Source organism: Brevundimonas sp. Root1423 (assembly GCF_001426805.1).
Map to the genome: position 1 here is coordinate 450,347 of NZ_LMFL01000012.1, position 56,479 is coordinate 506,825.

Annotated in this window: 43 protein-coding genes and 13 pseudogenes (1 of these 56 only partly in view); 24 read left to right on the top strand and 32 right to left on the bottom strand. The window is 68.7% G+C overall.

The genetic code is table 11. The annotated features are described in order from the left end of the window. The first annotated feature begins 26 nt into the window (after positions 1-26). The 4 genes from ASD25_RS30340 (at position 27) to ASD25_RS09520 (ending at position 2,354) form a co-directional block, all read left to right on the top strand. On the top strand, positions 27-476 hold the full coding sequence (locus tag ASD25_RS30340; RefSeq protein ID WP_156389246.1) for a hypothetical protein: 450 nt from the start codon (positions 27-29) through the stop codon (positions 474-476). A 426-nt stretch (positions 477-902) separates the two neighbouring features. Beyond that, on the top strand, positions 903-1,586 hold the full coding sequence (locus tag ASD25_RS09510; protein WP_056616677.1) for a hypothetical protein: 684 nt from the start codon (positions 903-905) through the stop codon (positions 1,584-1,586). Positions 1,587-1,652: 66 nt separating this feature from the next. After that, positions 1,653-1,895 carry a hypothetical protein gene (locus ASD25_RS09515; protein WP_056616680.1) on the top strand — a complete coding sequence of 81 codons (243 nt, stop codon included), beginning with the start codon at positions 1,653-1,655 and terminating at the stop codon, positions 1,893-1,895. A 30-nt stretch (positions 1,896-1,925) separates the two neighbouring features. Continuing rightward, positions 1,926-2,354: a hypothetical protein gene (locus ASD25_RS09520; RefSeq protein WP_056616683.1), complete on the top strand. Its 429-nt coding sequence runs from the start codon at positions 1,926-1,928 to the stop codon at positions 2,352-2,354. Here ASD25_RS09520 and ASD25_RS09525 read toward each other — a convergent pair. Continuing rightward, entirely contained in the window at positions 2,351-3,052 is a 702-nt protein-coding gene (locus ASD25_RS09525; protein ID WP_056616684.1) for a glutathione S-transferase N-terminal domain-containing protein, read from the bottom strand. The genes ASD25_RS09520 and ASD25_RS09525 overlap by 4 nt on opposite strands. 126 nt (positions 3,053-3,178) lie before the next feature. Between ASD25_RS09525 and ASD25_RS09530 the strand changes: the two genes are divergently transcribed. Beyond that, positions 3,179-4,579, top strand: coding sequence for a methylmalonyl-CoA mutase family protein (locus tag ASD25_RS09530; protein WP_056616687.1), 1,401 nt, complete (start codon positions 3,179-3,181; stop codon positions 4,577-4,579). Next, on the top strand, positions 4,576-6,729 hold the full coding sequence (gene scpA, locus ASD25_RS09535; RefSeq protein ID WP_056616690.1) for a methylmalonyl-CoA mutase: 2,154 nt from the start codon (positions 4,576-4,578) through the stop codon (positions 6,727-6,729). The genes ASD25_RS09530 and scpA overlap by 4 nt, the downstream gene beginning before the upstream one ends. On the opposite strand, the gene ASD25_RS09540 is transcribed toward scpA, so the two are convergent. From ASD25_RS09540 to ASD25_RS09570, 8 genes are all read right to left on the bottom strand, one after another. Beyond that, positions 6,726-7,157, bottom strand: a complete 432-nt coding sequence (locus tag ASD25_RS09540; RefSeq protein ID WP_056616693.1) for a DUF6491 family protein — start codon at positions 7,155-7,157, stop codon at positions 6,726-6,728. The two genes, scpA and ASD25_RS09540, sit on opposite strands and share 4 nt — an antisense overlap. A gap of 32 nt (positions 7,158-7,189) precedes the next feature. Further along, on the bottom strand, positions 7,190-9,001 hold the full coding sequence (gene mnmD, locus ASD25_RS09545) for a tRNA (5-methylaminomethyl-2-thiouridine)(34)-methyltransferase MnmD (RefSeq protein ID WP_056616695.1): 1,812 nt from the start codon (positions 8,999-9,001) through the stop codon (positions 7,190-7,192). Positions 9,002-9,100: 99 nt separating this feature from the next. After that, a complete protein-coding gene (locus ASD25_RS09550) occupies positions 9,101-9,481 on the bottom strand; it encodes a hypothetical protein (RefSeq protein WP_056616698.1) in 381 nt (126 codons plus the stop codon). Beyond that, positions 9,478-9,837 (bottom strand): hypothetical protein, encoded by a 360-nt coding sequence (locus tag ASD25_RS30995; protein WP_162252063.1) that lies wholly within the window; start codon positions 9,835-9,837, stop codon positions 9,478-9,480. Before ASD25_RS30995 ends, ASD25_RS09550 begins: the two co-directional genes overlap by 4 nt. Positions 9,838-10,006: 169 nt before the next feature. Next, on the bottom strand, positions 10,007-10,300 hold the full coding sequence (locus ASD25_RS30345) for a hypothetical protein (RefSeq protein WP_056616700.1): 294 nt from the start codon (positions 10,298-10,300) through the stop codon (positions 10,007-10,009). Positions 10,301-10,431: 131 nt separating this feature from the next. Then, complete coding sequence (locus ASD25_RS09560) at positions 10,432-11,286, bottom strand: HAD family hydrolase (RefSeq protein ID WP_056616703.1); 855 nt, start codon at positions 11,284-11,286, stop codon at positions 10,432-10,434. 76 nt (positions 11,287-11,362) lie between these two features. After that, positions 11,363-12,253 carry an MBL fold metallo-hydrolase gene (locus ASD25_RS09565; RefSeq protein WP_056616706.1) on the bottom strand — a complete coding sequence of 297 codons (891 nt, stop codon included), beginning with the start codon at positions 12,251-12,253 and terminating at the stop codon, positions 11,363-11,365. A 143-nt stretch (positions 12,254-12,396) separates the two neighbouring features. Further along, the gene (locus ASD25_RS09570) at positions 12,397-14,721 is read right to left on the bottom strand and encodes an ATP-binding protein (RefSeq protein ID WP_056616708.1); all 2,325 of its coding nucleotides are present in this window, start codon (positions 14,719-14,721) and stop codon (positions 12,397-12,399) included. 127 nt (positions 14,722-14,848) lie between these two features. On the opposite strand from ASD25_RS09570, the gene ASD25_RS09575 reads away from it, so the two are divergent. The 6 genes and pseudogenes from ASD25_RS09575 (at position 14,849) to ASD25_RS09590 (ending at position 18,193) form a co-directional block, all read left to right on the top strand. Then, entirely contained in the window at positions 14,849-15,253 is a 405-nt protein-coding gene (locus tag ASD25_RS09575; protein ID WP_056616710.1) for a metallopeptidase family protein, read from the top strand. Positions 15,254-15,350: 97 nt separating this feature from the next. Next, a pseudogene (locus tag ASD25_RS31870) lies at positions 15,351-15,845 on the top strand (23S rRNA (adenine(2503)-C(2))-methyltransferase RlmN); the annotation flags it as partial. A 1-nt stretch (position 15,846) separates the two neighbouring features. After that, positions 15,847-16,211, top strand: a pseudogene (locus ASD25_RS33130) (radical SAM protein); the annotation flags it as partial. Position 16,212: 1 nt separating this feature from the next. Continuing rightward, a pseudogene (locus ASD25_RS09580) lies at positions 16,213-16,806 on the top strand (23S rRNA (adenine(2503)-C(2))-methyltransferase RlmN); the annotation flags it as partial. Positions 16,807-16,914: 108 nt separating this feature from the next. Continuing rightward, positions 16,915-17,358, top strand: coding sequence for a DUF350 domain-containing protein (locus ASD25_RS09585; RefSeq protein WP_056616713.1), 444 nt, complete (start codon positions 16,915-16,917; stop codon positions 17,356-17,358). A 4-nt stretch (positions 17,359-17,362) separates the two neighbouring features. Next, positions 17,363-18,193, top strand: coding sequence for a serine protease (locus tag ASD25_RS09590; protein ID WP_056616716.1), 831 nt, complete (start codon positions 17,363-17,365; stop codon positions 18,191-18,193). A 129-nt stretch (positions 18,194-18,322) separates the two neighbouring features. Here the strand turns inward: ASD25_RS09590 and ASD25_RS09595 are convergent, their stop codons facing one another. From ASD25_RS09595 to katG, 3 genes are all read right to left on the bottom strand, one after another. Beyond that, positions 18,323-21,154: a pitrilysin family protein gene (locus tag ASD25_RS09595; RefSeq protein WP_056616720.1), complete on the bottom strand. Its 2,832-nt coding sequence runs from the start codon at positions 21,152-21,154 to the stop codon at positions 18,323-18,325. Between the two features lie 92 nt (positions 21,155-21,246). After that, entirely contained in the window at positions 21,247-22,134 is an 888-nt protein-coding gene (locus ASD25_RS09600) for a hydrogen peroxide-inducible genes activator (RefSeq protein WP_056617191.1), read from the bottom strand. Between the two features lie 65 nt (positions 22,135-22,199). After that, complete coding sequence (gene katG, locus ASD25_RS09605; RefSeq protein ID WP_056616723.1) at positions 22,200-24,431, bottom strand: catalase/peroxidase HPI; 2,232 nt, start codon at positions 24,429-24,431, stop codon at positions 22,200-22,202. Between the two features lie 262 nt (positions 24,432-24,693). On the opposite strand from katG, the gene ASD25_RS09610 reads away from it, so the two are divergent. Continuing rightward, a complete protein-coding gene (locus tag ASD25_RS09610) occupies positions 24,694-25,908 on the top strand; it encodes a glycosyltransferase (RefSeq protein ID WP_056616725.1) in 1,215 nt (404 codons plus the stop codon). Here ASD25_RS09610 and ASD25_RS09615 read toward each other — a convergent pair. Next, positions 25,905-26,681, bottom strand: a complete 777-nt coding sequence (locus ASD25_RS09615) for an EcsC family protein (RefSeq protein ID WP_082572316.1) — start codon at positions 26,679-26,681, stop codon at positions 25,905-25,907. The two genes, ASD25_RS09610 and ASD25_RS09615, sit on opposite strands and share 4 nt — an antisense overlap. 172 nt (positions 26,682-26,853) lie before the next feature. Here ASD25_RS09615 and ASD25_RS09620 point away from each other — a divergent pair. After that, positions 26,854-27,730: pseudogene (locus tag ASD25_RS09620) on the top strand (malate dehydrogenase). A 168-nt stretch (positions 27,731-27,898) separates the two neighbouring features. Here ASD25_RS09620 and ASD25_RS09625 read toward each other — a convergent pair. The 3 genes and pseudogenes from ASD25_RS09625 to zapE form a co-directional block, all read right to left on the bottom strand. Beyond that, on the bottom strand, positions 27,899-28,321 hold the full coding sequence (locus ASD25_RS09625) for a lysozyme inhibitor LprI family protein (protein ID WP_056616728.1): 423 nt from the start codon (positions 28,319-28,321) through the stop codon (positions 27,899-27,901). Between the two features lie 37 nt (positions 28,322-28,358). Further along, positions 28,359-28,880, bottom strand: a complete 522-nt coding sequence (locus ASD25_RS09630; RefSeq protein ID WP_056616731.1) for a YbjN domain-containing protein — start codon at positions 28,878-28,880, stop codon at positions 28,359-28,361. A gap of 61 nt (positions 28,881-28,941) precedes the next feature. Beyond that, positions 28,942-30,016, bottom strand: a pseudogene (gene zapE / locus ASD25_RS09635) (cell division protein ZapE). A 165-nt stretch (positions 30,017-30,181) separates the two neighbouring features. Between zapE and ASD25_RS09640 the strand changes: the two are divergent. From ASD25_RS09640 to ASD25_RS09650, 3 genes and pseudogenes are all read left to right on the top strand, one after another. Next, positions 30,182-31,116 (top strand): annotated as a pseudogene (locus ASD25_RS09640) (aspartate-semialdehyde dehydrogenase). 168 nt (positions 31,117-31,284) lie between these two features. Further along, the gene (gene rarD / locus ASD25_RS09645) at positions 31,285-32,208 is read left to right on the top strand and encodes an EamA family transporter RarD (RefSeq protein WP_056616735.1); all 924 of its coding nucleotides are present in this window, start codon (positions 31,285-31,287) and stop codon (positions 32,206-32,208) included. Positions 32,209-32,233: 25 nt separating this feature from the next. Beyond that, positions 32,234-33,685 carry a DHA2 family efflux MFS transporter permease subunit gene (locus ASD25_RS09650; RefSeq protein ID WP_056616738.1) on the top strand — a complete coding sequence of 484 codons (1,452 nt, stop codon included), beginning with the start codon at positions 32,234-32,236 and terminating at the stop codon, positions 33,683-33,685. Here the strand turns inward: ASD25_RS09650 and ASD25_RS09655 are convergent. Beyond that, positions 33,682-34,752 (bottom strand): serine hydrolase, encoded by a 1,071-nt coding sequence (locus ASD25_RS09655; protein WP_056616741.1) that lies wholly within the window; start codon positions 34,750-34,752, stop codon positions 33,682-33,684. The two genes, ASD25_RS09650 and ASD25_RS09655, sit on opposite strands and share 4 nt — an antisense overlap. A 110-nt stretch (positions 34,753-34,862) precedes the next feature. Here ASD25_RS09655 and ASD25_RS09660 point away from each other — a divergent pair, with 110 nt between their 5' ends. Then, a complete protein-coding gene (locus ASD25_RS09660) occupies positions 34,863-35,477 on the top strand; it encodes an NADPH-dependent FMN reductase (protein WP_056616744.1) in 615 nt (204 codons plus the stop codon). A gap of 4 nt (positions 35,478-35,481) precedes the next feature. On the opposite strand, the gene ASD25_RS09665 is transcribed toward ASD25_RS09660, so the two are convergent. From ASD25_RS09665 to ASD25_RS09675, 3 genes are all read right to left on the bottom strand, one after another. Beyond that, positions 35,482-37,116 (bottom strand): M28 family metallopeptidase, encoded by a 1,635-nt coding sequence (locus tag ASD25_RS09665; protein WP_056616747.1) that lies wholly within the window; start codon positions 37,114-37,116, stop codon positions 35,482-35,484. Positions 37,117-37,187: 71 nt separating this feature from the next. Further along, a complete protein-coding gene (locus ASD25_RS09670; protein WP_056616750.1) occupies positions 37,188-37,925 on the bottom strand; it encodes a hypothetical protein in 738 nt (245 codons plus the stop codon). 60 nt (positions 37,926-37,985) lie between these two features. After that, the gene (locus ASD25_RS09675) at positions 37,986-39,191 is read right to left on the bottom strand and encodes a TIGR03862 family flavoprotein (protein ID WP_056616753.1); all 1,206 of its coding nucleotides are present in this window, start codon (positions 39,189-39,191) and stop codon (positions 37,986-37,988) included. 249 nt (positions 39,192-39,440) lie between these two features. Here ASD25_RS09675 and greA point away from each other — a divergent pair, with 249 nt between their 5' ends. Further along, the gene (gene greA / locus ASD25_RS09680; protein WP_056616756.1) at positions 39,441-39,917 is read left to right on the top strand and encodes a transcription elongation factor GreA; all 477 of its coding nucleotides are present in this window, start codon (positions 39,441-39,443) and stop codon (positions 39,915-39,917) included. Between the two features lie 122 nt (positions 39,918-40,039). After that, the gene (locus ASD25_RS31215; protein WP_200943577.1) at positions 40,040-40,192 is read left to right on the top strand and encodes a hypothetical protein; all 153 of its coding nucleotides are present in this window, start codon (positions 40,040-40,042) and stop codon (positions 40,190-40,192) included. Between the two features lie 12 nt (positions 40,193-40,204). Here the strand turns inward: ASD25_RS31215 and ASD25_RS09685 are convergent, their stop codons facing one another. Together ASD25_RS09685 and ASD25_RS09690 are read right to left on the bottom strand one after the other, a co-directional pair. After that, positions 40,205-41,893: a response regulator gene (locus ASD25_RS09685; protein WP_056616758.1), complete on the bottom strand. Its 1,689-nt coding sequence runs from the start codon at positions 41,891-41,893 to the stop codon at positions 40,205-40,207. Continuing rightward, a complete protein-coding gene (locus ASD25_RS09690) occupies positions 41,890-43,389 on the bottom strand; it encodes an ATPase domain-containing protein (protein ID WP_056616761.1) in 1,500 nt (499 codons plus the stop codon). Before ASD25_RS09690 ends, ASD25_RS09685 begins: the two co-directional genes overlap by 4 nt. A 343-nt stretch (positions 43,390-43,732) precedes the next feature. Between ASD25_RS09690 and speC the strand changes: the two genes are divergently transcribed. Together speC and potE are read left to right on the top strand one after the other, a co-directional pair. Further along, a complete protein-coding gene (gene speC, locus ASD25_RS09695; protein WP_056616763.1) occupies positions 43,733-46,114 on the top strand; it encodes an ornithine decarboxylase in 2,382 nt (793 codons plus the stop codon). Between the two features lie 29 nt (positions 46,115-46,143). Then, positions 46,144-47,511, top strand: coding sequence for a putrescine-ornithine antiporter (gene potE / locus ASD25_RS09700; protein WP_056616765.1), 1,368 nt, complete (start codon positions 46,144-46,146; stop codon positions 47,509-47,511). Positions 47,512-47,625: 114 nt separating this feature from the next. Here the strand turns inward: potE and groL are convergent. From groL to groES, 4 genes and pseudogenes are all read right to left on the bottom strand, one after another. Beyond that, positions 47,626-48,868, bottom strand: a pseudogene (gene groL / locus ASD25_RS09705) (chaperonin GroEL); the annotation flags it as partial. Between the two features lies 1 nt (position 48,869). Further along, positions 48,870-49,108: pseudogene (locus ASD25_RS31875) on the bottom strand (TCP-1/cpn60 chaperonin family protein); the annotation flags it as partial. A 1-nt stretch (position 49,109) separates the two neighbouring features. Next, positions 49,110-49,402 (bottom strand): annotated as a pseudogene (locus ASD25_RS31880) (TCP-1/cpn60 chaperonin family protein); the annotation flags it as partial. 54 nt (positions 49,403-49,456) lie between these two features. Further along, positions 49,457-49,741 (bottom strand): co-chaperone GroES, encoded by a 285-nt coding sequence (groES, locus tag ASD25_RS09715; RefSeq protein ID WP_056616771.1) that lies wholly within the window; start codon positions 49,739-49,741, stop codon positions 49,457-49,459. Between the two features lie 253 nt (positions 49,742-49,994). Here groES and ASD25_RS09720 point away from each other — a divergent pair, with 253 nt between their 5' ends. Further along, positions 49,995-50,441 (top strand): hypothetical protein, encoded by a 447-nt coding sequence (locus ASD25_RS09720; RefSeq protein WP_056616773.1) that lies wholly within the window; start codon positions 49,995-49,997, stop codon positions 50,439-50,441. Positions 50,442-50,522: 81 nt separating this feature from the next. Here ASD25_RS09720 and pgi read toward each other — a convergent pair whose 3' ends face one another. Then, positions 50,523-52,148, bottom strand: a complete 1,626-nt coding sequence (gene pgi / locus ASD25_RS09725; protein ID WP_082572317.1) for a glucose-6-phosphate isomerase — start codon at positions 52,146-52,148, stop codon at positions 50,523-50,525. 103 nt (positions 52,149-52,251) lie between these two features. Between pgi and ASD25_RS09730 the strand changes: the two genes are divergently transcribed. Next, on the top strand, positions 52,252-52,728 hold the full coding sequence (locus ASD25_RS09730; RefSeq protein WP_056616776.1) for a hypothetical protein: 477 nt from the start codon (positions 52,252-52,254) through the stop codon (positions 52,726-52,728). A gap of 56 nt (positions 52,729-52,784) precedes the next feature. On the opposite strand, the gene ASD25_RS09735 is transcribed toward ASD25_RS09730, so the two are convergent. The 5 genes and pseudogenes from ASD25_RS09735 to ASD25_RS09755 form a co-directional block, all read right to left on the bottom strand. Next, positions 52,785-53,459: a thioredoxin family protein gene (locus tag ASD25_RS09735; RefSeq protein WP_056616779.1), complete on the bottom strand. Its 675-nt coding sequence runs from the start codon at positions 53,457-53,459 to the stop codon at positions 52,785-52,787. Positions 53,460-53,557: 98 nt separating this feature from the next. Beyond that, positions 53,558-53,828 (bottom strand): annotated as a pseudogene (locus ASD25_RS09740) (translational GTPase TypA); the annotation flags it as partial. A gap of 1 nt (position 53,829) precedes the next feature. Further along, a pseudogene (locus ASD25_RS33135) lies at positions 53,830-54,152 on the bottom strand (translational GTPase TypA); the annotation flags it as partial. A 1-nt stretch (position 54,153) separates the two neighbouring features. After that, positions 54,154-55,759, bottom strand: a pseudogene (gene typA / locus ASD25_RS09750) (translational GTPase TypA); the annotation flags it as partial. Between the two features lie 172 nt (positions 55,760-55,931). Beyond that, positions 55,932-56,479 (bottom strand): annotated as a pseudogene (locus tag ASD25_RS09755) (OPT family oligopeptide transporter); it runs 1,394 nt beyond the window's last position.

Sequence of the window (56,479 nt, forward strand, 5' to 3'; positions counted from 1 at the left end):
CGTCAGTACGGCTCGGAGGCGTGACTATGGCCGAAAGCCAAACCAGACCGGTCTTTATGTATCACAGCAGCTGCCTCCAGGACGACATCAGCGCTGTGCCACCCGGTGCAGGCGCATTCGCCGTCGTCCTGAGCAACGAACTGCGAATTCACAGCCCATTTGACAGCGAGCAAATCAGCTTGCCCGCAGGGACTCCGCTGCTGGGACATGCTCAGGTCGACAGTCTCGCCGATGAAGTCGAGCGACACCTTCGCGGATCGATCATGGGATCAGACCTCCGGCTCGGCGTCATGCTGCTGTTGGGCCACGAACCTGACGCAGGTCGGAGTTCGCATCCCGATGCTGTCGTGACAGGAGCCGTCGACCATTGGTTGGGCGAGAACACAGCGTTCATTTTCTGGCCGCGGACGGGAAGCGTAACCGGCCTTACTGAGGATGGCTTGTTCGCCGGAATGGTTCGATCGCTGCTTCCTTGAACTAGCGCTTTCCGTGAACCGATCGAGTGGAGGTCAGCCTATGTCCACAGGTTCGCTGACGGTTAGCTCCGGCCAAGCGTTCTGCCGCATTCGCAGAAGTCTGGCTTTGTTGGCCGCCCCGGTGATCCTTCCGCTGTCCGCGTACTGTCGCTCACCAAGCCGATACAGATCAAACTGAGCGCGAAAATATTACAATCAAACGACCCATTTCCACATATATTCAGTCAGTTAGGTAGGTAAGCACTTCGTTGACATCGAAGGGGTCACAGGTTCAATCCCTGTCGCGTCCACCATTCTCTACCTGACAATCCGGCAGTCTGAAGTCCGGCGGCTCCTGTCCGTCCGGTCGCTCTTTGGTCGCATGGATGTCGCGCGGGTCGCGAGACGCGCCCAGATGGTCCTCCTTGTAATTTTCGAGGTTCGTCCATGCGGCCGCTGCTTGTCCTGTTCATCCTCGCCTTTGCGGCGGCCTATTCCGGCGACGCGTTCGCCCAGGCCGTGGTACCCGGATTCGGCGCCGACGAGCGCCCGCCCTCGGGCGCGCCCTTCCAGCTTCCGGCCGGGATCGAGGTCGCCGGACCCCTGCAGGGCGCGGACGACGACGGCAACTGTCCCGGAGCCCAGACCGAGGCAGCGGGGAGTGGTCTTTGGGTCAGGGCGTGCCTGCCGTTGCGGAATATGACGGGCGGACCGGTGACGGTGATCTTCCCGCCAGGCCTGACGATCGTTTCGGCCTCGGAGACCTTCCAGAACGGCCTGCTGGTCGAACGCGCCGTCGTCACCGTCCCGCCGACTGAAATCGGCGGCCCGGGCAGACTTCGCGACAAGGACGAGGAAGACGACGTCGTCCAAGTTCCCCTGCACATGTACTGCATCAACCCGGCCAAGGATCCGTCTGACTCCACGGCGAGCTTTGCCCTGGGTCCCGTGGTCAACCATCCGGGGATGGGCGCCGTCTACCGGTTGCTTGAGGGAAAGAACATCGCCAACGACCGGGACCCGGTCGAAGCCGTGCAGACGGCCGTCTACGACATTGTTCGCGATGGCGAAATTTCCGCAGACACGCAAGACGCCCTGAAGGAATACGTCATCAAGCGCGACGCGAACTGATCGGGCCGCCGCCGTTGGTGATTTCGAGGGGCGGAAACCTTTGTGCGGTTCGGGGATTGCTTCCGCATGGCCCTCAATCTCGACACCCTTCTCGAAGGTTCTCCGGCTTACGGCGTCGTCGACGCCAAGGATGGGGCCGTGCTGTTCCGACGACCCGGACATGAAACCGCGTTCGACGCCATCGCCGCCGAGGTGCTGGACGCCTCGGGCGAGGAGTTCGAGGCCATTCCGCTGAACGACGACAACGAGCGCTGCGACCGCCTGTTCGTCGCCCCGTTGTCGGAAAGCCGGTCGTTCGACCCGCGTTGACATCGCGACGGCCGAGGGCTCAATCCCGGCATGACCCAGAACCCCAAGCTTCGCCGCCTTCTCGACCTGCCGGGCGTCTCCGACCTTGAGATGAAGGCGCTGATGAAGCCGCGGCACGCCGATCCGGATGCGCGCGCTGAATTCCCCGACATCGACGCCACTGCTCAAGCCGCCTTCGGCCTGACCGTCGATGCGGCCGAAGCCGTGGCCCTGCCCGCCGACTGGGACGGCATCGAGCGTCTTGACGGCTTCGACCTGACCGACGCCTTCGCCGCCGAGGGCTGGGACGTCACCGACGACCGGCGCAAGCCCCTGCGCATGCTGGGCCATTTCGCCCTGCCGCTGGCCCTCGCCATGCGCGGCGTCGCCGGCGAACTGCCCTTCCAGCCCGAGGACACGACGCCCGAGCCCTGGGGCGCCGGCATGGCCGCCGAGGCGAAGCGTTTCCGCAAACGCTAGGGCTTGGCCGGGATCATCAGACCGCGCTGCACCGCTGGCCGGGCCAGACCACGCTCGAGCCATGCCGGGACGTTCTTCAGTTCGTCGAACCCGACGAGATCGCGGGCCTCGTAGAAGCCGATCAGATTGCGCACCCAGCCCAGCGTCGCGACGTCGGCGATCGAATAGTCGTCCATGATCCAGTCGCGGCCCTCAAGCCGCGTTTCCAGCACGCCCAGCAGACGCTTCGATTCCGAGACGTAGCGGTCCAGCGGGCGCTTGTCCTCGATCGCCTTGCCCGCGAATTTGTTGAAGAAGCCGACCTGCCCGAACATCGGACCGATGCCGCCCATCTGGAACATGACCCACTGGATGGTCTGGTATCGGGTCGCCGGATCGGCCGACAGAAGCTTGCCCGTCTTCTCGGCCAGATAGATCAGGATGGCCCCCGACTCGAACAGGGCCAGCGGCTTCCCGCCCGGACCGTCGGGATCGAGGATGGCCGGGATCTTTCCGTTCGGGTTCAGCGACAGATATTCAGGGCCCCAGGTTTCGTTCTTCGTGATGTCGACCAGATGCGGCTCATACGGCAGGCCGATCTCTTCCAGCATGATCGAGGCCTTCACCCCGTTAGGCGTGTTCAGCGAATACAGCTGCAGCCGGTCGGGATGCTGCGCAGGCCAGCGGGTGGTGATCGGGAAGGCAGAAAGGTCGGCCATGACGGGCTCCTGAGCGGATGACGCCCTGCATGTTGGAAGCCGCAAGCGGAACCGCAACACCCTGAGTGGCGGAACCGGCGTTCCGCAGGTCTGGACCGGCGCGCGCCCGCGATGCATTGGAAGCGGATGTCCGACCTGTTTCCGACCCCCTCTCCCGCAGACTGGCGCGTGCTGGCCGAAAAGGCGCTGAAGGACCGGCCGCTGGAAAGCCTCGTGCATCTGGACGCCGACGGTCTGGCTGTGCGCCCCCTGTACGCGGGCGTGAGCGGGATTACGGCCATCTCGGCCCCCCGGCTCTCGGACGCGGACGGCCGCGCGTGGGACGTGCGCACCCTGATCGAGGGCGACGACCCCGAGGAGATCAACGCCGCGGCCCTCGCGGATCTGGAAGGCGGCGCGGCGTCGATCCTGCTGAAGGGCGCGATCCTGTCGGACTCCGAGCCCCTTTCCCGCGCGCTGGACGGCGTGGCGCTGGAGCTGGCGGCCGTCGGTCTGGACGCCGGTCTCGACGGCCCCGACGCGGCCAATGCGCTGGCCGTCGCGGCCAAGGGCTCGCCGCGCGCGAAGCTGATGTTCCACATGGACCCGCTGTCCGCCTTCGCCGAAACGGGCGCCGCGCCACGGTCTATCGAGGAGCATCTGACGCTGGCCGCCAATACGGCGGCGCGCCATGCGGGGGCCTATCCCGAAGCCAGCTTCTTCCTCGCCAGCGGCCGGGTCGCGCATGAGGCCGGCGGCTCCATCGCCCAGGAACTGGGCTTCGCGGCCGCCAACGCCGTCGCCCTGATCCGCGCGGCGGTCGCGGCCGGCATGACGGCGGAAGCGACGCTCAGAGGGACCGTCCTCGGCGTCTCGGTGGATCAGGAATATTTCGACGGCCTCGCCAAGGTTCGCGCCCTGCGCCTGATCTGGCGCTCCATCGGCAAGGCGTTCGGCGTCGAGACCCCGGCGGTCATCGAGGCCCGCTCCTCGCGCCGCATGCTGGCCGCCCGCGATCCCTGGCCCAACCTGCTGCGGCTGACGGCGGCCGGTTTCGCCGGCGCGGTCGGCGGCGCCGATGCGGTGGTTCTCGACGGCCTGTCCCGCGCCAACGGCCGCTCCGACGCCTTCGCCCGGCGTCAGGCCCGCAACACCCAGGCTGTGCTTATGGAAGAGGCCCATCTCGGACGCGTCGACGACCCGGCGGCAGGGTCATGGTTCCTTGACGCCCGCACCCGCGATCTGGCCGAGGCCGGCTGGGCCGAGTTCCAGCGCATCGAGGGCGAGGGCGGCCTGATCATCGCCCTGCGCACGGGCGACATTCAGGATCGCGTCGCCGCCGCCCGCGCCGAACGCGAGGCGGCGCTCGCCGGGGGCCGCGCTCAACTGGTTGGCGTGACCAAATTTGTCGACCCCGATCCCCGCCCGGCGCCGTTCGAGGCCGAGGCCGGAGCTGAACCCCGCACCGGCGGCGACGCCTGCGAGCCCCTGATCCCCATCCGCTTCGCCGCGCCCTTCGAGACGCAGGAATGGGAGGCCGGCCAATGAGCGCCCCCGACTTCACCCCCGACTTCACCAGGGTCGCCCTCGACCTCGGAACCACCGGCGCCAGGCCCGCTCGCGACGCATGGAATACCCCCGAGGGCCTGACCGTCGAGACCGCCTATGGCCCCGGCGCCATCGACGGACTGGACTTCATCCATGGCCTGCCGGGCATCGCCCCCTATGTCCGCGGCCCCTATCCGACCATGTATGCGGGCAACCCCTGGACGATCCGCCAGTACGCCGGCTTCTCGACCGCCGAGGCGTCCAACGCCTTCTATCGCCGCAACCTCGCCGCCGGTCAGAAGGGGCTGTCGATCGCCTTCGACCTGGCCACCCACCGCGGCTACGACAGCGACCACCCGCGCGTGAAGGGCGACGTCGGCATGGCCGGCGTGGCCATCGACAGCATCTACGACATGCGGACCCTGTTCGACGGCATCCCGCTGGACCAGATGTCCGTGTCCATGACCATGAACGGCGCCGTCCTGCCGATCCTGGCCCTCTACGTCGTCGCCGCCGAGGAACAGGGCGTCGCCCACAAGGACCTGACCGGGACAATCCAGAACGACATCCTCAAGGAGTTCATGGTCCGCAACACCTACATCTACCCGCCCGGGCCCTCGATGCGGATCATCGCCGACATCTTCGCCTGGACGGCGCAGGAAACGCCGAAGTTCAACTCCATCTCCATCAGCGGCTATCACATGCAGGAGGCGGGGGCCTCGGCGGATCTGGAGCTGGCCTACACCCTCGCCGACGGCATCGAATATCTGCGCGCGGGCGTGGCGGCGGGCATGCCGATCGACCGGTTCGCGCCGCGCCTGTCCTTCTTCTGGGCCATCGGCATGAACTACTTCATGGAGGTGGCCAAGATGCGCGCCGGCCGCCTGCTGTGGGCCGAGGCCGTGCGCCGCGAGGGCGGGCTGGATCCCAAATCCCTGTCCCTGCGCGCCCACTGCCAGACCTCGGGCTGGAGCCTCGCGGCGCAGGACGTGTTCAACAACGTGCCGCGCACCATGGTCGAGGCCATGGCGGCCGCCGGCGGTCAAACCCAGAGCCTGCACACCAACGCCCTCGATGAAGCGCTGGCCCTGCCGACCGACTTCTCAGCCCGGATCGCGCGCAACACCCAGCTGCTGCTGCAGATGGAAACCGGCCTGACCAAGGTCATCGATCCGTGGGGCGGCAGCTTCTATGTCGAGCGCCTGACCCACGAACTGGCGAACAAGGCCCGCGTCCTGATGGCCGAGGTCGAGGCCCTGGGCGGCATGGCCAAGGCCATCGAGGCCGGGGTGCCGAAGATGCGGATCGAGGAGGCCTCGGCCAGAACACAGGCCCGCATCGACACCGGCCAGCAAACCGTTGTCGGCGTGAACCGCTACCTGTCCGACACCGTCGACGACATCCCCATGCTGAAGGTCGACAACGCCGCCGTCCTGGCCGCCCAGATCGACAAGCTGAAACGCCTGCGCGCCGAACGCGACGAGGCGAACACGCAGGCGGCGCTGGACGCCCTGACCGAGGGCGCGCGCGGCACGGCCAACCTTCTGGATCTGGCGGTGCAGGCCGCCCGCGCCTGTGCCACCGTCGGTGAAATCTCGGACGCGCTGGAAGCCGCTTTCGGCCGTCACGTGGCCAGCGTGAAGACCGTGTCCGGCGTCTATGCGAAGGAAGCCGGCGCCGATCCGAAGATCAGCCGCGCCCGCGACATGGTCGCCGCCTTCGTCGAGAACGACGGCGGCCCGCCGCGCATCCTGATCGCCAAACTGGGTCAGGACGGCCACGACCGGGGCCAGAAGGTCATCGCCACCGCCTATGGCGACTTGGGCCTCGAGGCGACCGCTGGCTCCCTGTTCCAGACCCCGTCGGAGGCGGCCCGGGAGGCCGTCGAACGCAATGTCCACGCCGTCGGCGCCTCTTCGCTGGCGGCGGGCCACCTGACCCTCGTTCCGGAACTGAAGGCCGAGCTGGAGAAACTGGGCCGCCCCGATATCATGATCGTGGTCGGCGGCGTCATCCCGCCGTCGGACGTCCAGACCCTGATCGACATGGGCGCCGCCGCCGTCTATCCGCCCGGCTCGGTCATCGCCGACACGGCCATCGACCTGATCGAAAAGCTGAACCAGCGGCTCGGCTACGCCCAGAAACCCTAGGGGCGCTGGCGTGAGGGCAGGGCGGCGACCTCCGCCTCCGTCAGCTGACGGCTGACACGCACGCGGCAAGTGGTCACCCGTGAGCTGGAGCCCGGCACGACGACCCGGGCCCAGTCGTTGGTGCAGATCCGTGAACCGGCCATCCCGGCGTCGGGGATCAGGGCCATCTGCTGGGCGAAGTCGATATCCGGACATCCGCCCGTCGCGCTCAGTTCATAGACGTCGCTCCGGCCGACCCGCAGAAAGACCTGGTCGGAATTGCCGCGGGTGTAGTTGCTGACCTGCTGGACGCTGAAACACTGGCGCGGTTGTGCGGGGCCGCTGTAGGCCCGGCCCGTGACGGGCTCGGTCTGCCCCCCCGTATCCGTCGGCGCGCAGGCCGCGAGGGCTAGGGCGGAAACGACGGCGCTGACGGCGAGGGGGCGCATGGCGGACTCCGGAACTGGCTTCTGATGACGGGTCAATCGTCCGCCTTGCCGATCGGTTGCGCAAGGCCGGGCGTCTTCGTCAACCGCGCCGGATCGACCCGCGCCGCAAAGTCGCGCGGCAAGGGCGAGGCGCGGCCGAGGGCGAGCGCGGCGACATGTTCGGCCAACAGGGGTGCGGCGCAAAATCCTCGCGACCCCAGTCCGCCCAGCAGGAACAGGCCCGGAAGCCCTGGAACGCCGCCAGCCAGCGGCAGACGGTCCGGCGTCGTGGCCCGGACCGCGGCGCGCGCCTGTCCCGGTTCGGCGGCCTCGACCCTTGCGGCCAGCCCTGGCAGATTTGCGACCAGCACGGCCAGATTGCGCGCGCTGTCCACGGCTCGAACCTCGGTCGAGCCCTCGCCCCGGTCATGTGTGGCGCCGAACAGCAGGCCTTCGCCTGTCGGAATCGCATAACCGCCCCAGGCGACCGGCGGCGTATCGACCGCGCTCACCCAATCGGCCTGCCCGCGCACCGGCGACAGCGGGGCTTCGGGCCACAGCGTTGCGGCGCCCCAGCCGGCGGCGATGACGACGACGTCCGCCTCCAGAATTGCGCCGCCCGCCCCGTCGATCAGCCGCCAGCGATCGCCGCAGCGCTCGACGCCCGCAACTCCGGCGGTGACCCGGTCGGCGCCCTGCAACCACTGCTCCAGCACCGGCGCGGGTCGCAGCGCGAGTGCACCGGCCATCAGAAGCCCGCCGCCCACGGCCTCGCCCAGTCGCCCGGAGGCGTCGTCGGCGTCGACGGTCGTCATCGCGCCGTCAGGCCAGACGGGCTGTGCGGAGATCTTGCCGAACCGTCCGGCGTCGCGCGGCTGCTGCTCCAGCTGCAGCACGCCATTGGCGACAATCGCCCCCGGCACGTCGGCGTACAGCGCGTTCGCCCGCTCCAGCGCTTGGGCGAACAGACCCGCGATGCCCTCGTCCCCCGCGTCCAGCCGGGGCGTGACCAGCGCGGCCGGGAACCCCGAGGCTCCGGCGCCCGCTCCTTCCGCCTCGACCACGGTCGGCCGGACCCCCAGCGCGGCGAACGCCCGCGCCAGCGAGGCGCCCGCGATCCCCGCCCCGACGATGGCCACGGACGGAATCGCCGGCTCGTCCGCCATGCCGGGCAGCCACGCCTCAAGCCGCTCGCGCTTGCGCCCGTGCCCCGGACGTTTGGCGACCTCGAAGCCGCGCTCGGCGAGCGCCCGCCGCACCGAACCCGCGACGGTGAAGGTCGCGACCCGTGCGCCCGGCGCCGACCGCGCCGCGATCCCGTCCATCACCGCATCGGACCACATGGCGGGATTGGTTGAAGGCGCGAACCCGTCCAGAAACCAGGCGTCGGCCCGACCGGTCCACTGGGCCAGCGCCCGTTCCACTTCGCCCACAGCCAGATCGAGCACGGCGTTGAACCCGGGCAGATCCAGCCGGTGATACCCCGGCGTCGGCTCGGGCCAGACCGCCAGCAGCGCCTCTGCCGCCTCCGCCAGTTCAGGCCAGGCCGACAGGGCGCGCGCCGCCTCGTTGCGCCCCAGCGGAAAGCCCTCGACCGAAAACACATGCAGCCGCCCGTCCGCCGGCCCCTCGCGCCGCCACAGCTCCAGCAGGGCGGTGATGTTCAGCCCGGTGCCGAACCCCAGCTCGGCCACGGTGAACCGGTGGCGGCCGGCCCATGCGCCCGGCAGACCGCAGCCTGTCAGAAACACAGCCCGCGTTTCGGCCAGCCCGTCCTCGCGCGAAAAATAGACGTCGTCGAACCGCCCCGAACGCGGCGCGCCGTCTTCGGTCCAGATCAGGCGGGGCGAGCGGTCTTCAGCCATGACCCCGGCCTATACGCGTCGCGGCTCCGGGCAAGAAAAAAGGGCCGCTCCCGGTCCGAAGCCCGGACGGAGGCGGCCCCTTCAACGAAGACGCGGGTCTTATTGCTGGTTGTTCTGCGGCGGGTTCAGGCGACGCTGTGTATCGGTCTCGTTGTTGCTCACGCCGGCGGCCTCGGCCTGGGCGTTGGGAGCCGTGGCCCCGCCGGAGACAGTCGAGCCGGACGAGGGGGCCATGGTCTGCCCGCCGGAGCCGGACGTCGATCCCGAGCCCGAAGCCGATCCCGAGCTGGAGCCGCCCGAGGTCCCTGCGGATGCGCTTCCGCCGGTCGAACCGTCCGCGGTCGTGGCGGCGGCGTCGACGGCGGCGCCCGAGGCCTCGGCGGCTTCGGTCGTGGCGTCGGTCGCATCCTCGGCGGGACGGTTGCAGGCGGACAGGGTGAAGGCGGCGGCTGCGGCGGCGATCAGGGCGGCGGTTCTCATCGTTTGATCCTTTGGCTGCGGGCGGTTCGGTCCCGACTATCAGGATGCCGACCGCCAAGCTTCGTGCACAAGGGAAATCCCGCCGGGCGATCGATGTTCCCGCAGACGGCCGATCGAACAGGCGAGGCAAAGAAAAAAGGGCCGCCCGTGAGGGCGACCCTTTCGTTCAACAAGGCCCGAGGGCCCGTGTCGATGTCGCTCTTAGTGAGCGGCTTTTTCTTCAGCAGCCGGGGCAGCCGGGGCCATGGCGGCGTCGGCGGCCGGAGCAGCAGCGGCGTCCGTTCTTCGGCGGCGGGTTGGCAAGCAGCCAGGGCCAGAGCGGCGGCCGAAGCGGCGATCAGAGCGGTGATGCGCATGGTTTTCTTCCTTCAGAAGGGTCACACGAGGTCATGAATCCTCGCAATGCCGGAGATAACGGGATCGTGAGCATCAGCGCAAGCGAAATTCTCACGCATTCGTGAACCGATGTAACGCAACCCGATCGAACGAAGCCGCGCGCGTGGCGCAAATCGCCGTCCGGGCGGCCTATTGCGGCGGCGGGCTGGTGGCCGGCGAGGTTGTGGATGGCTCCGTCGGAAGAGTCGGCGGCGTCTGTCCGGGCGGGGTCGTTCCGTCCGAGGGCGGCACGGGCGCCGGAGCCGGGGCGCTACCGTTGACCGGCGGCGCGGTTTCCGGCGCCGGCGTCGGCGCGGGGACTGTGGCGGCGGTATCAGCCGCGGCCTCGGCGGCGGCGTCCGTCTTGGGCGCTGCGTCCTCGTTCGAACAGGCCCCGAGGGCCAGAGCCGCGGCGGCCGCTGCGGCGGTGATGACGCGCTTCATGCGTGAACCTCCCGGCGATCGCCCGGCGAGGGACCGCCGGTCCTTACGATCGTCAGGAATATAACCGGGGGCTCTTCAAGCCGTTCCCGGGTTCGTGACAACGGGTGATCCGGCGTGACCGGTTCGTGCGTTCAGACGCCGGCCGGCATCGTCCCGGCGGTGATCGCGATCCGGCCGATCAGACCCTTCACGATCAGATCCAGCGCCGAGCCCTCGCGATAGTCGGCGGCGGCGACGAAATTGACCCGGTCCTCGGAGATCAGGCCGTAGATCTTCTTCTGGTCGCGCTCCGAGTTGCGCGGATCATAGACGGCGATCGAATAGCCGCCCTTGGTGTGCATCATCTTCATCGTCGGCACGTCGGTGTCCCCGTCGCCAAGGAAGATCATCCGCTCGAACGGCACCGGGCGGTCGTCGTCGGCCATGAAGCGGTTGATCTGTTCGTGGTCCCAGTGGTTCAGCACGCCCTTGTTGATGCGGAACAGGTACTGCGTCTTGGTCGTGTAGTTCACGCCCACCGCCGGCCAGATGGCGATGCCGTGGTCGTCGTAGACGAATTTCGACGCGAACACGTGGTGGAACTCGTCCCGGATCGGGCAGCCGTCGATCATCTCCTCGAGGCCGGCGGAGATGATGTAGTGCTCGATCTCGAGCCCGTATTTTTCCCCGACCTCATTGATGCGGTCGAACCAGCCCCGGCCGGTCAGGTCGGATTTGAGGCCGTCGAACAGCTTCACGTCCTGGCCATGCTCGGCCAGCAGCTTGCGCGTGATCGGCGCGTTGTTGTCGCGCGCCTGTTTCAGCATCAGCTGCATGTACATCAGGATGTTGTCGGCGTCGGCGTCGCGGGTCAGCTTGTCCGCCGCCCCCCAGAAGTCGCCGATCCCCATTCCGATCGACGGAATGAAGGTGACCTCCTGCATGTTGCCCCGGGCGAGGGTGCCGTCGAAGTCGTAGATCAGGGCGGTCTTGAGGCGTTTGGCCATGGCGGGAAGTCCTGAGAGATCGGCTTCATCTATACAGGGACCCGGCCCGCGTCATCCCGCAAGCCGCGCACGCCCGTCAGGGACGGGCGTAGCTGCCATAGATCGCCGCCACCAGTCCGTCCGCTTCGCCCTCCAGCGGCCATGGGGCCGTCAGCCGGGCGGCCCTCACCTGGGCGAAGGTTTCTCCCGCCTCGCGTCGCGCCTTCACCTGGTCGGCGAGGGTGCGGAGCATGTCGCGATAGGCCTGCAGCTCGGCCCGGGTCGCGATCTCGCCATGCGCCGGGACGATGCGGGTCGCGTCGTCCGACATCGCCAGGGCCATGTCGACCGCCCCGATCAACCCTTCGATGCCGCCGCCCGAGGACCGGTCGATGAAGGGAAACATGCCGTTGAAGAAGACGTCGCCCATGTGGATGACGTTGGCCCGCTCCAGCTTGACCAGGATGTCGCCATCCGTATGGGCGGAGGGCGCATGGCGCAGCGTCAGGGTTTCGCCCCCGAAATGCATTTCCATGGTCGTATCGAAAACGATTGAGGGCCATGCGATTTCCGGCGAGGCCGGAATGCGAACCCGGTAGGCGGCCATGTACTGTTCCGTGGCCAGGCGGGTCCGGACGTTGCGGTGGGCGATCAGAACCGCGCCGGCCCGGCCGAAGTCGGCGTTCGCGCCGGAATGATCCAGATGCCAGTGGGTGTTGATGACGAACCGCACCGGTCCCTCGGTCAGGGTGCGGACCGCGGCCTGCATCCGGGGCAGATCGCCGTCCCTCTGGTCGTCGACCAGAAGCGCTCCATCGGGCCCCGGAATGATGAGCACGTTTCCGTTCTGGCCCATCAGCACCGAGGCCGTGGGACCTAGGGACCGCAGGTCCATGGCCGGCGCTTCCTGCGCGACAGACGGGCAGGCGAGGAACGCTGCGGCGGACAGGGCGGCCAGACAGAGCGGCAGACACGTCGAAAAGCGCATGGTCGATAATCCTGTGGCGCGGCGGTGCGGGCGGGCGCGCCGACCCTTTGACAGGCTCTTTCCTAGCGCCCGGACGCCGGAGGATCGTCCCGGGTTTGTCGAACACTGATCGCAGGCGGCGAAGCCGGGCGGGCCTGCCTGTGTCAGCCTAGGCGCAACTCAGGCGGCGCGGCGACGCCCGCCGCTTCCAGCGGCAGGTGCAGGATGAAGGCGGCGCCCTTGCCCGGCTCGCTCTCGACCTCGGCCCAGCCGCCGTGCAGCTCGACCAGCGCCTTGACCAGCGCCAGCCCGACCCCCGGTCCGCCCCGCTCGCGCCGCACGAAGCGGTCGAAGACGTGGGCCTGCAGGTGATAGGGAATGCCCCGGCCGCTGTCCTGAACGCGGATGCGGACCTCGGATGAGGTGCCTTCGGCGGTCAGGGTCACGGCCCCGCCCTCGGACACCGAGCGGGCGGCGTTGTCCAGCAGATGTTCCAGCGCCTGACCCACCCGCTGGGCGTCGGCGCGGATCGGACGCAGGCCGGCCGGACAGGTCACGGTCAGGGTCGCCCCCCGCCCCTCGATCCGGCCCCGCGACTTCTCGGCCGCGTCGTCCAGCAGGTCGCAGACGCGCACGTCGCCCAGCGTCAGCTCCATCTCGCCGGCGTCGATCTGGGCCATGTCCAGAACGTCGTCGATCGATCCCGCCAGCTGGCTGGCGGCGACGCGGATGGCGCCCGCGTGCTGGCGGCTGCGCTCGGGCAGGTCGGCCTGCATCTCCAGCAGTTCCGAATAGCCGACGATGGTCGTCAGCGGCGTGCGCAGCTCGTAGCTGACGCTGCCCACGAACTCGCGTTTCAGCGCCGTGGATTCCTCCAGCGCCTGCGCCTTGGCGGCCAGCGCCTGCTCCAGCCCGCGCCGGGCCGTGACATCCGCAAACGCCACCAGCGTCGCCCCGTCCGGCAGCGGCCGCGTCAGCCACGAGGCGATCCGCCCGTCTACGGTGCGGCCCTCGCCTGCGATCGGCACCCGGCTTTCGGGATCGGGGTCGGCGACCCGCGCCTTCAACCCCAGCCACAGGGCCGGGTCGGGCATGGTCGACTGGCACAGGGCGGCGACGGCGTCGAAATCGCCCGCCGCGTCCAGCGCGTCCCCGGTCACGCCCCAGAAGTTGTCGAAGGCCTCGTTGTGCAGGCGGATGCGGCCGTCGGATCCGAACACGGCGACGGCGTCGTTCAGCTTGTCCAGCGTCGCCGTCTGCACCTGAATTTGCGCATTGAACCGGCTGCGCAGCTTCAGCTCATCGGTGATGTCCGAGAACAACAGCAGCACCCCGCCCAGCGGGTGCGGCTGGCGCACGACCCGCAGCGTCCGTCCGTCCGGCAGCGACCAGCTGTCGTCCGGCGCGGCTTCCGAGGCGCCGTAGAAGTCCAGCTCATTGGCCTTCCAGCCGGCGTAGTCGATGACTTCGGGCAGCAGCCGGCGCTGGCGCAGCTTGTCCAGCAGTTCGGCGTGGGTCGGCCGTTCGTCCAGCCACGCCGGATCGATGTTGAACAGCGACTGGAAGGCGGTGTTGTGGAAGGCCAGCCGCTTGGACGGGCCGAAGATGGCGACGGCGTCCGCCAGGTGGTTCAGCGTCTCGTCATGGGCCTCGACGTGGCGGCGCAGGGTGTCGCGCGTCTCTTCCGCCTCGGTCATGTCCAGCGCGAAGGCCAGCACGGCGCCGGCTCCGCCCTGCACCGGCTCGGCCACGATTCGCCACGCTCGGCGGCGACCGCCCCCCGTGGTCCAGCGAAAGCCCTCCTGCGGCTGATGTGTGCGTCCCGCCTCCGCGACAATGGCGTCGGCGCCGCGGTCGAAGGTCAGGCCCTTTTCGCGCGCCGCCTCGACGCTGTCGGCTTTCATTTCGGTCAGCCAAGCCTTGTTGGCCCAGGCCAGCCGTCCGGCCGCATCGGTGATCCAGGTCGGGGCCGGATAGGAATCGGCCAGCAGGCCCAGCCCGCTCTCGGTCGCCGTCCCGACCAGTCCCAGTCGCGAGACTTTCAACCAAGCCGCGCCGGCCGAGGATCGGCCCTCGACCGACCACGCCCCGCCCGCGCCCTCCAGCACGGTGTCGAACGCCTCGCCCTGTTCGATCAGGGCGTCCAGCCGCGGCCCCGCCGCTTCACGCACCGCATCCAGCACGATGAAGGCCGGATCGCCGTTCTCCTCGCCCGGAGGCGCCAGATCCCGGACCGCGGCGTCCCATGCGCCCGGCGCGCCCAGCCGGCGCGTCCGTCCGTCGGGCGCGAGCGCGAGTCTCACATCTTCAAAAGCGGCCAGGGCGCCGTCGCAGTCGGCCAGATCGGCGCGCGCGCGGACCAGATCGGCCTCGGCCAGCCGGTGGCGGGTCGCCAGCCGGCCGCGCAGCCGCGCCGCCCAGGCGCTGAGCGCCAGCGCCAGCCCCGCGGCGCCCGCGGTCGCGACATAGGCGATGTCGGCCTCGGCCATTCCCGTCCCTGCTCTGGAGCCCCACGCCCCACCCCCGACGGCGCTGTGCGCGTCCGGGTCTGATTCGGTAACCATAACCCGCGTCGCCGGATTTGCGAGCGGGCGTCGAAGGCCCGATATGCACCCCATGACCGACTGGACCGATCAGACCGCCCCCTCGCTCGACGACTTCGCCCGACTGGCGCGCGAGGCCTTCGACGCCCTGCCTGATCCGTTCCGGTCGCTGGCGGGCGACGTAGTCATCCGCGTCGACGAGTTCGCCGACGAGGAGACGCTGACCTTGATGGAGATCGAGGACCCGTTCGAACTGACCGGCCTCTATCACGGCGTCGATATCGGCCTGCGCGACCAGATGGGTCCGGCCGCCGAGGCCAGCCGGATCTTCCTCTACCGCCGCCCCATCCTCGACGAATGGTGCGAGCGCGGCGACGTCGGCCTGTCCGAGATCATCGCCCATGTCCTGATCCACGAGATCGGCCACCATTTCGGCCTCGACGACGATCAGATCCACCACATCGAGGACGAGGACTAGATTCTCCCTCCCCATGAAGGGGCGGGAGAACCCCTGCCTTAAATCCTTCCCGATCTGTGGTATAAGCCCCGCCTCCCTCTCCTGCAGGACTGACCCCTTGAGCCTCACGCTCGACCTTTCGCGCACGTCCGCGAACAAGCCGGCGGCCCCCGTCAACCTCTCCGGTTTGACGCGCGCGGGGCTGCGTCAGGCGCTGATCGACGCCGACATCTGCCCGCCCGAGAAGGCGAAGATGCGCGCCAGTCAGGTCTGGGGCTGGATCCACCACTACGGCGTCACCGACTTCGCCGCGATGAGCAACATCGCGAAAGACACCCAGGCGAAACTGGCCGGGGCCTTCACCCTCGCGCGCCCCGAGATCGTCGAGCGTCAGGTGTCGAAGGACGGCACCCGCAAATGGCTGATCCGCACCGCCCCGGGCATCGAGATCGAGACCGTCTACATCCCCGACGTCGGCCGCGCCGGCGCCCTGTGCGTGTCATCGCAGGTCGGCTGCACCCTGAACTGCACCTTCTGCCACACGGGCACCCAGAAGCTGGTCCGCAACCTGACCGCCGCCGAGATCGTGGCCCAGGTCCAGGTCGCCCGCGACNGGCCAGATAGATCAGGATGGCCCCCGACTCGAACAGGGCCAGCGGCTTCCCGCCCTGTGCGTGTCATCGCAGGTCGGCTGCACCCTGAACTGCACCTTCTGCCACACGGGCACCCAGAAGCTGGTCCGCAACCTGACCGCCGCCGAGATCGTGGCCCAGGTCCAGGTCGCCCGCGACGACCTCGAGGAATGGCCGTCGCCCAAGGAAGATCGCCGCCTGTCGAACATCGTCTTCATGGGCATGGGCGAGCCGCTCTACAATCTGGACCACGTCGCCGACGCCATCGACATCATCTCGGACAATGAGGGCATCGCCCTGTCGCGCCGCCGGATCACCGTCTCGACCTCGGGCGTCGTGCCGCAGCTNGACCACGTCGCCGACGCCATCGACATCATCTCGGACAATGAGGGCATCGCCCTGTCGCGCCGCCGGATCACCGTCTCGACCTCGGGCGTCGTGCCGCAGCTTGAGGCGCTGGGAACACGCACCCAGGCCATGCTGGCGATCAGCCTGCACGCCACCAACGATCCCCTGCGCGACGTGCTGGTGCCGCTGAACAAGAAGTATGATCTCGAACAGCTGATGGCCGGCATCCGCGCCTATCCGGGCATCTCCAACGCCCGCCGGGTGACCTTCGAATACGTGATGCTGAAGGGCGTCAACGACAGCCCCGAAGAGGCGCGCGCCCTGCTGAAGCTGATCGAGGGCATTCCGGCCAAGGTGAACCTGATCCCGTTCAATCCCTGGCCCGGCACCGACTATGAGTGTTCGGACTGGAAGACGATTGAGCGGTTCGCGGCCATCCTCAACAAGGCCGGCTACGCCTCCCCCATCCGCACCCCCCGCGGCCGCGACATCCTCGCCGCCTGCGGCCAGCTGAAGTCCGAGAGCGAGAAGATCCGCGCCTCCAGCCTGCGCAAGGCAGAGCAGGCTGTCGTCGAAGGCGTCGTAGCGGCCTAACCTCCGGTTACAACACGACAAGATTCGTGACCGGGTGTGGCGCCGTCGCGCTTGCGGATTGGGGCGAAAACCGGGCAATCGTCGGGGACCTTCTGCACCCGGATCGCCATGGACTCCTCGTCCCTCTCCACCCTGCTCGACAGCGCCGAGGTCCAGGCCTTCGCGACCGGCTTCCCGACCACCATGGCGCACCTCGGCGTGACCCTCGCCCTGATGCTGGCCGGGGCGGTGATCTACGCCCTGTTCACGCCGTGGAAGGAGATCACCCTGATCCGTCAGGGCAACGCCGCCGCGGCCGTGGCCTTCTCGGGCGTGCTGGTCGGACTGGCCATTCCGCTCGCGGTCAGCCTCAGCGTCTCGACCTCGATCAAGGACATCGCCCTGTGGGGCGTCGCCACGGTGGTGATCCAGCTGCTGGCCTTCCGCCTCGTCGACATGATCCTGACCGGCCTGCCCCAGCGCATTCGCGAGGGCGAGGTCGCCGCCGCCGTCCTGCTGGTGGGCGCCAAGATTTCGACCGCCCTGATCCTCGCCGCCGCCTTGACCGGCTGACGCCATGGGCTTTCCTCGCCCGCCCGACTGGCTGATCTATACGGCGGTCCTCGGGGGCCTGCTGATGCTGTCGCTGGGTCGCCGTGAGAACGCCGACGCGCCGCCGGCGCCGCCGCCGCCCGATGAAATCGAGGGCGCCCTGCTGGGACCGATCACGCCTTTCGATCCGGCCGTGACGGTCCACGCTCCCGACATCCCGTTCCAGCCCGCCTCGGGCACCGCCTTCTCCATCGCCCGGGACGGACGCTGGGTCACCGCCCGCCATGTGGTCGAGGGCTGCCGCCGACCCGCCATCCTGGTCGGCGGCGGCCGCGCCGTCGCGGCCGATGTGCGCCTGGCGCCCCGAGCCGACATTGCGCTGCTGATCACCCAGGGCGGCGCCGACGCCGTACCCGTCGCCGCGTTGCAGACCCTGCGCGCCGGCCAGCGCGCCTTCCATCCGGGCTATCCGCAGGCCCGCGCGGGCGAGGTTACGTCCCGCCTCCTGGGACGAGAGACGCTGAAGGTGCGCGGCAGGGGCCAGCGCGACGAGCCGATTCTGGCTTGGGCGGAGGTCGGCCGCACCGACGGTCTTGGGGGCACGCTCGCGGGTCTTTCGGGCGCGCCTGTGCTGGATCGTCAGGGCCGCGCCATCGGCGTCACCATCGCCGAGAGCCCGCGCCGCGGCCGGATCTACACCACCTCGCCCGACACCTTCGGCCCCGCCATCCGCGGCGTGCAGAAGGCCGACGAGCCGCTGACGGGCCGCACCGTCACCATCGACAACTACGGCCTGGTGGCGGACGACCTGCGGCGGGAGCTGCGGGTGGCGCAGGTGGTTTGTTTGTCTGCGTAATCGTTCTCCCTCCCCCTTGTGGGGAGGGATGTCGGCGCGAAGCGACGACAGGGTGGGGTACGCCTGAACCTCCCCACCCGGTCGCTGCGCGACCACCCTCCCCATGAAGGGGAGGGAGAACGTCGCGCCTTACTTCAGCGCCGCGCTGTCGAGGTTCAGGTCTGACAACGGAATCACCTCGACGTTCGGATGCTTCGCGCGCAGGGCGTCGAGGAATTTCGACGCGTCCCCGACCACCACCACGCTGGCCCGGTCGGCCGGGATGTTGCGGGCGAAGGCGGCCTGGACCCCGGCGGCGTCGACGGCCTCGACATTGTTCACATAGGCCGCCAGATCGCTCATCGGCAGGTCGTACAGCGCCAGATTGGCGACCAGCCCGCCCAGCCCGTCCACCGTCTCCAGCGAGTCGCTGAAGGCGCCGGTCAGGATCGCCTGACGGGTGGTGATTTCCGACTCCGTCGGCGCCGTCGAACCCAGACGGACGACCTCGGCCAGGATCAGGTCGACCACCTCGGGCGCCGCGTCGTTGCGCGTCTGGGCCGAGGCGACAAAGGCCCCTGCATCCCGGCGCACGCCCAGCGACGAGCGCGTGCCGTAGCTGAGGCCGCGCTTGATGCGGATCTCCTGATTGAGGCGCGAGGTGAAGCTGCCGCCCAGCAGGGTGTTGCCCAGCGTCAGCGGGAAATAGTCCGCCGTCGCGCGCGGCACGCTGCGCATGGCCACGGCCACCGCCGCCTGCCCGGCGCCCGGCTGGTCGATGACGATGACGCGCGGGGCCACGGTCTGACCGGCCGGCGATGCGGTCGGGGCCGCGGCCGAACCGGCCGGCGCCCAGTCGCCGAACGCTTCCTGCGCCAGCCGCCGCGCGTCCGCCTCGGTGATGTCGCCCGAGAACACCAGCGTCGCCGCCTCGGGTCGATAGCGGGCGGCGTGGAAGCCGACGATGTCGTCGCGCGTGATCGACGGCAGCGAGGTCACCGTGCCGATGCCCGGCGAGCCATAGGGCGCGTTGCCATAGACGACGCGGCCCACAGCCTGGCTCAGCACCTGACCCGGCGTGCTCAGCGCCACCTTCAGACCGTCGAGGGTCTGGGTCCGCTGACGGTCCAGCTCCTCCTCGGCGAAGGCGGGATTGCGCACCAGATCGGCCATCAGGGCGACGGCCTGCGGGAAGACGTTCGCCGGCGCATTGGCGAAGACGTTGGTGAAGTCCGGACCCGCCCCGGCGCCGACATTGGCGCCCAGCTGTTCGATCTCGGTGGCGATCTGCGGCGCCGAGCGCGTCGCCGTGCCCTGCGTCAGCAGATTGGCCGTCAGGCTGGCCGCGCCGGTCTTGCCCGCCGCCTCGTCCGCCGAACCGGCGTCGAAGCTCAGACGGGCCGAAACCAGCGGCAGGCCGCTCTTGGGCGCCACCAGCACGCGCAGGCCGTTGTCGAGGCGGAAGTCGGCGATGGCCGGCGTCGAGGGCGACACCGATGCGGCGATCTCCGGCATGCGGGCGCGATCGGCCTCGGGCAGCAGGGTGAAGATCTCGCCCACCGGCGCCAGATCGGCCACCCGCACCGGTGCGTCGACGGCGGTGTTCTGCGCCGTCGTCGGATGGGCGTCGTCGGCGGCCAGATAACGGATGGTCGCCGCGCGCTGCGGGGTCAGATAGCGGCGCGCCACCCGCTGCACGTCGGCGGCGGTCACGGCCTGGATGTCGGCGATCTCGCGGTCGGCGGCCGAGGCGTCGCCATTGGTCCCGATCAGGGCCGAACCCAGCACATTGGCGCGGTCGTCGATGGTCTCGCGGTTGCGCAGGGCGTCGGCGACCAGCTCGTTCTTGGCCTCGGCCAGTTCGGCGTCGGTGACCGGTTCGTCGCGGAAACGGGCGATCTCGGCGTTCAGGGCGGCGACGCCCTCGTCCGCCGTATGGCCGTCGGCCATGATGGCGAAGGCGGTCAGGTGACCGGCCTGCTGCTTCATGTCGGGCGAGCTGCCGATCTGGGCCGCGATCTCCTTTTCATAGACCAGCGACCGGTACAGCCGCGAGCTCTCGCCGGTCGACAGGATGCCGTCCAGCACCGTCAGGGCGGCGCGATCGGGGTCGGCGTATTTGACCGTCGGCCAGGCCAGCATCACCGCCGGCAGCGGCACGTTCGGCGCATGGAAGGTCAGGTCGCGCGGACCCGCCGGTTCCGGCTCGACCACATTGTTGGCCGGCAGCGGACGGTCGGGATTGGCGATCGGCGCGAAATACCGGTCGATCCAGGCGTCCAGCTGCGCCTGATCGAAATTGCCCGCCACGATCAGGTAGGTGGCGTGGAACCGCCGCACGTCCTCCAGCGTCGCCGCGTCCAGATCCTCGATCGAGCCGATGGTCGTCCGGCGATAGGGGCTTTCCTGATAGATGGTGGCGGGTTCGAAGACGCCGAAAAGCCGGCCATAGGGGCTGGCCAGAATGCCTTGACGATACTCCTCCTGCACCACCGCGCGCTCGGACCGGAACACGTCCTCGCCCACGACCAGCGAGCTCATCCGGTCGGCCTCTGCGAACAGCAGCCGCTGCAGGTGGTTGGCCGGAATGGTCTCGTGATAGGCCGTTACATCGTCCGAGGTGAAGGCGTTGTTGTTGCCGCCCACGTCCTCGGTCAGACGGTCGAAGGTCTCGTCGGGGAAATTCTTGGTCGCCTTGAACATCAGGTGTTCGAACAGGTGGGCGAAGCCCGAACGCCCGGCCGGATCGTCCTTGGACCCGACCTTGTACCAGACCTGCACCGTGACATTGGCGGTCGAGGCGTCGCGCGCCGTATAGACCTTCAGCCCGTTCGGCAGGGTGCGTTCGACGAAGCCCAGCGGCGGTACGGCCACCACGGCGGTCTGTGACAGCACCGGCGCCGTCTGGGCGGCGGCGGTCGCAGCCGGCAGGCCGAGCAGAAGGGCGGAAGCGGCGGCAGTCAGGATCAGGCGGGACTTCATGGACACGGGCTCCGAAAGCCCGTCGCATGCGGGCCCCCGGACCCTATCAGCGGCCCGCCCGCGCGCACCTTACGGAGTCGTAATGTGCCGGATCAGTCCAGCGTCAGCGCCTCGGCCAGCAGCTTCGCCTCCGCCGCCCGGCTCGAGCCCGTCCGCCACGCCACCACGATCTCGCGCCGGGGGGCCTTGGCCGCGATCGGTCGCACCACCACGCCCGGCATGTCGGCCAGTCCGGCCCGCACCGCCATCTCGGGCAGGAAGCTGACGCCCAGTCCCGCCGACACCATCTGCACCAGCGTATGCAGGCTGGTCGCCGCGAACACGTCGTCGCCCTTGGGGGGATCGATGTCGAAGGCCGCCAGCGCCTGATCGCGCAGGCAGTGGCCGTCCTCCAGCAGGATCAGGTCCTCGGCCTTCAGCGACCCGGCCGGGATCGGTCCCGTCCCGGCCAGCGCGTGGCCCAACGGAGCCGCCGCCAGGATTTCGTCATCGCCGATGCGCGCGTGGTCCACGCCGTGCGAGTTGTAGGGCAGGGCGATCACCGCCGCGTCCAGCTGCCCCGCCTTCAGCCCCGCGATCAGCCGCGGCGTCAGGTCCTCGCGGATGAACAGCCGCAGGGCCGGATAGGCCAGCTTGATCCCCGGCAGCTTGGTCGGCAGCAGGAAGGGCGCGACCGTCGGGATGACGCCCAGCCGGAACCGCCCCGACAGCGGCTTGCCGGCGTTCTTCGCCGCCTCGACCAGATCCTCGGTGCGGGCCAGCACATCCTCGGCCCGGCGCACGGCCTCGGCCCCGACGGCGGTCAGCTGGACGTTGCCGCGCGTCCGCTCGACCACCGGCGCGCCGAGGATCTTCTCCAGCTCCTGCACGCCCGCCGACAGCGCCGGCTGGCTTACATGCGCCGCCTCCGCCGCGCGGCTGAACGAGGCGTGTTCAGCCAGGAGCTTGAGATACTGGAGCTGTCGCAGGGTCGGGAGCATCCGCCCGACATAGGCCGTCGCTATGGCGAAAGCCATGCCGATCCACCCGACCTATGCGACGCCGCTCACACGTTCGCCACGCCGAACTCTTCGTCCAGGGTGATGTCGTAGCGGTCGGCGTTCATCACCTTGGTCCAGGCGGCGACGAAGTCCTTCACGAACTTCTGCCCCGCATCGGCCGAGGCGTAGACCTCCGACAGCGCCCGCAGCTGGGAGTTGGAGCCGAACACCAGATCGGTGCGCGTCGCGGTCCATAGCCGTTCGCCGCTGATCCGGTCCGTGCCGACAAAGGTCTCGTCGCCGCTGTCGTCGACCTCCTTCCACGCCGTCCGCATGTCCAGCAGATTGACGAAGAAGTCGTTGGTCAGCTGGCCCGGCCGATCGGTGAAGACGCCATGCTTCGACGCCCCGTGATTGGCGCCCAGCACCCGCAGCCCGCCGACCAGCACCGTCATCTCCGGCGCCGTCAGCCCCAGCAGCTGCGCCCGGTCGACCAGCAGCTCCTCGGTCGGCACGTTGAACCGCACCGACAGATAGTTGCGGAAGCCGTCCGCCTTGGGCTCCAGCACCGCGAAGCCCTCGACGTCGGTCTGGTCCTGCGAGGCGTCGGTGCGGCCCGGCTTGAACGGAACGCCGATCGACTGGCCCGCCGCGCGCGCCGCCTTTTCGATGCCGACCGAGCCGCCCAGAACGATCAGGTCGGCGATCGAGACATTGGTCCCGGACGCCGCCTTGATGTCCTCATAGACCTTCAGCACCCGCGCCAGCTTCTCCGGCTCGTTGACGTCCCAGCTGCGCTGCGGCTCCAGCCGCAGTCGGCCGCCGTTGGCTCCGCCGCGATGGTCCGAGCCGCGATAGGTCACCGCCGACGCCCAAGCCGTCGTCACCAGTTCGGCCACCGACAGGCCCGATGACGCGATCGCATCCTTCAGCGCCCCGATGTCGGCGGCGCTGATGACCGGCCCCTGTCGTTTCGGGATCGGATCCTGCCAGATCAGGTCCTCGGCCGGCACTTCCGGCCCGAGGTAGCGGACCTTCGGACCCATGTCGCGGTGGCACAGCTTGAACCAGGCGCGGGCGAAGGCGTCGGCGAAATAGTCCGGATCGGCCCGGAATTTCTCCATGATCGCGCGGTATCCGGGATCGACCTTCAGCGCCATGTCGGCGGTCGTCATCATCGTCGGCACCTTCCGATGCGGACTGTGGGCTCCCGGCGCCAGCGTCTCGTCCGGATTGCCGACGGGCTGCCACTGTTTCGCGCCGGCCGGGCTGCGGACCAGTTCGTATTCGTGGTCCAGAAGCATGTCGAAGAAGGTCATGTCCCACTTCGTCGGCGTCGGCGTCCAGGCGCCTTCCAGACCCGAGGTGATGGTGTGGTCGCCCATGCCGCTCTCGTGGCCGGACTGCCAGCCCAGACCCTGCTGGGCGATGTCGGCGCCCTCGGGGTCGGCGCCGACCTTGGACGCGTCGCCCGCGCCGTGCGCCTTGCCGAAGGTGTGGCCGCCCGCCGTCAGGGCCGCGGTCTCCTCGTCGTTCATGCCCATGCGCGAGAAGGTCTCGCGCATGTCGCGCGCCGACTGCAGCGCCTGGGCGTTGCCGCCCGGCCCCTCTGGATTGACGTAGATCAGCCCCATCTGGATCGCCGCCAGCGGGCTCTCCAGCGCCTTGCCCGCCTCCTCATCGATGCGGGTGGCGCCCAGCCACTCCTCCTCGGTGCCCCAGTAGACGTCCTTCTCGGGCTCCCAGACGTCGGCCCGGCCGCCGCCGAAGCCGAACACCGGCCCGCCCATGCTCTCGATGGCGACGTTTCCCGCCAGGATCATCAGATCGGCCCAGCTCAGGCTGGCCCCGTATTTCGCCTTGATCGGCCACAGCAGCCGCCGCGCCTTGTCGAGGTTGCCGTTGTCCGGCCAGCTGTTCAGCGGCGCGAACCTTTGCTGCCCCGCATTGGCCCCGCCACGCCCGTCGCCGGTGCGATAGGTGCCGGCCGAATGCCAGGCCATGCGGATGAAGAAGGGCCCGTAGTAGCCATAGTCCGCCGGCCACCACGGCTGGCTGTCCGTCATCAGCGCCGTCAGGTCGCGCTTCACCGCCGCGTAGTCGAGCTTCTTGAACGCCTCGGCGTAGTTGAAGCCGTCGCCCATCGGATCGCCCGACCGGCCCTGCTGATGCAGGATGTCCATGGTCAGGTGGTTGGGCCACCAGTCGCGATTGTTCCGCCCAAGCAGGGTCCGCAGCGCCGCGGGTTCCTTCTTCGGATCGTTCAGGGGAGTGGGGCCGCCGGCTTGTCCGTCCATGATTTCCTCCTGCGCTCCGGGCGCGATTGGAGGGACGGTATGCCTGGCAGGGCGGGAAGGAAAATCGATAAACTTTGTGGTCAGGAACAGCTGAAGTTATCGAGAAGGGCCGCCCGGGCTCGAAAACAACGGACATTCGGGCGCATCGGACTATCGCCCCCTGGGCCAGACTGGAGTTGGGGTCAAAACAGTTTTCTTCAAGAATGGCCGAACGCGTTTTTATGCGCAGACTGCGGGGCCCTTGAACGAAGGAGGGCTCCCCATGCGTATCCTGTTGTCGACCTATGGCTCGCGCGGCGATGTCGAGCCTCTGGTCGGGCTGGCCGTCGCGCTGAAATCGCTCGGCGCCGAGGCGATCGTGAGCGCGCCTCCGGATCAGGAGTTTGTCGATCTGCTGGCCCGCGCCGGCGTCCCCTTCGCCCCCGCCTTCACGCCCGTCCGCGATTGGATCGAGGCGGCGAAGAAGCGGCCGACCGACGGCATCCCCCAGCACGCGGCCCGGATGATCGGGGCGCAGTACAAGGCCATCGGCGCCGCCGCCGACGGCTGCGACCTTATCGTCGCCACGGGCCTGACGCCCTCCGCCGCCGCCGCGCAATGCGTCGCGGAAAAGCGGGGCGTTCCTTACCGGCACGTGACCTTCTGCCCCCTGTTCCTGCCGTCCGACCACCATCGGCCCTTCCCCTATCCGGGCCATCCGCACCCGCCGGGAGTGACCGATCCGCGCGCTCTGTGGATGTTGAATATCGGGACGATGAACGCCCTGTTCGGCGAGGCTGTGAACGGTCAACGCGCCGCCGTCGGCCTGCCGCCGGTCGTCAACGTCCGCGACCACGTCTTCACCGATCGCCCGCTTCTGGCCTCGGACCCTGTCCTGTGGCCGTGGGCCCCGACGGACCTCACCGCCGCCACCCAGACCGGCGCATGGATCCTGCCGGACGCGCGTCCGTTAGCCGCCGATCTGGAAGCCTTCCTCGAAGCTGGCGCCCCGCCCGTCTATGTCGGCTTCGGCAGCATCGCCCTGCCGTCCACGCGCGAGGCCGCCCGCATCGCGGTCGAGGCGGCGCGGGCGCAGGGCCGGCGCGTGGTCCTGGCCCGCGGCTGGGTCGAGGCCGAACCGATCGACGACGGCGCCGACGTCTTCCTGACCGGCGACGTCAACCAGCAGGCCCTGTTCCGCCGCGTAGCCGCCGTTGTCCACCATGGCGGTGCGGGCACCACGACCACCGCCGCGCGCGCCGGGGCGCCCCAAGCCATCATCCCCCAGATCGTGGACCAGCCGTACTGGGCCGCTTGCGTGGCCGGTCTGGGCGTCGGCGTGGCCCACGACGGCGCGACCCCGACGCTGGAGTCCCTCTCCGCGGCACTCTCCAAGGCGCTCTCACCCGCAACGTGCGAGCGCGCCGCCGCCGTTGCGCCCAGCCTCCGCACCGACGGCGCAATGACCGCCGCCCGGCTTCTGCTCGACGGCCTCTAGCCCGCTTCCGCCATCCACCGCATCCGGCAGGCCATCATCGCCGTCTCGCCCAGCCGGTCGACCAGCCGCCAGTTGACCACCGCTCCGATCGGCGCGCCGACGACGGGGATCAGCTGGGCCATCTTGGCCAGGTCGATGTAGTCCCGATACTCGATCTGGAACTTTCGCCAGTCGTAGTCCGTCACCGCCTGCGGCTGGTCCACGCCCGCGATCCACCGCTCCAGCTCGGCAAGGGCCTCGGGCCGCCGTTTGGCGCTGGCGAAGGCCAGATGGAAGATGTGCAGCACGAACAGCCGCTCGCGCACCGTATCGCCGCCCCATCCATAGGCGCCGACCACGTCGCCCAGCATCCGCACCTTGATCGCCATCAGGGCCGGGAAATCTGCCGCCGCCAGCACAAAGCCGCCGGCGCCCGCCACGCCGCCCTCGACGCTGGCGGTATTGCGGTAGACCTTGATCATCGCCCGCGCCCTCAGCTCGCGCGCCGCCAGCGAACCCTCGGCCCGCGGCCGGGTCTGGATCAGGTCCGAGCCGAACAATATGCCCTTGGTCATCGCCTCGACGCCCGCAGTGATGATGGCGTGCACTCGCTCGGGGATGATCTTGTTGATCCGCTCCTGCGTTCCGCGCGTCGCCCGGTCCCACAGCCCCGGCCGCTTCAGCACCTTCGCCCGCCACGCCTCGACCTCGGCGCGCACCGTCGTCTCGTCGACGACCGTGATGAGGTCCGCGGGCGTGTCCCCGGCGGCGATGATTTCGGGCAGGCTGGCCATGACGGCTCCGGATGACGCGGCGTCACGGTTGCAGGCGAAAGCGCGCGGGTCTAGACCGCCGCCAACCCTTTCCTCCCCACAGACAGCCCGGCCTCAACCAGCGCAACGCGCAGGCGGCCCCCAACAAACGGCCTCAAGTAGCGCGAAGCGCGATAGGCCAACGGAGAATGATATGGCTCGCGCGAAGATCGCCCTTATCGGCGCCGGCATGATCGGCGGCACCTTGGCCCACGTCGCGGCGCGTGAAGCGCTGGGCGACGTCATCCTGTTCGACATCGCGGAAGGCACCCCCCAGGGCAAGGCGCTCGACATCGCCGAGGCCACCGCTGTGATCGGCACGGATGTCTGGCGCCGACGTCTGCATCGTCACCGCCGGCGTGCCGCGCAAGCCGGGCATGAGCCGCGACGACCTGATCGGCATCAATCTGAAGGTCATGAAGGCCGTCGGCGAGGGCATCAAGGCGCACGCCCCGAACGCCTTCGTCATCTGCATCACCAACCCGCTGGACGCCATGGTCTGGGCCCTGCAGAAATTCTCGGGCCTGCCGAAGGAGAAGGTCGTCGGCATGGCCGGCGTGCTCGACTCGGCCCGCTTCGCCTACTTCCTCGCCGAGAAGACCGGCGTCTCGGTGCAGGACATCCACGCCTGGACCCTGGGCGGCCACCTGCCCGACGCGGTCAAGGCCGGCTTCCTGTCGCAGGCCGAGCTGGACGCCATCGTCGACCGCACCCGCAAGGGCGGCGGCGAGATCGTCGCCCTGCTGAAGACCGGCTCGGCCTTCTACGCCCCGGCGGAATCGGCCATCGCCATGGCCAAGTCCTACCTTCTGGACCAGAAGCGCGTCCTGCCCTGCGCCGTCTGGCTGTCGGGCGAATACGGCCTGAAAGACCTCTATGTCGGCGTGCCGGCGATGATCGGCGCCGCCGGCGTCGAGAAGGTGGTCGAGTTCACCACCAACGACGACGAAAAGGCGATGTTCGCCAAATCGGTCGAGTCCGTGAACGGCCTGATCCAGGCCTGCAAGGACATCGACGGAAGCCTCGCCTAGGCCTGCTGTCTCCTCCCTGTCGCGAAGCGATGGGGAGGGGGACCGCGAAGCGGTGGAGGGGTAAGGCGGCGCGGCTCCCCTCCGTCACGGCGCGAAGATGCGCCGCGACACCTCCCCATCAGGGATGGGGAGGAGACAAAAGGCCCCGGATCGATCCGGGGCCTTTTTTCATTCGGGGGCGGTCTCGACCATGAGCGGCTCGGGATGGTCCAGGAGCGCGGGGCCGTCGTCCCGGACGAGGAAAAACGTCCACAGATAGAGGGTCCGCTCCTGCGTCAGCCCCTTCCGACAGTCCTGCGCGAGATAGTGGGACGCATCCCGGGCCAGGCCGCAGGCCGTGTCGGCATAGGCTTCCCACTGCGTCTGGCTCTCCGCCAGGGCCGCGGCGAAATCCCCGCCGGACCCGGATGTGCGGCCTTCGAGGGTCGCGCTCGCCGCCGCCAGATACCGGTCCATACGCGCCGTCTCCGCGTTCAGCAGCATTTCGGTGCAGGCGCTGACGTCCAGCCCGTTCATGGGGTTGGCGCAGCGATTGGCGGGGTCGTTGTAGTCCTGACCCGAGAGCAGGGCGGCGATGAGAAGCGTGATCATGTTTCGACGCTAGCACGCCGAACGCCGGTAGGCGGCCTTATTGCGCCGGCGGAGCCCCGTTCGCCGCCTGCGCCAGACTCTGCGCGAACTGGCGCAGCATCTGCAGCCAGATCACCGTCGGCTCCTGCAGATGCTCGGTGCCCACGCCGGTCAGCACCACGTCGTACTGGGCGATGGCGCCGGCCGCGTCCGGCGTCTCGCCGGGCACGAAGAAGGCCTTCAGATAGCGGTTCTCGCGGTTCCAGTTGTTGATCTGCTCGGCCGTGATCGGGCCCGTGAAGACAGCGCTGTACTGCATGTCGTCGCACAGGGACGCGCCGGCGCAGTTGTAGAAGGTCAGGGTCCAGGGCAGCGGCTGGTCGGCAACGGTCAGGACCTGCGCCCCGCCCTCCGACGCCGGCTCGGCCACTGAGCCGCCCAGTCCGATCAGCCAGGTACGGGCGTCGGCGACGACCACGCCCTTGGTCGTGGCCACAGGCGCGGCGGGCGCGGGCGTCTGGGCGAGGGCCGGGGAGGCGGCGCCGAGGGCGAGGACGGCGAACAGGAGGGGCAGGCGCATGGGAAATCTCCGGGATGGCGAACTGTGGACCGGGGGTCCCAGCGAAATTGTGGCGGCCACCTTACGACGTTCTTTCGCGCGCCAGCCACTCCGCCCCCGACATTTCGTTGAGGCGCGACACCGTCCGCTCGAATTCGAAGGCGCCGACGCCCTTCTGGTACAGGGCCTCGGGCGCCGCCTCGGCCAGAACGACCAGCCGCGTCCCGGCCTCGTACAGGGCGTCGATCAGGGTCACGAACCGCCGCGCCTCATGGTGGTTGGCCGGGCCCAGCACAGGCGCGTCCTCGACGAACAGGGTGTGGAACCGCTCGGCGATCGCCAGATAGTCCTGCGGTCCCAGAGCCGTCCCGCACAGCTGGGCGAAGGTCGCGCGCGCCAGCCCGCCGTCGGTGCGCTCGATGACCACGTCGCGGCCCTGCACTTTCAGATGCGCCGGACATTCCTGCTGATCGCCCTTGAGGTCCGACCACAGCGCCTCGAACGCGGCGCGGCAGGCCTCATCCGCAGGCGAGAACCAGACCTTGTCGCCCATCAGCCGGTCCAGCCGCCAGTCGTGCGTGCCCGACACGCTGACGACGACGCATTTCTCCTCGATCATGTCGATGAAGGGGACGAACAGTTCGCGGTTGATCCCGTTCAGATACAGCTGATCCGGCGCCCGGTTCGAGGTCACGGCCAGCACCACATTCTGCTCGAACAGCGCCTCGAACAGCCGGCCCAAAATCAGGGCGTCGGCGATGTCGGTAACCTGCAGCTCGTCGAAACACAGCAACCGGGCCTCCGACGCGATCAGCTCGGCCACCGGCCTTGCGCGTCTTCGCATCGCCCTTGCGCCACTGGCCGATCAGGTCGTGGACCCGGGCCATGAAGGCGTGGAAGTGGGCCCGCGTCTTCCGCGGCTCGGGCGCGCAGGCGTAGAACAGGTCCATCAGTATGGATTTGCCCCGCCCCGGCGGCCCCCACAGATAGACGCCGCGCACCTCGGTCTGGCCGAACAACCCGCCCAGCGGCGCCTTTTTCCGCAGATCCTTCTCCAGCCGCGACAGGGCCTCGACGACCACGACCTGCGACGGATCGGGGGTCAGCCGGCCGTCGGCCAAACGACGGTCATAAGCGGTGCGTATGCGTGAGGGCATCGTTCTCGGGCTTAGCCGGGCCGGCTCTCGCTGAAAAGCGATTGCTTCGCGCACGCGAAAGCCCACATAGACGCCACGCTCCGGCTCGCCGGAACCCAACACCACCCTGCGCTCAAGCAGCGAGGCTCCGCGAGCCGAGCGTTAGCGCGTCCGAAGGACCACCCCATGGGCTATAAAGTCGCCGTCGTAGGCGCCACCGGCAACGTCGGCCGGGAAATGCTGAACATCCTCGAGGAACTGAATTTCCCCGTCGAGGAGATGCACGCCGTCGCCTCGCGCAAGTCGAAGGGCGTCGAGGTTTCCTTCGGCGACAAGACGATCAAATGCGAGGACATCGAACTGTTCGATTTCTCCCAGGTCGATCTGGTGCTGATGAGCGCCGGCGGCGACGCCTCGCGCGCCTGGTCGGAAAAGATCGGCGCGGCCGGCCCCATGGTCAGACGCCATCAAGCTGGCGTCGAAGAAGAACATCATCGCCAACCCCAACTGCTCGACCGCCCAGCTGGTCGTGGCCCTCAAGCCCCTGCATGACGCGGCGAAGATCAAACGCGCCGTGGTCTCGACCTATCAATCGGTCTCGGGCGCCGGCAAGGCGGGCATGGACGAGCTGTGGAACCAGACCAAGGCCATCTACGGCCTGGGCGACGCGCGTCCCAAGCTGTTCCCGAAACAGATCGCCTTCAACGTCATCCCCTTCATCGGGTCCTTCCTCGACGACGGCTACACCGACGAGGAAGCCAAGATGTGGAAGGAGACGCACAAGATCCTCGATCCCGACATCAAGCTGACGGTCACCTGCGTGCGCGTGCCCGTCTTCGTCGGCCATTCGGAATCCGTGAACCTCGAGTTCCCCCGGCGTCATGGTCATCGATAAGCAGGAGCACGACGGCTACATCACCCCCGTCGACGCCGCCGGCGAACACGCCGTCTACGTCAGCCGCATCCGCAAGGACCCGACCGTCGAGAACGGCCTGTCGCTGTGGGTCGTCTCCGACAACCTGCGCAAGGGCGCGGCCCTGAACGCCGTCCAGATCGCCCAGCTGCTGGACGAGACGGGCATGATCAAGCCGTCGTCGGGGTATCGAAGCATCACGGTCTAGGGCTCCCACAACCGTCACAACAACACCGCCGTCATCCTCGGGCTTGTCCCGAGGACCCATCCATCCGTCGCACGAACCGTCAGCGGTTCACGCCTATCGCCGCCCGTGGCCTCCCCGCCATGGGTCCTCGGGACAAGCCCGAGGATGACGGTGTGAAAGGATCAGGGGATGACGCAAACGCCGTCCGCCCCCCGCGCCGCCCTGCTGTCCGCCTTCGGCTGCTATGTCATGTGGGGCTTCATGCCCCTGCTGTTCATGGGCCAGCACGCGGCCGGTTTCGACGCCTTCGAGATCCTCGCCCACCGCGCCCTGTGGGCCGTGGCGGTCGCGGGCCTGCTGGTCGTTCTGGCCGGTCAGGGCGGTCAGGTCCGCGCCGTCTTCGCCTCGCCGAAGACGCTCGGCTGGCTGACGGTCTCCACCCTGCTGATCGGGGTCAACTGGGGCCTCTACGTCTGGGCCACGACGCACCACGCCACGCTGGAAGCCAGCCTCGGCTACTATATCAACCCGCTGCTCAACATGGTCGTGGGCCTGTGGCTGTTCCGCGAGAAGATCGACAAATGGGGCTGGGTCGCCATCGGCCTGGCCGCCGTCGGCGTCGCCTTCCAGACCGCGGCGCTCGGTCGTCCGCCGTGGATCTCCATCGTCCTGGCGCTCAGCTTCGCCAGCTACGGCGTCATCCGCAAACGCGCGCCCGTCGACGCCCAAGCCGGCCTGCTGGTCGAATGCCTGCTGCTGGTCCCGTTCGGTCTGGCATGGGTGCTGTGGCTCCAGCACACCGGCGCCGGTGTGGCCTTCGACAGCCCGGTCAACACCGTGTGGGCCCTCGCCAACGGCCCGGCCACGGTCCTGCCGCTGGCCCTGTTCGCATGGTCGGCGCGTCGCCTGCCCCTGTCGACGATCGGCTTCATCCAGTTCCTCGCCCCCACCCTCCAGTTCGCCGTCGGCGTCTGGGCCGGCGAGGCGTTGACGCCCCTGCGCATCATCAGCTTCGTCTTCATCTGGGGCGGCGCGGGCGTCTTCGCGGCCGCGGCCTTCTTCCGCCACCGCGCCGCGCGCGAGGCCTTGAAGCGTTCGGCGGAACCGGCCTAGCGTCGGGCTCCACGCGGAGCGCGCCATGGCCGGTCAATCATTGTCGCCCGCCCGCAAGCGCTGGATCCTCGCCGCCACCGTCCTCGGCTCCAGCCTGACCTTCATCGACGGCTCGGCGCTGGGCGTGGCGCTGCCGTCGATCCAGAGCGACCTCGGCGCCGGACCCGCCGCCGTGCAGTGGGTGTCCAACGCCTATCTGCTGACCTTGGGGGCCCTGGTCCTGATCGGCGGGGCGGCGGGGGACCGGTTCGGCCGGCGGCGCGTCTTCCTGATCGGCGTCGGCGTCTTCTCCCTCGCCTCCATCGCCTGCGGTCTGGCCCCGACCGTCCAGCTTCTGATCGCCGGCCGCGCGCTACAGGGCGTCGGCGCGGCCCTGCTGACGCCCGGCGCCCTCGCCGTCATCGGCGCCGCCTTCCCGCCCGAGGAACGCGGCAAGGCCTTCGGGACCTGGGCCGGGGCGGGCGCCATCTTCGGCATGGTCGGGCCGCTGGTCGGGGGCTGGCTGGCCGATCAGGCAGACTGGCGCTTCATCTTCTGGATCAACGTCCCGCTGGCCCTCCTCACCGTCATCGTCACTCTCAAGGCCGTGCCCGAAAGCCGGGACGAGGGCGCGCGCGGTCTCGACTGGCCCGGCGCCCTTCTGGCCATGACCGGCCTCGGCGCCCTGACCTGGAGCCTGACCGCCGCCCCCGATCTCGGCTGGGCCCATACCGGAATCCTCGGCGGCCTGATCGTCGGCGTTCTCGGCCTCGCCGCCTTCCTCTGGGCCGAGGCCCGCGAGACACACCCGATGATGCCGCTGGGCATGTTCCGATCATCCGTGTTCAGCGGAATCAACCTGTTGACGCTGCTGCTCTATTTCGCGCTGGGCGGAGCCATGTTCTTCCTGCCCTATGACCTGATCCGGGTGCAGGGCTTCAGCGCCACCATGGCCGGCGCCGCCATGCTGCCCTTCGCCGTCGTCATGGGTCTGTTTTCGGGCTTCGCCGGCAAGCTGGCCGACCGCTTCGGCGCCCGGCTGTCGCTCAGCCTCGGCCCGATCCTCGCCGGCGTCGGCCTCGCCCTTCTGGCCCTGCCCGGACCCGGCGCCGGCTATGTCGACGGGCCGCTGGCGGGGATGACGGTGATGGCGATCGGCATGACCCTGGCCGTCGGCCCCCTGACCGCCGCCGTCATGGGCGCGGTCCCGCCGGGCCATACGGGCATAGCCTCGGGCGTCAACAACGCCGTGGCCCGCGTCGCCGGCCTGCTGGCTGTCGCCTTGCTGGGGGTGATCCTCTCCGCCGTCTTCGTCGCCCGCGCCGACAGCCCCGACGCTCGCGAACTTCTCGGTCGGGTCATGGCCGGCGCCGACCTGGAGGCCGCCGCCGCAGACGCCTTCCACGCCGCCTTCCGCGTGGTCATCCTGACCTGCGCCGCGATGGCCTTTCTGGCGGGGGTCATCGGCGGCCTGACAGCGCCGAAACGAGGCGCCTAAAGCCCCTCGTACAGCGCCCCGATCAACCGTTGCGCCCGCGGGTCGCCGACCAGATAGGGCGACTGCCGCGTCATCACATAGGCCCCGGACACCCCCGCGTCCGCATCGGCGAAGGCGCAGCTTCCGCCCCAGCCGCAATGGCCCACCGCCGTCGGATTGGGTCCGAAAATGTGCAGCCCCTCATTGCGCATCAGTCCCGCCGCCCAGCTGACGTCGAAGGGGACCACCTTGTCCCGGCCGTGGATCCGCTCGCGCGTCATCTCGGCCAGCACGCCGGGCGACAACACCGCCTGCCCGTCCAGCATCCCGCCGTTGGCCAGCACCCCCATGATCCGCGCCAGATCCAGCGCCGTGCCGTGCAGATTGGCTGAGGGCATCTCCATCGTCCGCCACTCAGTCGAGCCGCGTCCGCCCGGCGCCGATCCCTTGTCGAGGAAGGCCGAGGTCTTGATCGCATCGATGGTCCCCAGATCGGGCGCCGAGGCCGGCTTGCGCAGCGCCGCCACCCGCCCGTGCTCCGACTCGGGCAGGCCGATCCACAGGTCGAGCCCGAACGGCCCGGCGAAATCCTCGCGCAGGGCCGCGCCCATGCTGCGCCCGTCCGCCAGCCGGAACAGCTCGCCGGCCAGGAAGCCGATGGTGATCGGGTGATAGCCGGACGCCGTGCCCGGCGGCCACATCGGCGCCTGCGCCGCCAGCCGCTCCAGCACCGCCGCCCGGTCGAACCAGATCGACGGATCGACCGTCTCCGAGAAGCCCGGCAGCCCCGCCTGATGGCTCATCATCTGGGCCACCGTCACCCGGTCCTTGCCGGCCTGGCCGAAGGCGGGCCACAGGGTCGAGACCGGCTCGTCATACGACAGCTTGCCGCGCTCCACCGCCGTGGCGATCAGCAGCGACATCACCGCCTTGCCGGTCGAGAACACCGGCGTCAGCGTCTCGGGGCCGTACGGAACCGCCTGTTCGTTCAGCCCCTCGGGCGCCTCGGTGAAATTGGCGGCGAAGGCGTCCTTCACGGCGGCGAAGCGCGGCGGGCAGACGCCGTGGATGTCGGGGAGGGTGGTCATGCCCCATGTCCTACCGGCGCCTGCCCGATCCGTCACCCCGGCGGAACGGCGGCCCCCGTCAGGATTTCCGTCAGGAGCGACTGAAACCGCCGCCGCGAAGGAACACCCCCATGACCAGACACAAGATCGCAATCGTCGTCGGCAGCCTTCGCAAGGACAGTATCAACCGCAAGATCGCGCGCTCGATCTGCGCCTTCTCCTCGGACATGCTGGACTGCAATCTGGTCGAAATCGGCGACCTGCCGCTCTACGATCAGGACAGCGACGCCGGCCCGCCCCCGCCCGCCTTCGTCCGCTTCCGGCAGGAGATCGCCGCCGCCGACGGCGTCCTGTTCTGCACCCCCGAATACAACCGCGGCGTCCCCGGCGTGCTCAAGAACGCCATCGACGTCGGCTCCCGCCCATGGGGCCAGAGCGTCTGGGACAAGAAGCCCGCCGCCATCGTCAGCGCCTCGCCGGGCGCCATCGGCGGCTTCGGCGCCAACCACCAGCTGCGTCAGGCCTGCGTGTTTCTGAACATGCCGCTGATGCAGCAGCCCGAGGCCTATCTGGGCGGGGTGACGGACGACAAGTTCGACGCGGACGGCTGCCTCCACGACGGTCCGCTCAAGGACGTCGTCATCACCCTGGCCGGCGCCTTCTCCAACTGGGTCGACATCATCGTCCGCGGCCGCCGTCTGCTGGCCGAGGATTCCGCGCACGCCGGCGGGGCGAAGGGCGGCTAGCCCCCTACTGCCGGCGCGGCGCCGACGACGCCCGCGCCGCCTCGAACTCCGCCCCCGCGTTCCACTCCGGCCAGTCGCCGCTGTCGGCCAGATCGCGGCCCACGGCGTACAGCAGGTCGACGTCCACGGCCGCCGCGTCCATCACCCACTCGCTCGTCCATTCGTCCGACGGCTTGTGATAGCGGTTCGCCACATAGTCGCGGCTGGCCTCATTGTGCCCGGTGAAGCCCGCCGCCCCGAACAGGGCCGGCACGCCCTTCTTCGCCAGCGGGAAATGGTCGGACCGATAGAAGCCGCCGGCCTGGGGCGCCGGGTCGGGGATCAACGTCCGCCCCTGTTCCGTCGCCCGCCGCTCCAGCCACGTATCCGTCTGGCTCTTGCCCGCCCCCATGACGACGATCTGCGGTGAGACCTCGGTGCCGGGCAGGAAGCTGTCCATATTGATATTGGCCACCGTCGTCTCCAGCGGCCACACCGGGTTGGCGGCGTAGTATTCCGCCCCCAGCAGCCCGGCCTCCTCGGCCGTCCATGCCGCGAATACCACCGACCGCTCGGGCGGCGTCCCCGCCTTGAACAGCCGCGCCAGCTCGATCAGTCCGGCCACGCCCGTCGCATTGTCGACGGCGCCGTTATAGATGTCGTCGTCCCCCACCGGCGTCGCGCGGCCGTAGGCGTCCCAGTGGGCGCCGTACAGCACCGTCTCTTCCGGGTGCAGCGCCCCCGGGATCCGCGCCAGAATATTCCGGCTCTCGATCCGGTCGGCGGTCTGGCCGAAGTCGATCGACATCGTCACCCCGTCCAGCGTCACCGGCGAGAACTCGGGCGTCCGCGCCGCCTCGCGCAGGGCGGCGTAATCCAGCCCCGCATCGGCGAACAGCTGCTCGGCCACGGGCCCCTGAATCCACCCCTGCGCCGGCACGCGCTCGGCGTCCGGGGTCGCCCGCACGATGTCGAACTTCGGCGCCGTCGACGACCCCTCCAGCACGCTCCAGCCATAGCCGGCGCCCGCCGTGTCGTGGATCACCAGCACCGCCGCCGCCCCCTGCCGCGCCGCCTCCTGGAATTTATAGGTCCAGCGGCCGTAGAAGGTCATGGCGTTGCCGTCGAACCGCCCCGCCACCGGATGCCCCTCGGGCGCGCCGAAGTCCGGGTCGTTGACGATGACCAGCAGCACCTTGCCTTTCAGGTCCACGCCCTTGAAGTCGTCCCACTGCCGCTCGGGCGCGTCGACGCCATAGCCGGCGAAGACCACCGGCGCGTCCGTCACCGTGATGTGGTTCACCGGACGGTCGCTGGACACCAGCACGTCCGGCCCCCGCTGCAGCGCCCGCGTCTGACCTCCGCTCGAGACCGTGATCGTCGCCGGCCCGTCCTGCCGCGTCCGACCCAGCTGCGCCGCCTGCACCCACGACCCGTCCGGCCCGCCCGGCTCCAGCCCCAACGCCTGGAACCGCCCGACCACATAGTCGACCGTCTTCTGCTCGCCAGGCGTCGCCACGCCTCGTCCCTCGAATTCGTCGGACGCCAGCACCCGCACATGCTCGTTCAGCCGCGCCCCCTCGGCCTGCTGCGCGAGGGCCGGGGAGGCGGACAGGAGGGCCGCGACGGCGGCGGCGAGGATCAAACGATGCTGGGTCATGCGACCGTTCTAGCCCCTTCGATCAGGAACGGTCACTCCCTGCCGGTCGTCACCTCCGCGTGACCCGTGCGTCACGGCAAGGTCTGGCGGAGCCACGGAGCCTGCACACTGGCGGGCCGCCAGCAGGGTTCGAGCGCCGACGCGAATTCGACCGCCCATGCCGCCGGCGACCCTTCGGCGATCCAGCCCTGGTAGCTGGCCAGCCTCGCATACTGCTTGAATTCGACCTGGACGATATCGGCGTGCAAGACCATCCCGGACAGTTCGTCGCCGGGGCGGGGGTTGGCGATGGCTTCCGGCACCCAGGTCGCGTCTGCGGACCGGGCCAGCGCCTGCACCGCCCCGGGGCAGTCTCGCAGATCCGCCTCGACCCACTCGACCCCCATACCCTGCAACGACGCCTGAATTTGCGCCGGCGACGTCGATCCGTCTTCCATCAACCGCGCGATGAGACGCGACCCTCTGTGCCGGGGGCTGGACGGGGCGTCCACTGCGGGCGCCCGCACCATCCGGGCTCTCAGGCGAGACGCGCAATGGTCGCGCGGAATGTTTTCACCGTCGACGCAGCCTTCCGCCACGGCGATCGCGTAGACCGGCCATGCGTAGTCATCGCCGGTGTAGGCGATCCTCACGACCGCGTGGTCCTTGATGTGCGGCGAGGGGAAGAACGTCCCCGGATCGAAGGCCAGCCGCTGCACGATCTCCCGAACGTCTCTCGTGGGGGCGGCCCCCGCGTCCTGTCCATGAACGGATTGGGACGAGGCGCTCAGACAGAGCGAGGCGATCAGGAGGCGAACGGCGCGGCGCATGCCTGTCAGCCTGCGCTGCCTGCCCGATGTCCGCAATGGCTCGAACGCTTCCCCGGTGTTTCACCGCGCCGCCAGCCACCTCACCACACCCTCCGCCGCCGCCGCCCCCGACGCCATTGACGCCTGGAGCAGATAGCCCCCCGTCGGCGCCTCCCAGTCCAGCATCTCGCCGGCCGCGAACACGCCCGGCATGGTCGTCAACATCAGCCCGTCGTCCAGTTGGTCCAGCCTCACCCCGCCCGCCGACGAGATCGCCCGCGCCAGCCCCTGCACCCCGGTCAGCGTCAGCCGCACCGCCTTGATCCGTTTCGCCAGCTTGTCCGACCCCGCCGGCAGCTCGCCCGGTATCTCGCGCAACAGCCCGACCGCCGGCGCCGACAGCCCGCCCGCCTTGCGCAGCCAGTTGGTCACGCTGTCCTTGCCGCGCGGCTTCGCCAACCGTCCCGCCAGCGCCTCGACCGACAGATCAGGCCTCAGGTCCACGGTCAGCACAGCTGTCCCGTCGCGCTCGATCGCGTCCCTCAGCCCCGCCGACAGCGCATAGACAGCGCCGCCCTCGATTCCGTAGCGCGTCAGCATGGCCTCGCCGCGCACTGTCTGGTCTCCATGGGTCATCGCCACAGGCTTCAACGGTTCACCGGCGAACCGCCCCGCGAACACCTCGGACCATTCCACGTCGAAACCCACATTCGAGGGCCGGAACGGCGCCGTCTCCACGCCCTCCAGCATTGCGGCCCAGGCCCCGTCCGACCCCAGCCTCGGCCAGCTTGCCCCGCCCATGGCCAACACGACCGCATCGGGCCGCTCGAGGACCTCGCCCTCCGGTGTCCCGAACACCCAGGCCCCGTCCCTCCGACCGACCCAGCGCGACCGCGTCCGCACCTCGACCCCCAGCCCGTCCAGCCGCGCCAGCCAGGCCCGAAGCAGCGGCGACGCCTTCATCGCCCGCGGAAACACCCGCCCGGACGAGCCCGTGAACGTCGCCTGCCCCAGCCCCTCGGCCCAGCCGATCAGATGCGTGGGCGAGAACCGCTCCAACCACGCGCCCACCACGCCGGTCGCCGGCCCATACCGCCCGACGAACCCCTCCATCCCCTCCGAATGCGTCAGGTTCAGTCCGCCCCGCCCGGCCATCAGGAATTTGCGCGCGACCGATGGCATGGCCTCATGCACCACGACGCGCACTCCCGCCTGCGCCAGCCGCTCGGCCGCCATCAGCCCGGCGGGCCCGGCGCCGATCACATGGACTGTCTTCATCTCGCTCATCGCGCAGTCCCTACGCCCTTCCGTGCATCCCGGCGACCCGCACCACCCCCTTGCCGTCATCCCGGCGAAGGCCGGGACCCAGCGGCGCGCGAGAGCGCGAACCTGTCAGGTGCGCATCAGCCCGACACAGCTTGCGAGAGCAGGTCGCCTTCGGCGCCGCTGGGTCCCGGCCTTCGCCGGGATGACGACAGAAGGGAGACACAAAAAACCTGTCCGGGAACACCCGTATCGCGCATACGCTCATCTCCCATGAGCGTCGCCTTCACCCGCGAGGAGGATCTGGAGGCCACGGCCGCCGATCTTCCCGACCGTCCGATTTCCCCGCACCCCAACCTCGTCACGCCCTCCGGCATGGCCGCGATCGAGTCCGCCCTGGCCTCGGCCCGCGCCGCCTACAGCGCCGCCCAGTCGAAGGGCGACATCGAGGCCGACCGCACCGCCATGGCCCGCGCCACCCGCGACCTGCGCTACTGGTCCGCCCGTAGGGCCACCGCCCAGCTGGTCGAGACCGAGCCCGACGGCCGCGTCCGCTTCGGCGGCTCCGTCACCATCGAACGCGAGGACGGCCGGGCCCAGACCTGGCGCATCACCGGCGAGGACGAGGCCGATCCGGCCGCCGGTTCGGTCAGCCACGTCTCGCCCCTCGCGGTCGCCCTGATCGGCAAGACCGTGGGCGACGAGGCCGTCGTCGCCGGCCAGTCGGTTGAGATCGTCGCCGTCGATTGACCGTCAATGGTTGCCCCGGGCGCCCGCTTGCCCCACCTTGGGGAACATAAGGCGCTCCTGCGGCGCTTCCCGCGCTCAAGCAGCGCGCAGCGCGCCAGCGCAGAAAAAGAAAGAAGCCGCCCATGGCCCGTAAACCCAACTACAGTTTCGAGCGTCAGGAACGCGAGCGCGCCGACGCCAAGAAGGCCGCCGAAAAGGCCGCCGCCAAGGCTGAAAAGAAAGCCGCCGCCGCCGCCCGCAAGGAAGCCGGCCTGCCTCCGCTCGAGGACGAGTAGACTTCCCGGGCCTCAGGCCGCCGCGGCGCCCGCCAGCGTCCGCGACAGCTTGCGGGCCAGCTCGGCCTGGGTGAACGGCTTGTGCACGATCAGCCCCTCGCTGATACCGGTCAGGGCCTCGGCGTCGACATAGCCGGTGGCGAACAGGATCGGCGCGGTCGGACAGCGCATCCGCAGCTCGCGCGCCAGATCGGCCCCGTTCATCCCGGGCATGGCGAAATCCAGCACCATGGCGTCGATCTTCCGGTGCTGGTCCAGCTGATCCAGCGCCGCCCCGCCGCTGCCCGCCTCGACGACCTCATAGCCGAGATCGCTCAGGAATCCGGCTGTCACCTCCCGCACGGCGTCATCGTCGTCGACGACCAGAACGACCAGACCGGCTTCGCGCGCGGTCAGCAGTTCATGGCTGGCCTCCCGCTCGCGCACCGGCGCCGAACCGGCACGCGGCAGGAAGATGCGGATCGTCGTGCCCCGGCCGACCTCGGTGTCGATGCTCACCCCGCCGCCCGACTGTTTGGCCAGACCGAACACCTGGCTCAGCCCCAGACCCGACCCCTTGCCGACTTCCTTGGTGGTGAAGAAGGGCTCGAACACCCGCGCCAGAACCGCGTCGGTCATGCCCGATCCGGTATCGGTCACCGACACCACCACATGATCCCCGGCCGGCGGCTCCTCGGGCCGGGCCGGCTCGCCCGTCGTCACATTCTCGGTGCGGATCAGCAGGGACCCGCCCACGGCCATGGCGTCGCGCGCATTGATGGCCAGGTTCAGGATCACAAGCTCGATCTGCGTCGGATCGATCATCGCCGGCCACAGGTCGGGGGCCAGTTGCGGCGGCTCGATGTGCACGCTGCCGCCGATCGCGCTCTGCAACATGTCGCCCATGCTGCGCACCGTCTCGTTCAGATCGACCGCCCGCGGCTCCAGCTTCTGCCGGCGCGAGAAGGCCAGCATCTGGGCCGTCAGCCGCGCGCCCCGCGCCGAGGCCTCGCTCATCATGTCCAGCCGGCGCATCACCCTGGGATCGGTCTCGCCCTTCCTCATCTGCTCGACATTGCCCATGACCACGGTCAGCAGATTGTTGAAGTCGTGGGCCACGCCGCTGGTCAGCTGGCCGACAGCCTCCAGCCGCTGCGCCTGCCGCAGGGCCGATTCCGCCCGCTCGCGTTCGGCGATCTGCGCGGCCAGCTGGCGGTTGGCCGCCTCCAGCTCGGCCGTGCGCTCGGCCACCCGCCGCTCCAGCAGGCTCTCGGCCCGGCGGATTTCCTCGATCCGTTCGCGCGCCTCGTACTGACGGTTCCGGCCGCGCAGGGCGGTGCGCACGGCGCTGACCAGGGTGGTCGGATGGAAGGGCCGCTCCAGAAAGCCGACATTGCCCAGCGTCACCGACAGCCGTTTGGCCATCGGATTGCGCTCCACGCTGCCCCCCCGGTGCGTCAGCACCAGAAACGGAAAGTCCGACCACGACGGCTGGCTGTCGATCCATTGCGACAGACCCGACAGGTCGCTGTCCCTCAGCGCCTCCTCGACCAGCACCGCCATGCCGGCGCCCGCGCGCATCTCGTCCAGCAGTTCGGCCAGACCGGCGCAGATCCGGGTCGGCGCCCGCGCCTCGCCCAGGATGGCGGCCGCGATCGCGGCGTCGCGCCCGGTCGGCGCCAGCACCAGCACCCGTTCCGACAGTTGCCCGCCCCGGCTCATGCCGAGGCGTCGCCCATCAGTCCCGATCCCTGGCCGACGAAGTTCGGCACCCCGCGAAGCACGCCCTGGAAGCCGCTCAACGGCTCGCCCAGCGTCAGCCCATCCTCGCCGATCTCGAACTCGCGGATGGTCTTCTCGTGGCCGCCGGCGCGTTTCTTGATCACCGACACGGCCCGCCGGACATTGCCCAGCGCCTCGAAATAGCGCAGCAGGATCACGGTGTCGGCCAGATAGGTCACATCGACCGGCGCCTTCATGTCCCCGACCAGCCCGTGCTGGGCCACGGTCAGATAGGTCGAGGCGCCCTGCCGGTTCAGATACTGCAGCAGCTCGTGGATGTGCAGCACCAGGAACTGCTCCTGCGGCATGGCCGCCTGATAGCCGTTCAGGCTGTCGATCACGACCGTCTTGATCTGCTGCTCGCCCACGCAATGCCGCACCCGCGCCGCGAACTCGCCGGGGGACAGCTCCGCCGCGTCGATCTGTTCGACGATCAGGTTCCCGCTCGCCTGCATGGCCTCCAGATCGATGCCGAGGCTCTTCATCCGGTCGTAGAGCAGGCCCAGTTCCTCGTCGAAGATGAACAGCGCCGCCTTCTCGCCGCGCGCGATCGCCGCCACCGCGAAATTGATCGCGAACAGCGACTTGCCCGTCCCCGCCGGCCCCAGGATCAGAGCGCTTGAGCCCCGCTCCACGCCCCCGCCCAGCAGGGCGTCCAGCCCCGGCACGCCGCTCGACATCGCCGTGCGCTCGAAGCTGGTCCGGTGCTCCGACGCCACGATGCGCGGATAGACCTCCAGCCCGCCGGTCTTGATGGTGAAGTCGTGGAAGCCGCCGCGGAACCGCCGCCCGCGGTATTTGATCACCCGCACCCGCCGCCGCTCGGCGCCGTATTCAGGCGCAAGCTCCTGCAGCTGGATAACGCCGTGCGCGACGCTATGAACCGTCTTGTCGTTGATGTCGGTGGTCAGGTCGTCCAGCAGCAGCACCGTCGTCCCGCGCCGCGCGAAATAGTGTTTCAGCGCCAGCACCTGGCGCCGGTAGCGCAGCGAGCCCTGAGCCAGCAGGCGGATCTCCGACAGGCTGTCGATCACCACCCGTTTCGGCCCAACCCTGTCCACGGCGTCGATGATCATCCGCGTGGTCTCGCCCAGTTCCAGGTCGGAGGAATACAGCAGGCTCTGCTGCTGCTGTTCGTCCAGCAGGCTCTCGGGCGGAACCAGCTCGAAGATGTCGATCCCCTCCAGCGACCATTCGTGCGAACGGGCGGTGTCGCGCAGCTCTTCCTCGGTCTCTGACAGGGTGATGTACAGGCAGGTCTCACCCTGCGCCGCGCCCGCCATAAGGAAGCTCATCGCCGCCGTGGTCTTGCCGGTCCCCGGATTGCCCTCCAGCAGATAGAGCCGGTCACGCGCCAGCCCCCCGGCGAGGATGTCGTCCAGTCCGGTGATTCCGAACACGGCCTGCATGGCCGGGGTTTTCGCGTTTTTCGTCATGGCCCTCTCATGGCTCTAGCTAAGCCGTAACGCACGGATATGGATAAGGTTACAGGCGACGAGGGGCAAAAAAAGAGGGGCCTCTCCCGCCCTTCCCGGGACGTCGGAAGGCACTGCGCGGGGATCGAACACGGCGTTTCCCCCTATCGATTCCCCCCCGTATCGCGGGTTTTCCCCGATAGCCCCCGGCCCGGGCCAATGAACTATTCCGGGTGGGATCACGGGCTCTTGGAGTCCGTGGATGGAGGCTGCTGTGGACTCTCAGGGTTCAACTCCGAAAACCAGCGCCGACGGCGGCCTGAGCGGGGGTTCTGAGGGCGCCAGGAGCCTCGCCGAGCGGCCGATGATTCCGCGCGACGTCAAGGCGCCGACGGTCTCCATCCCGTTCCACAAGATGCTCAAGGTCGTGGCCTTCGTTGATCGGGACAATCGCCAGATCAAGGAGGTTCTCGACCAGATCACAGCCGAGGGCTTTGAGGTCGAGGTCCGCGACGGCTTCACGCGCGATGTCTGGGAGGACGCCTCCGTCGGCGCCTATATCGGCAGTATTGACGGCGTCGTCGAAGAAGCACGGACCTTCGCCCGCGCCGTTCGGGGACTGGGCTTCCGCACCCCGCTGTGGGCTCTGGCTGATGCGCGCGGCATCTCCGACATCGACGTGGTGGCCCTGACCGGCGACGTCGACGGCTACATCTATCTGGGCCAGCAGACCCCCGGCTTCTACGCCAAACAGGTCATCGGCAGCCTGGTGAACTACGGCAAGACGCTGCTTCCCCCGTTCTTCGGCGGCCTGGTCGCCTATGACGGCGAGGCCAACATCGCCTTCGACTGTCCCGGCCACCAGGGCGGACAATTCTACCGCAAATCCCCCGCCGGCCAGCTGTTCTACAAGCATTTCGGCGAGGCCATCTTCCGCAACGACCTGTGCAACGCCGACGTCGATCTGGGCGACCTGCTGATCCACGAGGGGCCGGCGGTCGAGGCGCAGAAGGCGGCCGCGAAGATCTTCGGCGCCGACCGCACCTATTTCGTCCTCAACGGCACCAGCACCTCGAACAAGGTGGTCACCAACGCCCTGCTCCGGCCCGGCGACCTGGTCCTGTTCGACCGCAACAATCACAAATCCCTGCACCAGGGCGCCTTGGTCCAGGCCGGCGCCATCCCGATCTTCCTGCCCACCGCGCGCAATCCGTTCGGCATGATCGGCGCCGTCGACTGGGAGGCGTGGGACGAGGACACCCTGCGCAAACGCATCGCCGAACACCCGCTGATCAAGGACACGGACCGGGCCAAGGCCGAGCGGCCGTTCCGCATGGCCTGCATCCAGCTCGCGACCTACGACGGCACGATCTACAATGTGAACAAGGTGCTCGAGAAGATCGGCCACCTCTGCGACTACGTCCTCTGGGACGAGGCCTGGATCGGCTACAACGCCTTCCACCCCCTGTTCGAGGGCCACAGCCCGATGCGGCTGAAGGACCTGAGCCCGGACATGCCGGGCCTGTTCTCGACCCAGTCGGTGCACAAACAGGGCGCGGGCTTCTCGCAGGCCTCGCAGATCCACAAGCGCGACGAGCACATCGCCGGCCAGCGCCGCTACGTCGAGCACAAGCGGTTCAACGAGTCGCTTCTGATGGCCGTCTCGACCTCGCCCTTCTATCCTCTGTTCGCCTCGCTGGACGTCAACGCCAAGGTCCATGAGGGCAAGGCGGGCGAGATGCTGTGGGACCGCTGCATCGAGCTGGGCGTCGATGCGCGCAAGAAGTTCCGCGAGTTCAAGGACTACTACGAGCGCACCGGCGCGGGTCCCGAAGAGAAATGGTTCTTCGACCCCTTCGTCCCCGATGTCGTGACCATCAAGGATTCGAAACACACGAAGGACGTCGTCGACGCACCTTGGGAGAGCCTGCCCACCGAGGTGATCAAGCACGAGCAGCAATGCTGGGCCTTCCACCCGGAATCGGAATGGCACGGCTATCAGGGCTACGCCGAAGGCTACGCCATGGCCGATCCCAACAAGCTGGTGCTCATCACCCCCGGGATCGATCGCAAGACCGGCGAATACGGCGAGTTCGGCGTGCCGGCGACGGTCGTGGCCAACTATCTGCGCGAGATGCGGGTGGTCCCCGAGAAATGCGACCTGAACAGCATCCTGTTCCTGATGACCCCCGCCGAGGACGAGAGCAAGCTCAACACCCTCATCGCCAAACTGGTCCACTTCAAGAACCTGTGGGACCGCGACGCGCCCCTCCAGGAGGTGCTGCCGACCGTCTTCGCGGCCAACCGCGACCGCTACGCCGGCTACACCATCCGGCAGGTCTGCAAGGAGATGCACGACTTCTATCGCGGGGCGAACGTCAAGGAACTGCAGCGCCAGTGCTTCCGCGCCACCAGCTTCCCCGAACCGGCGATCACCTCGAAAGAGGCCTATGCGGCGCTGGTCGGCAACGAGGTCGACTATGTCTCCCTCGAAGAGGCGCACGGCCGCATCTCCGCGACCCTCGCCCTGATCTATCCGCCCGGCATCGGCGTCATCGTCCCCGGCGAGCGCTGGGACGACGCGGCCCACGCCATGCGCGACTACTTCCTCACCTTCCAGGAGTCGTTCAACCGATTCCCCGGCTTCAACTACGAGGTCCAGGGCGTCTTCCAGGAGCGTGTCGTCACGCCCGGCGGAGACCCGGCGGGGGAAATCAAATTCCACACCTACGTCGTCCGTGAGTGACGAGACCCACAACGAGAAGGACCGGTTTCATGGCTGAACTCTCAGCAACCGCGACGGGCGGGGCGGCTGCGGCGCCCGTCGGCAAGAAGAAGATGAGTCTCATCCAGCTCACCTTCCTGGTGGCGGTGAACATGATGGGCTCGGGCATCATCATGCTGCCCACCAACATGGCGCAGGTGGGAGCGATCTCGCTGCTCTCCTGGCTGGTGACGGCGGTGGGCTCGATGGCCATCGCCTACGGCTTCGCCCAATGTGGCCTGTACAATCACCGGCCGGGCGGCATGGCCGCCTACGCCGAGGACGCCTACGGGCGGTCCGGCTACTTCCTGGTCTTCTTCCTGTATTTCCTGTCGCTGCTGATCGCCAATGTGGCCATCGGCATCTCGGCGATCGGCTATCTGGCGGGCTTCTTCCCCATCCTCACCTCGACGCCGTTCATCACCTGCATGGGGCTGATCGGCCTGCTGTGGCTGACCTCGGCCGCCAATTTCGGCGGGCCCAAGATCACCGGCCGCATCGGCGCCGTCACCGTCTGGGGCATCATCCTGCCCGTTGGCTTCCTGTCTTTGTTCGGCTGGTTCTGGTTCAGCCCGGACACCTTTTCCGCCGCCTGGAATCCGAACGATCTGACCCTTCGCGAAGGCATGCGCTCCAGCATCTCGCTGACGCTCTGGGCGTTCCTGGGCATGGAGTCCGCGGCCCAGAACTCGGACGCGGTCGAGAACCCCAAGCGCGACGTGCCCCTGGCCTGCATGTTCGGCACGCTCGGAGCCGCCTTCATCTACATCCTGTCGACTGCGGTCATCCAGGGCATTGTGCCCAACGCCGACCTGGCCGCCTCGACCGGACCCTTCGCCCTGGCCTTCGCCCAGATGTTCAACCCGATGGTCGGCAGCATCGTCATGGCCCTCGCCGTCCTGGCCTGCCTCGGTTCTCTGCTGGGCTGGCAGTTCACCATCGCCTCGACCGCCAAGTCCGCGTCCCTGGACCGCATGATGCCGCCCATCTTCTCGAAGGTGAACGGCATGGGCGCGCCAGTGATCGGCATGATCATCCTGGCCGCCGCCCAGTCGGGTCTGGCCTTGATGACCATGTCGCCGTCGCTAAGCGAGCAGTTCTCGGCCCTGGTCAATCTGGCGGTGGTCACCAACGTCATCCCCTACGTCATGGCCCTGTCGGCCCTGCTGGTGATGATGAGGACGGCCAAGGTGTCTTCCGGAAAGTTCCGCACGACCACGGCGATCGCCTTCCTGGGCATGGCCTACAGCGTCTACGCCATCGCCCTGTCCGGCAAGGATGCGGTCTTCGGCGGTACGATGGTCATGTGCGTCGGCTTCGTCATCTGGGCCTGGATTTCCCCGCGCTTCATGACCGCCGCCCGGGCGCCCGCGACCTGACACAAACGGGTCGCTACGGACGGTCGTAAAAACCAGAAAGGGCGGGCCCGTCTCCGGACCCGCCCTCTTCCGTTTCAGCTGGCTGCTGAACGACCGGATCAGAAGTCCATGTCGCTCGGCCACGGCCGCTTCCGTCGTGATCAGGATGCCGGCCACCGAGGCGGCGTCCTGCAGGGCCGTGCGCACGACCTTGGCGGGGTCGATGACGCCGGCCTGGATCATGTCGACATACTCTTCCGTCTGGGCGTTGAAGCCCCAGGTGGCCGAGGCGTTTTCAAGCACCTTGCCGACGACGATCGAGCCTTCGACGCCCGCGTTCTCGACGATCTGACGGATCGGGGCCTGGATGGCGCGGCGGATGATGGCGATGCCGGCCGTCTGGTCGGCGTTGTCGCCCTTCAGGCCTTCAAGCGCCTTGGTCGCCTTCAGCAGGGCGATGCCGCCGCCGGGGACGATGCCTTCCTCGACCGCCGCGCGGGTGGCGTTGAGGGCGTCGTCGACGCGGTCCTTCTTCTCTTTCACTTCGACTTCGGTCGAGCCGCCGACGCGGATGACCGCGACGCCGCCGGCCAGTTTGGCCAGACGTTCCTGCAGCTTCTCCTTGTCGTAGTCCGAGGTGGTCGCCTCGATCTGGGTCTTGATCTGGCCGATGCGGGCCTCGATCGCGTCCTTCTCACCGACGCCGTCAACGATGGTGGTGTCGTCCTTGGTGATGGTGACCTTCTTGGCCTTGCCCAGCATGTCCAGGGTGACGTTTTCCAGCTTGATGCCGAGGTCTTCCGAGATGACCTGGCCGCCGGTCAGGACGGCGATGTCTTCCAGCATGGCCTTGCGGCGGTCGCCGAAGCCCGGAGCCTTGACGGCGGCGACGCGCAGGCCGCCGCGCAGCTTGTTGACGACGAGCGTGGCCAGGGCCTCGCCCTCGATGTCCTCGGCGATGATCAGGAGGGGGCGGCCCGACTGGACCACGGCTTCCAGGATCGGCAGCATCGACTGCAGCGACGAGAGTTTCTTCTCGTGCAGCATGATGAGCGGCTCCTCGAGCTGGACCTCCATCTTGTCGGCGTTGGTGATGAAGTAGGGCGACAGGTAGCCGCGGTCGAACTGCATGCCTTCGACGACGTCCAGCTCGGTCTCGGCGGTCTTGGCTTCCTCAACCGTGATGACGCCTTCGTTGCCGACCTTTTCCATGGCCTTGGCGATCATGTCGCCGACTTCGCTGTCGCCGTTGGCCGAGATGGTGCCGACCTGGGCGATCTCGGAGTTGGCGCTGACCTTGCGGCTGGAGGCCTTGATGTCGGCCAGGACGACGGTCACGGCCTTGTCGATGCCGCGCTTCAGATCCATCGGGTTCATGNTCGGAGTTGGCGCTGACCTTGCGGCTGGAGGCCTTGATGTCGGCCAGGACGACGGTCACGGCCTTGTCGATGCCGCGCTTCAGATCCATCGGGTTCATGCCGGCGGCCACGGCCTTGAGGCCTTCCTGGACGATCGACTGGGCCAGGACGGTGGCGGTGGTGGTGCCGTCGCCGGCCTTGTCATTGGTCTTGGAGGCGACCTCGCGGATCATCTGGGCGCCCATGTTCTCGAAGGCGTCNGACTGGGCCAGGACGGTGGCGGTGGTGGTGCCGTCGCCGGCCTTGTCATTGGTCTTGGAGGCGACCTCGCGGATCATCTGGGCGCCCATGTTCTCGAAGGCGTCTTCCAGCTCGATTTCCTTGGCCACCGAGACGCCGTCCTTGGTCGAGCGCGGGGCGCCGAAGGACTTCTGGATCACGACGTTGCGGCCCTTGGGGCCCAGGGTCACCTTGACCGCATTGGCCAGGATGTTGACGCCCCGCAGCATCTTCTCGCGGGCGTCGGTGGAGAACTGAACTTGTTTCGCGGCCATGTGAGGCTGCTCCTGTTTCTAATTATCGAGGGGGAAGGATCAGGCGTCGGGTGCTCAGAGCACGCCCAGGACGTCGGATTCCTTCATGATGATCAGGTCGACGCCTTCCAGCTTGACCTCGGTGCCCGACCATTTGCCGAACAGGATGCGGTCGCCGGCTTTCAGTTCGAGGGCGTTGACGGTGCCGCGCTCGTCACGGACGCCGGGTCCGACGGCGACGACTTCGCCTTCCTGGGGCTTTTCCTTGGCCGAATCGGGGATGATGATCCCGCCCTTGGTTTTGGACTCTTCCTCAACGCGCTTCACGAGCACGCGGTCGCCGAGCGGACGAAACGCCATCTGATTGTCTCCAAACTTCTTCGATTGAGTCCCGAACGCGGGCGCTTTTGGCAGCCATGACGCCCGAGTGCTAACGCGAGCGGCAAGTAGGGTTGCGGGGCCGCTCCGTCAAGCGCGGCCGCATCCGAATTCCGGCGATCACACGGCGGGGACCTGACTGCAACCTGAACAGACTGCTCCGGCTCCGTACATGCGCGCGCGGATAGATTGCCCTCAATGCCGACCCGTCGGCGTACCAGCGAGGAGCAATCCGATGCGTAGTTTCATCAATCTGAAGACCGTCGGCGCCGGCGCAGCCGCCGCCCTGGCTGTGGGCCTTGCTTCGGCCACCCCCGCCGCCGCACAGTCGTATGGCGATCCCCTGATCGACGCCGCGGTCCGTGCGGTCCTCGGCGTATCGACGCAGGACCGTTACTACGGCCAGCAGGGGACCTATCGCGGCCCGGACTGTCAGTATTACCGCGACGGCCGCTGCTACCGGAACCTCGGCCACTGGGAGCGTGAACACGGCATCAACAGCCGCGACGGCTCCTACGGCTATGGCAACGCCTACGGGAACGGCTACGGCGCCTATGTCGAAGGCCGGACCTATTCGGGCCGCGGCTACTATCGCGACGGCCGCTTCTGGCGGAACCACGGCGAGTGGCGCAGCTGGCAGAACCACCGCGCGCGCGACTACCGCTACGACCGCCGTTGGTGATCAAGGTTTTCGTCCGGCCGCGTAAGTAGGGTCGGGCGAGGGCAGGAGAGGCGGGCGTTTCGGCGCCCGCCTTTTTTGCGTTCAGACCATCAGTCGTTTCATCAACTCGGCGGTCGAGGGATCCAGACCCGTCGAGGGCTCGCCCCCGGCGACATCCTTCAGGATCGCCTTCGCCAGCACCTTGCCCAGCTCTACGCCCCACTGGTCGAAGCTGTTAATGTCCCAGATCACGCCCTCGACGAAGGTCTTGTGCTCATACAGGGCCAGCAGGGCGCCGACGGCCTCGGGCGTCAGGGCGTCCATCAGTATGGTCGTCGAAGGCCGGTCGCCGGGGAAGGCCTTGTGCGGCGCCAGCCGGTCGGCCTCCTCTGCGCTGGCGCCGGACGCCAGCAGCTCCGCCCGCGCCTCCGCTTCGGTCTTGCCCACCATCAGCGCCTGCGCCTGGGCCAGGGCGTTGGACCAAAGGGGCGCATCGCCCTCGCGCGCATCCATGGCGCCATCCGAGGTGTGACCCACCACGACGAACTCGGCCGGCACGATTTGCGGCCCCTGATGAATCTGCTGGAAGAAGGCGTGCTGGCCGTTGGTCCCGGGCTCGCCGAACACCACGGGACCGGTCGCCGTATCGACCGCCGAGCCGTCGCGCTTCACCCGCTTGCCGTTCGACTCCATCTCAAGCTGCTGCAGGAAGGCCGGCAGACGGCGCAGGCCGTGGGCGTAGGGCGCCACGGTCCGCGCCGGCCGCCCCATACCCTCGACGTTATAGACCTGGGCCATGGCCAGCAGGATCGGCGCGTTCATCTCCAGCGCCGCCTCGCGGAAATGCTCGTCCATCGCCCGGGCGCCGTCCAGCACCCGCTCGAACACATCCCAGCCCAAGGCCACGGCCACCGACAGGCTGACCGCCGACCACAGCGAATAGCGGCCGCCCACCCAGTCGCGGAAGCCGAAGGTGCGGCCGCAGCCCCAGGCTTCGGCCTTGTCGGGCGCAGCGGTGACACCGATCAGGTGTTTGACCATCCGCCGCGGCGACAGGCTTTCCGCCAGCCACGCCTTGGCCAGATCGGCATTGGCCAGCGTCTCCTGCGTCGTGAAGGTCTTGGACACCACCACCACCAGCGTCGTCTCCGGATCCAGTCCGGCCAGGGCCTCGCCCATGTCGCGCGGATCGATATTGGCCACGAACCTCAGATCGATCGTCGGCTCCAGCGGACGCAGCGCATCCCACAACAGGCGCGGGCCCAGATCCGAACCGCCGATTCCGATGTGGACGATGGCCGTGAACGGCTGTTTCGTCCCGCCGGTCTCGGCGCCCGAGCGGATGTCGCCGGCGAACTCCGCCATGGCGGCGCGCACCGTGTCGACCTCTGCCGAGACGGCTTCGCCCAGAGCCTTGAAGTCGGCGCCCTCGCTCGCGCGCAGGGCCGGGTGCAGAACAGCGCGCCCTTCGGTGTTGTTGACCGCCTCGCCGCGGAACAGGCCGTCGCGGCGGCCCTCGACGTCGCAGGTCCGGGCCAGATCCAGAGCGGCCTCGAACCCCTCGGCGCTCCACGACTGTTTCGACAGGTCCAGATACAGGCCCGCGGCCTCGACCCCCATCCGCTCCATACGACCGGGATCGGTGGCGAACCGGTGCACGATGCGCCCGCCCGCGTCCTTGCGCGCAACGGCGCGGAGCATGTTGAGGGCCTGGGTGCGGGCGGTCATCGGCGGGACTCGCAGAGCGGCGGGGTAAGTCCCCGTTTACGGGTGTGGCGTAAGCCGGTTCAACGCTGAATCGTTGATTCGGCCCAGATTTAAGAGGTTCGCCATGTCCTGCGGCGTCGCCCTGGCGGTTTCCCTGCTTCTCTACGACCCCAATGTCGCGCTGGCAGCCGCCCAGCCGCCGGCGCCCGTCGCGACGCCGGTCTCGGTCGCCGGCGAGCCCCTGTTCGCCGACATCGTGGCCCGATCGGGTGCGCTGAAGGGCGTGGTCCAGGGCTGGATCGAGGCCGGGGTGATGAACCAGCCCGACTTCGCAGCCGGCCCCGCCTTCACCGGCTTCAAGGCCCAGGCCGCCGAACTGGCCGCCAGCGACATGCAGGGTCACCTGATCCTCAAGGAACGCGGCACGGACGGCGATCTGAAATGCATCCTGCGCGGCATCTCGGAAGACATGCCCAAGAAGGTCGCAGCCGTCGAAGCCGCCGCCACGCCCGCCGAACGCCGCGTGGCGCTGGACGAGCTGGCCTATCTGCTGAACGACAACGCCGAGGTCATCACGGCCCCGCCGCAGCCGGAAGTCTGACACTCCTGTCGTCATCCCCCGGTCTCGCTTCGCTCGCCGGAGGATGACGAAAGGGGTTAAGTCCCCACCGTCTCCGGATACTTCACCGAACAGCCGTAGGGCGTGGCGAAGGCCGTCTGCACAGGCCGGCCCGCCTTCATGTCCGCCAGCGCGGCGCGGACGTAGTTGTTGGCCCCTTCCAGATCCTCGGGCTTGTTGGTCGGCCGGTCGTCGATGCCGCCCACGAACCTCAGCGTCCCTTCGGGGTCGATCACCCGCATGTCGGGCGTGGTCTTCGCGTCGTACAGCTTGCCGACCTGACCGGTCGGATCGAGCAGCAGATGCGTCGCCGCGCCATTGGTCCGCGTGCGCCACTCCCGCGCCGCCTGACCCTCGACATGGCCCTGCGTCCCCGGCGCGGACGAGATGATGGTCAGCCACACCACGCCGTCGCCGGTCGCCTCGCGCTGCAGGGCCTGCATCGCGCCGGTGTAGTGTTTCTTCACATAGGGGCAGCCCTCGTTGGTCCATTCCAGAACCACCGTCTTGCCGCGGAAGTCCGCCAGCGACCGCTGCGCGCCTTCGGCATCGACGAGCGTGAAGGCAGGCGCGGCCTGTCCTGCCGTCGGCGGCCCGGTTACGGGCTGCACGGCCGGCGTAGCGGGCGCTTCAGTCTTCGTCTCTGCGGATTGAGGCTGGCATCCGGCCAGCAGCAGGGCGGCCAGGGATGCGGCTGCGATCAGGCGGACCATGGGTCGACTCCTTCGCGGGCGGCGCCAGCCGGCGCCGGACGGCCCGAAACTAGGCCGCCCTCGCCGGGGCGTCGACCGGGAAGAATGTCGCGGTCGGCCTATTCCTCGCGGACGCGCTTCTTGCGGAACGAGGGGTTCAGCACGGCCTTGCGCAGGCGGATCGACTTCGGCGTGACTTCCACCAGCTCGTCTTCCTCGATGTAGGCGATGGCCTGCTCCAGCGAGGGACGGCGCGGCGGAGTCAGGCGAACGGCCTCATCCTTGCCGGCGGCGCGGATGTTGTTCAGCTGCTTGGCTTTCATCGGGTTGACGTCGAGGTCGTCCCAGCGGGCGTTCTCGCCGATGATCATGCCCTGGTAGGTCTTCTCGNACGGCCTCATCCTTGCCGGCGGCGCGGATGTTGTTCAGCTGCTTGGCTTTCATCGGGTTGACGTCGAGGTCGTCCCAGCGGGCGTTCTCGCCGATGATCATGCCCTGGTAGGTCTTCTCGCCGCCGCCGACGAACATGACGCCGCGGTCCTCGAGGTTCCACAGCGCGAAGGCCTGGGTCTCGCCGTCGCCGTTCGAGACCAGCACGCCCTTCAGGCGGCCTTCGATGGCGCCCTTGTGCGGCTCATAGTGGCTGAACACGCGGTTCAGCACGCCCGAACCGCGTGTGTCGGTCAGGAACTCGCCCTGGTAGCCGATCAGCGANCCCAGCGGGCGTTCTCGCCGATGATCATGCCCTGGTAGGTCTTCTCGCCGCCGCCGACGAACATGACGCCGCGGTCCTCGAGGTTCCACAGGGCGAAGGCGGCGGTCTCGCCGTCGCCGTTCGAGACCAGAACGCCCTTCAGGCGGCCCTCGATGGCGCCCTTGTGCGGCTCATAGTGGCTGAACACGCGGTTCAGCACGCCCGAACCGCGTGTGTCGGTCAGGAACTCGCCCTGGTAGCCGATCAGCGAGCGCGACGGCGACTTCAGCGTCAGGCGCGTCTTGCCGGCGCCCGACGGGCCCATGTCCTTCAGCTCGGCCTTGCGGGCCGACAGCTTCTCGATGACCACGCCGGTGTATTCGTCGTCGACATCGATGACCACGTCCTCGATGGGCTCCAGACGTTCGCCGTTCTCGCCGGTCTGATAGACCACGCGCGGGCGGCTGATCGACAGTTCGAAGCCCTCGCGGCGCATGTTCTCGATCAGAACGCCCAGTTGCAGTTCGCCGCGGCCGGCGACCTCGAAGGCGTCCTTGCCGCCCGTCTCGGTGACGCGGATGGCGACGTTGGCCTCGGCTTCCTTCAGCAGGCGGTCGCGGATGACGCGCGACTGGACCTTGTCGCCTTCGCGGCCGGCCAGCGGGCTGTCGTTGACCGAGACGGTCATGGAGATGGTCGGCGGATCGATCGGCTGGGCGGGCAGCGCCTCGGTGACTTCCAGCGCGCACAGGGTGTCGGCCACGGTGGCCTTGGACATGCCGGCGATCGCGACGATGTCGCCTGCCTCGGCGCTGTCCACCGGCTGACGCTTCAGGCCGCGGAAGGCCAGAACCTTGGTGATGCGGCCCTGTTCCAGGATCTTGCCGTCGCGCGACAGGGCCTTGATGGCCATGCCCGGAACGGCCTTGCCGCTTTCGATGCGGCCGGTCAGCAGGCGGCCCAGGAAGGGGTCGCTCTCGATCAGCACGTTCAGGATCTGGAACGGCTCGTCCTTCTTGGCGACCTGTTTCGGCTCCGGCACATGGTCGACGATCAGGTCGAACAGCGGGCCCAGGTTGTCGCTCGGCTGGTTGAGATCCAGCGTCGCCCAGCCGGCCCGGCCCGAGGCATAGATGTGCGGGAAGTCCAGCTGCTCGTCGGTCGCGCCGATGGCGGCGAACAGATCGAAGGCGGCGTTGTGGACCCGATCCGGGTCAGCGTGGGCGCGGTCGACCTTGTTGATGCACAGGATCGGACGCAGACCCATCTTCAGGGCCTTGGTCAGCACGAATTTCGTTTGGGGCATGACGCCTTCCTCGGCGTCGACCAGCAGGACGCAGCCGTCCACCATGCCCAGGATGCGTTCGACTTCGCCGCCGAAGTCGGCGTGGCCGGGGGTGTCGATGATGTTGATCCGGGTCTCGCCCGCCTTGCCGTTCCAGAGCACGCTCGTGCACTTGGCAAGGATGGTGATCCCCCGCTCCTTCTCCTGATCGTTAGAGTCCATGGCGCGCTCGGTCGTCGCCTCATTGGCTCGGAACACGCCCGACTGGGCCAGAAGCTGGTCCACCAGCGTGGTCTTGCCGTGGTCGACGTGGGCGATGATGGCGACGTTGCGCAGGTTCATTTGACTATCAGACGTGCAAGGCGGCCGTGCGAGAGCGGGCCGCGAGATTTTGGCGACGGTGCGGGGAGCGCGCGCCTCATACAGCCGCGCACGCGGAAACGCCAGTGCGCGACAAGCACGCACTGGCGTTCTTCCGGGCTTATGCGCCCGGAAAGCGGCGATCAGAGGGCGGTCAGACCTTCGCCGACCGTCCGCGCACCCAGCCGTAGAGGACAAAGGTGAGCACAGCGAAGACCGCGAGCCCCGCCAGCATGGCCGGCCAGGTCGAACCCTCGGGCAGCATCGCGAAAGGCGCGTCGTTGCCGCTGGAGACGATGACGCCCGCGGTCATGACCAGGAACAGGCTCTCGCCCACGATCAGGCCCGAGGCCAGCAGAACGCCCATGCGGCGGCCGACGTCGGCGTACCGGGTGTTCCTGATCGCCTTGTCGTAGAACCAGCCGCAGATCGCCCCGATGACCAGCATCGTCGTCACGGCGGCCGGCAGGTAGAAGCCGATGCCGACGGCCAGCGGCGGCAGTTTCATCCGGTCCTTGGTCGCGCCCCGCAGGACGGCGTCCAGGACGATGACTGCCACGCCGATCACGGCGCCCAGACCGATCAGGTCCCAGCGCAGGCCACCCTCGATCACGCCCTTGGCCAGCGCCGAGATCAGGGTCGCCTGCGGAGCCGCCAGCGGTTCGTCGGCGATGCCCTTGGGCCCGCCCTCGAAGCCGAAGG

Bases quoted from the DNA above. Each gene is read 5' to 3' on its own strand.
- ASD25_RS30340 (WP_156389246.1), top strand. From the start codon at position 27: ATGGCCGAAAGCCAAACCAGACCGGTCTTTATGTATCACAGCAGCTGC.
- ASD25_RS09510 (WP_056616677.1), top strand. From the start codon at position 903: ATGCGGCCGCTGCTTGTCCTGTTCATCCTCGCCTTTGCGGCGGCCTAT.
- ASD25_RS09515 (WP_056616680.1), top strand. From the start codon at position 1,653: ATGGCCCTCAATCTCGACACCCTTCTCGAAGGTTCTCCGGCTTACGGC.
- ASD25_RS09520 (WP_056616683.1), top strand. From the start codon at position 1,926: ATGACCCAGAACCCCAAGCTTCGCCGCCTTCTCGACCTGCCGGGCGTC.
- ASD25_RS09525 (WP_056616684.1), bottom strand. From the start codon at position 3,052: ATGGCCGACCTTTCTGCCTTCCCGATCACCACCCGCTGGCCTGCGCAG.
- ASD25_RS09530 (WP_056616687.1), top strand. From the start codon at position 3,179: ATGTCCGACCTGTTTCCGACCCCCTCTCCCGCAGACTGGCGCGTGCTG.
- scpA (WP_056616690.1), top strand. From the start codon at position 4,576: ATGAGCGCCCCCGACTTCACCCCCGACTTCACCAGGGTCGCCCTCGAC.
- ASD25_RS09540 (WP_056616693.1), bottom strand. From the start codon at position 7,157: ATGCGCCCCCTCGCCGTCAGCGCCGTCGTTTCCGCCCTAGCCCTCGCG.
- mnmD (WP_056616695.1), bottom strand. From the start codon at position 9,001: ATGGCTGAAGACCGCTCGCCCCGCCTGATCTGGACCGAAGACGGCGCG.
- ASD25_RS09550 (WP_056616698.1), bottom strand. From the start codon at position 9,481: ATGAGAACCGCCGCCCTGATCGCCGCCGCAGCCGCCGCCTTCACCCTG.
- ASD25_RS30995 (WP_162252063.1), bottom strand. From the start codon at position 9,837: ATGCGCATCACCGCTCTGATCGCCGCTTCGGCCGCCGCTCTGGCCCTG.
- ASD25_RS30345 (WP_056616700.1), bottom strand. From the start codon at position 10,300: ATGAAGCGCGTCATCACCGCCGCAGCGGCCGCCGCGGCTCTGGCCCTC.
- ASD25_RS09560 (WP_056616703.1), bottom strand. From the start codon at position 11,286: ATGGCCAAACGCCTCAAGACCGCCCTGATCTACGACTTCGACGGCACC.
- ASD25_RS09565 (WP_056616706.1), bottom strand. From the start codon at position 12,253: ATGCGCTTTTCGACGTGTCTGCCGCTCTGTCTGGCCGCCCTGTCCGCC.
- ASD25_RS09570 (WP_056616708.1), bottom strand. From the start codon at position 14,721: ATGGCCGAGGCCGACATCGCCTATGTCGCGACCGCGGGCGCCGCGGGG.
- ASD25_RS09575 (WP_056616710.1), top strand. From the start codon at position 14,849: ATGACCGACTGGACCGATCAGACCGCCCCCTCGCTCGACGACTTCGCC.
- ASD25_RS09585 (WP_056616713.1), top strand. From the start codon at position 16,915: ATGGACTCCTCGTCCCTCTCCACCCTGCTCGACAGCGCCGAGGTCCAG.
- ASD25_RS09590 (WP_056616716.1), top strand. From the start codon at position 17,363: ATGGGCTTTCCTCGCCCGCCCGACTGGCTGATCTATACGGCGGTCCTC.
- ASD25_RS09595 (WP_056616720.1), bottom strand. From the start codon at position 21,154: ATGAAGTCCCGCCTGATCCTGACTGCCGCCGCTTCCGCCCTTCTGCTC.
- ASD25_RS09600 (WP_056617191.1), bottom strand. From the start codon at position 22,134: ATGCTCCCGACCCTGCGACAGCTCCAGTATCTCAAGCTCCTGGCTGAA.
- katG (WP_056616723.1), bottom strand. From the start codon at position 24,431: ATGGACGGACAAGCCGGCGGCCCCACTCCCCTGAACGATCCGAAGAAG.
- ASD25_RS09610 (WP_056616725.1), top strand. From the start codon at position 24,694: ATGCGTATCCTGTTGTCGACCTATGGCTCGCGCGGCGATGTCGAGCCT.
- ASD25_RS09615 (WP_082572316.1), bottom strand. From the start codon at position 26,681: ATGGCCAGCCTGCCCGAAATCATCGCCGCCGGGGACACGCCCGCGGAC.
- ASD25_RS09625 (WP_056616728.1), bottom strand. From the start codon at position 28,321: ATGATCACGCTTCTCATCGCCGCCCTGCTCTCGGGTCAGGACTACAAC.
- ASD25_RS09630 (WP_056616731.1), bottom strand. From the start codon at position 28,880: ATGCGCCTGCCCCTCCTGTTCGCCGTCCTCGCCCTCGGCGCCGCCTCC.
- rarD (WP_056616735.1), top strand. From the start codon at position 31,285: ATGACGCAAACGCCGTCCGCCCCCCGCGCCGCCCTGCTGTCCGCCTTC.
- ASD25_RS09650 (WP_056616738.1), top strand. From the start codon at position 32,234: ATGGCCGGTCAATCATTGTCGCCCGCCCGCAAGCGCTGGATCCTCGCC.
- ASD25_RS09655 (WP_056616741.1), bottom strand. From the start codon at position 34,752: ATGACCACCCTCCCCGACATCCACGGCGTCTGCCCGCCGCGCTTCGCC.
- ASD25_RS09660 (WP_056616744.1), top strand. From the start codon at position 34,863: ATGACCAGACACAAGATCGCAATCGTCGTCGGCAGCCTTCGCAAGGAC.
- ASD25_RS09665 (WP_056616747.1), bottom strand. From the start codon at position 37,116: ATGACCCAGCATCGTTTGATCCTCGCCGCCGCCGTCGCGGCCCTCCTG.
- ASD25_RS09670 (WP_056616750.1), bottom strand. From the start codon at position 37,925: ATGCGCCGCGCCGTTCGCCTCCTGATCGCCTCGCTCTGTCTGAGCGCC.
- ASD25_RS09675 (WP_056616753.1), bottom strand. From the start codon at position 39,191: ATGAGCGAGATGAAGACAGTCCATGTGATCGGCGCCGGGCCCGCCGGG.
- greA (WP_056616756.1), top strand. From the start codon at position 39,441: ATGAGCGTCGCCTTCACCCGCGAGGAGGATCTGGAGGCCACGGCCGCC.
- ASD25_RS31215 (WP_200943577.1), top strand. From the start codon at position 40,040: ATGGCCCGTAAACCCAACTACAGTTTCGAGCGTCAGGAACGCGAGCGC.
- ASD25_RS09685 (WP_056616758.1), bottom strand. From the start codon at position 41,893: ATGAGCCGGGGCGGGCAACTGTCGGAACGGGTGCTGGTGCTGGCGCCG.
- ASD25_RS09690 (WP_056616761.1), bottom strand. From the start codon at position 43,389: ATGACGAAAAACGCGAAAACCCCGGCCATGCAGGCCGTGTTCGGAATC.
- speC (WP_056616763.1), top strand. From the start codon at position 43,733: ATGATTCCGCGCGACGTCAAGGCGCCGACGGTCTCCATCCCGTTCCAC.
- potE (WP_056616765.1), top strand. From the start codon at position 46,144: ATGGCTGAACTCTCAGCAACCGCGACGGGCGGGGCGGCTGCGGCGCCC.
- groES (WP_056616771.1), bottom strand. From the start codon at position 49,741: ATGGCGTTTCGTCCGCTCGGCGACCGCGTGCTCGTGAAGCGCGTTGAG.
- ASD25_RS09720 (WP_056616773.1), top strand. From the start codon at position 49,995: ATGCGTAGTTTCATCAATCTGAAGACCGTCGGCGCCGGCGCAGCCGCC.
- pgi (WP_082572317.1), bottom strand. From the start codon at position 52,148: ATGACCGCCCGCACCCAGGCCCTCAACATGCTCCGCGCCGTTGCGCGC.
- ASD25_RS09730 (WP_056616776.1), top strand. From the start codon at position 52,252: ATGTCCTGCGGCGTCGCCCTGGCGGTTTCCCTGCTTCTCTACGACCCC.
- ASD25_RS09735 (WP_056616779.1), bottom strand. From the start codon at position 53,459: ATGGTCCGCCTGATCGCAGCCGCATCCCTGGCCGCCCTGCTGCTGGCC.